Consider the following 40,800-nt stretch of genomic DNA (forward strand, 5'->3'; position numbering starts at 1 on the left):
TGCTGGATCTTTTATGCTGAACAAAATTATATCCTGTCAGCAATTCTCAAAACCTATTTATACAAACTTACGATGACGGCCGTTCATAGTATGGGTGTTAGCGAGTGTTTCAGAACGGATCTCTAAATTCTAAAACATCGCATACGATTTGATTGAGAAATATTTTTCTAAAACCTAATCCCATATTCTTGTAGAAGATAGTGTACTTTTTTAGAAAGAATCTTTCGATAACAAGGGAGAATGTCCAGCCGATCGGTTTCATAAATACGATCATTGCATAGGGTCCTGGTTTTTCAAGCCCATCAATAATGAAGAAAATACCAATAAGTAAGTTGACCAGAATATTCCAAAGTACGATAGGTTTATAAGCTATTAAAGATTTTTTGAAGAGTTTAACCGACATATTTAAATATATAGAAAAAACCTAAAATGCTTATAACCAAAAACGGACCGGCAATTGCCGGTCCGTTTTTGATTTGCTTGAGATAAGCAGTGTTATCCTAGATATGATTTTAGTATTTTACTTCTTGAAGTATGACGGAGGCGTTGAAGCGCTTTATCTTTAATTTGACGAACACGTTCGCGGGTTAAGTTAAATTTTTCTCCAATTTCCTCTAAAGATAGGGGATGGTTTGAGCCAAGTCCGAAGAATAATACAATAATTTCTCTTTCTCTTTCTGTTAAAGTAGACAGTGAACGTTTAATCTCTTCAGACAGTGATTCGTTAATTAACGAACTATCTGTATTTGGCTCATGGTTTTCCAATACATCTAACAATGTATTTTCTTCACCCTGAACAAAAGGAGCATCCATAGAAACGTGACGGCCGGAATTACTCAACGTATCTGAAATTTTATCAACGGTAGTTTCTAAAATTTCAGCTAATTCTTCAGGAGACGGCTCACGCTCATATTCCTGCTCTAACTTAGAAAACGCCTTACTGATTTTGCTTAATGAACCAACCTGGTTTAATGGTAAACGAACAATACGACTTTGTTCGGCAATTGCCTGCAAAATTGACTGACGAATCCACCAAACAGCGTATGAGATGAATTTGAAACCTTTCGTTTCATCAAAACGTTTAGCTGCTTTAATTAAACCTAAATTTCCTTCGTTAATTAAATCACCCAAGGTTAAACCTTGATTTTGGTATTGTTTGGCAACGGATACTACGAAACGTAAGTTGGTTTTAGTTAATCGCTCTAATGCAGCCTGATCGCCTTCACGAATCTTTCTTGCTAAAATTACCTCTTCCTCTGCTGTTATTAAATCTACTTTACCAATTTCATGTAAGTATTTATCGAGTGATTGACTTTCACGGTTGGTAATCGACTGCGTTATCTTGAGTTGTCTCATTTATACGTTTTGTGTGCTCTTTAATTATTGAAGTGTGCAAAGTTACGAAATTGTATGGCAATCCGAAAGGATAAAATACTGAAAATGTTGCTGTTTGCACGTGTTTTTTACACTTTTACTTATAACAAAAATCATTCCAATAATGTTTTTGTCTGCTGTTGCATTAATGAATTGATCGTTACTGAATGGTAATATATATTTATTGAATTACAATAAATATATATTGAATATTGATGAATATAAAATTTATTTAACTATTATTGCATCTTAAATTTGACGCTTAATAGATAACTTGACCATTCCTGTCAACATTTTAGGTTTCCGGCAGATGTCGGATTTAAAAAGCATCTTTAAAATTATAATGTTGATATAAACTTGAATGTTTTGTCTAACCAGGTAATAAAAAAAGTAAATCAAGTTTGCAATAGATATGAAATTCATATTAAATTTTAGTAATAGCATCACCGGTTCTTAATCAATCAGATACTAAATAACTCCATAACAGCATCTAATGAAAACACAACATCAGATTTTAATCATAAAAACAGGATATATCCTTACGCTGGCAAGCACATTATTATTTTCATTCAACGACGCCGCACGTGGTTTTGAAGAAGGTTATAACGAGGCGGGGAAGCCGGGCATGGAAAGCATTATGGATGGTTTATTATTACTATTAATTTGCTTTTTAACGTTGAGGGTGTTAATTTATCTTTACCGGTTCATCAACTCTGTACAGGATGGAAATGTGTTTAGTGAAGAAAATACCAGGCGGCTTAGCCGAATGGGTTTCTATTGTACAACCATTCCATTTTTGTTGTTTGCCTTTAACGCGATAACCTATCTACATCAATCCCGTGATAATGCTATTCAAATCAGCGATATTATTAAACACGTTGATTTTGAGATCTGGTTGCTTATTTTCGGACTAACGCTTCTTACTATTGCTTTTGTTTTTAAGAAAGGAATAGAACTTAAGCAAGAAAGCGAACTGACCATTAAAAACCTATTCATCAATGCCGATAATTATCAATTTAGATGTAATGCTTGCCCGTAGGAAAATGTCTTTAACCGAACTTAGTGATCGGGTTGGGATTACAATGTCTAATTTGTCGATTTTAAAAACCGGTAAGGCTAAAGCCGTTCGTTTAGAAACACTCGAGTCTATTTGCCGGGTATTGGAATGCCAGCCGGGAGACATATTGGAGTTTAGCATAGGTTGAGCAAAGCATAGTAACCGGAAGCACTTCTTTAATATATAAAAAAAAGAGTCCGATCATTAAAACGATGCGGACTCTTCTTATAGTAATTTAAAAAATTAATCTTGTTTTTGATTCAGAAAGACAAAGTTATGATCGAACATATCTAACTTAATTTTACTTTCTTTATCTATTTTTCCGGCAAGGATTTCCTTTGAGAGTTCATTCAGGATACGTTTTTGAATCACCCTTTTTAAAGGTCTTGCACCGAACTGAGGATCGTAACCGAGCTGTGCTAACCAATCTAAAGCTTCATCACTTGCTTCAATCTCAATGCCCATCTCCGCAAGGGTTTGTTTTACATTCCTAAATTGCAAAGCGACAATATTCCTGATTTCACTTCTGTTTAACGGCGTAAACATGATCAGCTCATCAATCCGGTTTAAAAACTCCGGGCGAATAGTTTGTTTCAATACTTCAAACAATTCATTTTTAGTTTTCGCAATCACTTCATCGCGGTTTTCATCGCTCAGGTCTTTAAAATTATCCTGAATCAGATGGGCGCCAATGTTAGAAGTCATAATGATGATGGTGTTTTTAAAATTCACCGTTCTGCCTTTATTGTCGGTTAAACGGCCATCGTCCAAAACCTGCAACAAAATATTAAACACATCAGGATGAGCTTTTTCAATCTCATCTAACAACACTACCGAATATGGTTTCCGCCTTACAGCTTCTGTTAATTGGCCACCTTCATCGTAACCCACATATCCCGGAGGCGCTCCAATTAGGCGGGAAACCGCATGTCGCTCCTGGTATTCACTCATGTCTATCCGGGTTAAAGCATTTTCATCGTTAAATAAAAATTCTGCCAATGCTTTCGCCAATTCCGTTTTACCCACACCTGTTGTACCCAAGAAAATGAACGAACCAATTGGTTTACGCTTATCTTGCAAACCTGCACGAGATCTTCTAATCGCATCAGAAATGGCTTCGATGGCTTCATCCTGTCCGGCAACACGTTGGTGTAACTCTTCTTCCAGGTTGAGCAGTTTCTCGCGTTCACTGGCAATCAGTTTGGTTACCGGAATACCTGTCCAGCGGCCAACCACGCCGGCAATATCATCAGCCGTAACTTCTTCTTTAAGCATGCGACTGTCTAATTGCTGATTTTCTAAATTGGCTTTCAGTTTTTCAACCTCATCTTGCGCTTCTTTAATTTTTCCGTAACGGATTTCGGCAACTTTACCATAATCTCCGGCACGTTCAGCTTGTTCAGCCTCTAACTTATAATGCTCAATCTGTTCCAGCTGATTATTTACAGCATCTACAAGGTCTTTTTCACCTTGCCATTTTGCTTTAAATTCATCACGCTCTGCGGATAAATTGGCTATTTCTTCAGATAATTCCTGAACCTTCCGGTCATCTTTTTCACGTTTGATGGCTTCGCGCTCAATTTCCAGCCGCATAATCTCGCGATCTAAAGCATCAACATTTTCCGGAACGCTGTCCATCTCCATCCGAAGTTTCGAGGTGGCTTCATCCATTAAATCGATCGCTTTATCTGGTAAGAAACGATCTGCAATATACCGCTGACTCATTTCCACAGCTGCAATAATCGCCTCATCTTTAATCCGCACTTTGTGGTGCGTTTCGTAGCGTTCTTTTAATCCGCGGAGGATAGAAATGGCATCCTGGGTATCGGGTTCTTCTACCATTACCTTTTGAAAACGACGTTCGAGTGCTTTATCTTTCTCTAAATATTTTTGATATTCATCTAAAGTAGTTGCACCAATCGCCCTCAATTCGCCACGGGCAAGGGCTGGTTTTAAAATATTTGCAGCATCCATCGCGCCTTCGCCACCGCCTGCACCAACCAGTGTGTGAATCTCATCGATAAAAAGCACAATGTCTCCATCACTTTGGGTAACCTCTTTTATAACTGCTTTTAATCGTTCTTCGAATTCGCCTTTGTATTTAGCGCCGGCAATTAAAGCACCCATATCCAATGAGAATACGGTTTTACTTTTTAAGTTTTCCGGAACATCACCTTTAATGATTCTGAAGGCAATCCCTTCAGCAATGGCAGTTTTACCTACCCCTGGTTCTCCGATTAAAATAGGATTGTTTTTCGTTCTGCGGGATAAAATTTGAATTACCCGACGAATCTCCTCATCGCGACCAATCACCGGATCAAGCTTTCCACTCTCCGCATATTCATTTAGGTTGCGGGCATATTTGCTCAAAGCCTGATAAGTGGCTTCGGCATTTTGATCAGTCACTCTGTTATCGCCACGTAATTCTACGATGGCTTTTTTCAGGTCTTTTTCATTTACACCCTGCTCTTTTAAAAGCTTGGAAGTACTATCGTTAACCGCTAAAACTCCTAATAAAAGGTGTTCTACCGATACAAATTCATCTTTAAATTCTTTCAAAAATGTTTGTGCCTTTTGCAATACGTTATTTGTATTTGATGACAAATAAACATTGCTTCCGCTTACTTTAGGGAATTTGGCAATCTCCGTATCCAGATTCTGGTTGAGGGAGTTAAGGTTTACATTTAATTTTTTTAAAACGTAGGAAACCACGTTTTCATCAACAGTTAGCAAACCTTTAAGCAGGTGTGCCGTTTCAATAGCCTGCTGCTGATTACCCTGAGCTATTTCAGAAGCTTGCTGAATCGCTTCCTGGGCTTTTATTGTATAATTGTTGAAGTTCATATTTTCCTTTGAATCAAAACGGATGCCATAGCCATTTTGATTTTTCAATCGGAAATTTTGTCTGTAATGAATTAAATTAAGCGAATAATTGACTGGTTTTTAGGGTTTTGTGCTGAATTTTTGTCGTGCTGAAGTTTGTTAAGTACCTTCGGTACTTAAAGGCATATTAAATGTTTTAGCCCGGGAAACACGGAACGCACAGAAGGTTTTGTCTAATAACCACCCCCATCCTGAGGACACTTCTCCAAAGGAGGGGAGTTGGGCGTTAAAATTACTATTTTATGTTACTTCCTTTATGCGATATGGCATATGTTCCTGCTGCTAATTCTATTTTACTATTGTAAGTTATTTTACCATTTACAAAAATATCCATATCGCGTATAAGTGGTAAATTAATTGTGGCACTGGAGTTTGGAGGTACAACAATATGATAGTTAACGCCAGTTGCTGTTTTTTTCCACGCACTCACAATTTTGCCGTATGGTCCGGTATGGCTGGCTTCAAAAGAATTTAATCCATCTACAATATGCGGGGTTAATTTAATGTGTTTAAAGCCAGGTTGACTTTCATCCGGCATGATGCCGCCCGGAGATTTATATAACCAGGCACCAATTTCTCCAAACATAATATGATTCATTGAAATGTCTGATTTAGCATCAATCGGCCAGTTTTCATATAGCGTAGTCGCGCCATTTTGCATCCACCAACCCCAGCTTGGATAAGTTTTTTGGGCTGCAATTTTATAAGCCACATCTGGATATCCATTTTCACTTAAGGCATTTAAGATGGCTTTTGTACCCAGCAATCCCACATCCAGATGAAATCCATCGGCTTCCACCTGTTTCGCTAAATTCTTTGCAACCAGCGATACTGATTCTTCCGGGACGATTTTCCAGTAAAGCGGTACACTCATAGCGGTTTGAATGCCTGATCCATAAATGCCCTTTTGCTGATCCAGATATTTATCATTAAAAGCCTTCTTTATCTTTTCTGCCAGGGCTGTGTATTTTTCAAAATCAGCTTTTTTGCCTAATATATTTGCCGCTTTCGCCAGGATAACCACATCTGCATAATAGTAGCAGGTAGAGGTTAGTTCTACCGGCGATTTTGATTTTACCGGAATCCAGTCACCTAATCCCCAGGTTGTTAATCCGGTGGGGTAGGTTTCGTCAATGTGGTTCACATATTTCCGAATGTTTTCGTAACAGTCGGCCAGTAATTTCTGATCGCCATAGAACAAATAAATATTCCATGGAATAATGGCGATTGTACTTGTCCAATCCGGACCATTTCCCCATTCATAACCCCAGCCATCAGTAGGAATAATGGATGGAAGTACACCATTTGGCTGTTGTTCATCACGGTGATCTGCCAGCCACTTTTCATAAATGGTAATTCCATCGAAACCATAGAGGCCAGTTTCAATCGCAATTTGTGCATCGCCCGTCCAGCCATTCTTTTCTCTTTGCGGGCAATCGGTAGGATAACCGAAAAGATTAGACAAGTAAGAATTATTAGTGGCATAATATATTTTATTAATAACCTCTTCGGATGATTTCACCTCACCGGCAACCGGCACATCGCTGTGCATGAAATAGCCTGACAGATCCTCTTTTTTGAGGTTGATAGGAGTTGAAGTGGTCACTTCCACGTACTGAAAGCCTTTATAATTAAAGTGCGGCATGAAACTCTGCCTGCCTTTTCCATTTAAAATTAAAATATCAGTTTGGAAGGGATCGGTGTTATCCGTAGGCCGATAATGTGCATCAATATTAGAAATGTCTAACCTTCCGTTTGGATATAAACGTTCCCCGTGTTTCAGCTTCACAATTGTTCCTGCCGGACCACTTATCGCTATTTTGCTCACACCAGAAATATTTCTTCCTAAATCGAAAAGGTAAGTGGTGTCATTAATTTTTTTCATCACCCTGGTTGGGATTTCTTCTACGTTACGAATAGGATGCATTGCCTGGGCAACAATGTTTTTCGATGGGGCGGAGCGATTTATGACTTCCTTCCAATCTTTATCATCGAAATTTGTAGTATTCCAACCGGTTTTTTCCATCCTGGCATCGTAATGTTCGGCAGTATAGATACTGTTAAAAACAATGGGACTTAAAGCCGTTTTCCAATCCTGGCCGGATTTGATCGTTTCCACCGTCCCGTCTTCGTAGGTTATCCTGAGATCCAGGCAGAAGGCCGGCCGGTTGCGCCATGGTGCCCGGTCGAAATCCCATACGGCAGTAGATTGATGGTTGTACCAACCATTTCCTAAAAGCACACCAATGGCATTTTTACCTTGATTAATTTCATTGGTAACATCGTAAGTAACATATAGCGTTCTCCTGTCGAAACGTGTATACATTGGATCCATCCGGTGATTGCCAATCTTTTTGCCGTTGATGGATAACTCATATAAACCGGCAGCAGCGACATACGCCCGGGCAGATTTCACTTTTTTAGATGTGCTAAATGTATTTCTGAAGTAGGGGGCAGGCTTAAGTTTTATATTTTCACTGTCGGATATCCACGTACCCTGCCAGTTAGCCATATTCATCATGCCCATTTCAAAACTTGCGATTTTGCCGAAAGTTTGCTGCTTTCCATTGGTCACATCCACTCGCCAGAAATATTTAGTAAAAGGTTTTAGTGATTGGCCGGAATAAATTACGAGATTACGATCTGATTTAACCCATCCGGTATTCCAGGTATTTGCTTTCTCTTTTGTAAGTATGGAGGAATCACTGTCAACTAAAATTCTATACCTCGTTTGCTTCGCGTCCTGACTGTCGTCATTCATTTGCCAGGTAAAGCGGGGTTGCGCATTATCCAGACCAATTGGTTGGGTAAGGTATTCTGTTTTTAAAGCTGTTAATGATTGTGCTTTTGCATTTGATAAGATGAAAAAAGAGGGGAGCAGTGTAAATAACTTGAAGAAATGAAATCTCATATTTATGGGCTTATTCGAAACTAAGTTATTAAATAATATGAGATAGATTAATACGGTCTGAAATTTCTTTGCATAAAAAAAGCGAAGAAAAATCTTCGCTATATCTTAATGATGCTGAAATTATTTAGTAGGAAGAATTGAAACTATCCCAGAATTTCCTGTAATCGCTCCGTTTGGTGATCAACTAACTTTTGTAGCGGCCCGGATGCGAGCATCTTCATCATCATATTTAAATCTGCAGAGATGATTAATTTTGCGATCGTTCCAGCGCCATTTTCGGCAACTGTCCATTTTAACTCAATTTCGAAAGGTGCTTTTTCAGTAGGTGTTGCCGTCAATTCCTGATTTTCAACACGGTTAGTGATCGCGATTGCTAATTTTGCCATGTTTTGGATGGTGAAACGGGCTTCATCTTCTGTCGATTCCCAATTGTATATGTTTTCTGGCATCAATCTTTGATGATTGTTCATATTGGAAAGAAAAGTATAAACCTCGGCAACGGGTTTATTCACTTCCACAGCGCTTTCAATAATTGTCATTGTATTTTTTTAAGTTTTTTAAATATTTGGTACGAGAAACAAGCGGCTTAGCTTGCTGTTTGGCCCCATTCTGATGGGTTTAAACGCCATTTGCTGAGTAACTCCATGTCGCTTTTTGCGATAATACTATGTTCTGCAGCATAATCGATTAATGCACCATAACTTGATAAAGTTAAGTAACGGCATTTTGCAGCAGTGAAGTTTTCATCTGCTTTTTCAAATCCGTAAGTGAATATTGCAGCTAAACCTGCTACTGATAAACCAGCTGATCTTAATGCTTCAACAGCCTGCAAGCTGCTTTTTCCTGTAGAAATTAAGTCTTCGATCACAACTACACGCTGTCCTTCTACCACTTCACCTTCGATTAAACTTCCGGTTCCATGTTCCTTAGCTTTTGCTCTTACATAAATAAAAGGAAGACCGAGTTCCTGAGCAACGAGTACTCCTTGTGGAATCCCGGCAGTAGCAACTCCAGCAATAACATCAACTGAACCAAACTCTTCCTGAATTGCCTGAGCAAGCTTTTGACGGATGTAAGTTCTAACCTGAGGATGGGAAAGGGTAATTCGGTTATCGCAATAAATTGGCGACTTCCAACCAGATGCCCAGGTAAAAGGATTATTAGGTTGTAATTTAATTGCCTTTATTTGTAATAAAAATTCCGCTACCTTTAATTCAATATCACTTTTATTATACATGGCCCAAAATTACAGAATTTATATTAACGATAACACTTTGTTTATCTCAGAAGTTTTACCAGAGCAGAAGGAAAAGATACAACAGCTTGAATTTCAAGATTTTGATCTGCAAACATTTTATAAAAAATTAAAGAATGGGTCGAAGAAAAGTTATCTTTTTTTGACTAAAAATCCGGAGGAAACGTTTAAGAAGCTTAAAAAGAATTGTGAGATCATTAAGGCTGCCGGAGGTTTAGTGGAGAGTGCAAATGGAAATTACCTTTTTATTTTTAGAAATAAGAAATGGGATTTGCCAAAAGGCAAGCTAGAGTTTGGTGAAAAAATGAAAGAAACCGCTGTTCGCGAAGTGGAAGAAGAATGTGGAATTAAAGTGTTGAAACGTGAAGATAAGCTTTGTAAAACGTATCATGTTTATCAGAATGGATCAAAAATGGTGATTAAAAAAACCAACTGGTACAAAATGACGGTTAAGGGCGAGCCAAAATTAGTTCCACAAAAGGAGGAAGGGATTGATGAGGCCGTTTGGCTGGATAAAAATCACCTTTTGCCTGTGGTTAAGAATACTTTTCCATCTATTATGGATGTGATGAGGGCTGGGGGGATATTGTAATGTTGGTTTTCTGATTTTACCTTCTTGCCAGTACTTTTATTATTTAATAGCTTACCAGAGCAGAACGGAGAAACAGCGGTTTGGCCTTGCTAAGTTCTTATAGCGATTGCTACTCCCCACTTTTTTAAGGAGGGGTGCCCGAAGGGCGGGGTGGTTAATTCACCCAACCTTTCTATCAGTGTCCGTCCTGACCATCTGTGGTTAAAAATGCGTTTCGCTTACAAGAACCCTAGCGCTTCTTTTGGTACAAATGGGCTTACATCGCCATTATTCCTTAATATATCTCTCACTATTGTAGAGCTTATTGCAGAATATTCTGGCTTACTTAAAAGAAGAATCGTTTCCACTTCTGGCATCATGGTTTGGTTGATCTGTGCAATGGCCCTTTCATATTCAAAATCTGATGCCGAGCGAATGCCACGAACCATGTAAGTTGCATTTATTTTCCGGCAAAAATCAACTGTCAAACCTTGATATGTCTGTATTTCTATGTTTTTATAATCAGCAAATACCGTTTCCAGAATTTGCAGCCTTTGCTCTGCTGTCAGAAAATTTTGCTTGGAGCTGTTCAATCCTATGCCGATTACAATTTTATCAAATAAGGGAGTGGCACGTTGCAAAATATTAACGTGTGCAATGGTGATCGGATCAAATGAGCCCGGAAATAGCGCTATTTTCATAACTCAAAGATAGATTTTTAAGCGGAAAGGAGAAAGAATGAAAGATTATGCAAAGATTAAAGTATAAAGCTTGGCACCGAGATAAATTACGCTACTTCAACATATTCAAAAAAACTAAAGGATGAATTTCCGTATTTTCTCGTTTCTGTATAACCTGGCTGATTATTTAACTTCATGTGACTTTGATGCTCCACAACGAGCAGTCCGTCTGGTTTAAGCAGTTGCCGTTCTTTTACCAAAATAGGCAATTGAGGAATGTTAGGCATGTTGTAAGGCGGATCAGCGAAAATGAGGTCATAAGTACCCGTCATTTGCGCCAGCATTTTAAAAACATCGCCTTTACGTACCTCAACTTGTTCAAACTCAAATTTTTGAGCAGTGTGTTTAACCCAGTTTACACAACCGTAATCTAAATCTACTGCCAAGACCTTTTCAACGTTTCGCGAAGCAAATTCGAAAGTCAGATTTCCGGTGCCACAAAATAAATCCAGAACTGAACAGCTTTCAAAATCGAATTTGTTATTTAAAATGTTAAAGAGTGCCTCTTTGGCCATATCTGTAGTGGGACGTACCGGCAAGTTCGCAGGTGGCTGCAAACGAATTCCCTTTAATCTGCCTCCAATTATTCGCATAAACGTAAAGCAAGTAGTCCGCTGAAATAGTGTGGAGGCATATCGGCCAATAACTCACTGTTTTGTTTTTCAGCAGGAAGAAAGAAATATAGGTTATTAAAATATTTTAACAAAGTGTTATAGTAATCATCATCCTCATTGATAATCCCCTGAAGATAAACAGGAATAGTATCTGTTAGTGCCAGCTGCTCCATAATTAATAACAAAAAGTAATTAAATTCTTCGGCATTTTCTGATTCAAAATGGTTTTGAAAATTGATCTTCTGATCCTTTATGAAAAGTACATTAAAAGAAGATGCCGTAAAATCAATCAATAAAGCATCCCCGGAGAGGCGATTGAATAATGCAATTAAAGGAGATGACTGAGGGTAGAATATGGTATTTTCAGGAAGCTTTTCTTTTACTTTTTCATTCAAGGAAAAAACGGTGCTAAAGCCGAGTTGATCGTGGGTTTTGGTATAAACTTTTCCATCAGATCCTAAAAAATTTGAGTAGACTGAAAGATCATTGGCATCAAACCATTCATGAGGAATGAAAATGAAATTTGAAGTATGCACGGCTGCTTTCACTGCTCCATATGGCTGTGATAAATAATGATCGGTTTCGAAGGCAGACTTTAAATCCTGATGCAAATCGGTGCAACCTTGTTTATCGAAAATTATTCTGATCTGCTCTGAGTGCTGATCAACCACTGCATAAGAGAAACTATCATTTGTTATTTTTAACAATAACTGGCAGTTCACTGATGCGTCAGCTTTAAAACCCGGGTCGATCAATAAGAGACTGTTATTACTCATTGAAGCAAAAATAGCGTTTTTTAAAGATTAACCGCAAAGGGTACAAAGTTTTTTCGCAAAGGACGCTAAGTTGCAAGCATATTTGATAATTTACAATGAAAACATGCACTTAGATTTTGCCAGGGAAACACGGATTGATATAAACGGATTGACATGAATAGCGTTTATAGGTTAAGTGTTTCAATGTGATCAGAATTTTTAGGTTTTGCCACTAAAACACAGACTGAGGATTATAGTTGAGTTCTCTTCTTTTTCTGGCCTTTAGTGTTTCGGTGGCAAATTGTTAACTGTTAGTAACCTATTAAGTGTCTTTTTCTGTGCCTTTAGTGTTTCGGTGGCAAATTGTTAACTGTTAGTAACCTATTAAGTGTCTTTTTCTGTGCCTTTAGTGTTTCGGTGGCAAATTGTTAACTGTTAGTAGCCTATTAAGTGTCTTTTTCCGTACCCTTAGTGTTTCGGTGGCAAATTGTTAACTTTTAGTAATCTATTAAGTGTCTTTTTTCTGGCCTTTAGTGTTGCGGTGGCAAATTGTTAACTTTTAGTAACCTATTAAGTGTCTTTTTCCGTGCCTTTAGTGTTTCCGTGGCAAACCATTAGCTTTTCAATAACTTTTTTCGCTGTTACTATAACTAAATCTTTTTACCAAAATCAAACCTTTCGCTTATCTGAAAATTGAAATATTCAGCTTAAATTCGGAACATGAGTTACAAGCCTACTTATGGAGCAGCAAAAACAGTTGCAACGAAAATAGAACAACATTTTATTAAGCTTCATTCGAATGCCGCAGCGCAAGGCGAGGTAGATTTGGCTACGCAGCCAGGTAAGAATACTATTGAAGCATTGATAGATGTTGCTTTTTGGAGTAGCTTGCGTAAAGAAGAAGGACATTCACCTCGGATTTCAATCGCTTTTTTGCCGCCATCACAAACTTCAAAACCATTAAAGTTTGCGAAGCCCTTACCTTTAAATGCAAATACGCTGACTAAAATAGCCCCAGGCATAGAACGTTCTGGCATTCACCTTGGCGTATGGGAAGAAAACGGTGAACTTTATATCTGGGGAACTACCTTAAACATTCCAAATTTTTGTTTTGTAGTTGATGTTTCAGAACCCGGCTTAATTGTGATTAAACACCGCCGGATTTACGGCATCGGCAAATATACTAATGTAGCCGTTTTAAAGGGCGAACAAATCAGAATTGTAGATGATACTTCTTGTTTAAACCGCGATTGTCCGCCGATTTTGAAAGCATTATTGGATTTAACTGTGCTTGCCAGCTGGAACGATCCGATTAATATCCTCATTCAGTTTTCAGTTTCCATGCGTGGCCACGGGCGGGGAGGAGCACTACTTATTGTACCTAAAGAAAATACCAAATGGGAGGAATCTATCATTCGCCCTATCCAATATTTAATTGAACCGCCCTTTAGCGGCTTATCAAATTTAGCCAAACAAAGCGGCAACCAGACAGAAATTTTTTCGCAAGGTGCGCTGCGACGTGAAGTTGAGCATTTAGCAGGTTTAACAGCTGTTGATGGCGCTACTATCATTAACGATCAGTTTGATTTAATTGCCTTCGGTGCAAAAATAGGACGGGCGAAAGGCAAGCCAACTGTAGAACAAATTGCATTTTCTGAACCCATAGTAGGTGGCGAAGATAAGTTGTTATATCCCGGACAGTTAGGCGGTACCCGGCATTTTTCTGTTGCCCAATTCGTTAATGATCAGCCCGAGGCTATCGGTTTGGTGGCCTCTCAGGATGGTCATTTTACAATTTTCAGCTGGAGTAAACAACAAAAAATGGTGATGGCACATCGAATTGAAACGTTACTTTTGTAATGGTAAGGATGTGATTTGAGTGTAAGAAATACATTTGATTGTGCTTAGAGTAGTTTTGCCATTTGCAAAAACATCATTTTTAGCACTTTAATAAACAACCTATCCTTATTTTAGAAGTAATTAATGCTTGTCAATAATAATCTTTTGCTTGCTCAAAATCAGTGCGAAATATAAACCAGTAATGGAAAATCTTTGTTGTAAAGTTGACCAATTGATCAACACGAAAATATACTTTAATGTTAGCAGATAAAAGTCAACTGATTGCACAAGCTTATGAGCACACCCCAACTAAAGAGCAATTGCTTTTTTGTGAACGAATGTCGAAGTTTTTGCAGGAAGATGATGAATACCGTTGTTTTGTACTGAAAGGTTATGCCGGAACGGGTAAGACGACGTCAGTTGCAGCTTTGGTAAAGGTTTTAGCAAAATTTAACCTGAAAAGCGAGTTGCTGGCACCCACTGGTCGCGCGGCAAAAGTAATGAGCCAATATTCGAATCAGAAAGCGTTGACGATTCATAAGCGAATTTATCGGAAGCGCTCGGCTGCATCACCGGAAATGCAATTTCAAATTGCACCAAATCTTTCCGAAAATACACTCTTTATTATCGATGAAGCATCGATGATTGCTGATGAATTTAATGAAACCGGTTCTTCCATTTTGCGCGATTTGCTGGAGTTCGTTTACAATTCCAAAAACTGCTTCCTCCTTTTTGTAGGCGATACGGCCCAGCTTCCACCCGTAGGAAGTTTGGAAAGCCCGGCGCTGAACGAACAATACTTAAAGGATAAATTTGCATTAACGATCACCTCCGTAGAGTTAAAAGAGGTCGTTCGCCAGGAAAAAAAATCGGGTATTTTAGCTAATGCCACAATGTTGAGGAATCAAATTGCAAAAAATCCCGAAAATCCGCTTCCTAAATTTCTCACCAAAAATTACAAGGATATTTATAACATGGCCGGTGCCAAGCTGGTAGAGGGCCTTGAATATGCTTATAGGAAATTTGGCATGGAGAATACTTTGGTGATTTGCCGGTCGAATAAATCTGCAAATATTTACAATCAGCAAATCAGGGCAAGGCTATTATACCGCGAAGAGGAATTAACTGGTGGAGATCAGATTATGGTGGTGCGCAATAACTATTTTTGGTTGCCTGAAAATGAAGAGACTGCGTTTATTGCTAACGGCGATATGGCTAAAGTAATTCGTGTGAGGGGCGAAGAGGAACGTTATGGTTTTCGCTTTGCTGATGCTACTTTAGAATTTATGGATTTTCCTGCTGCGGGACAGATCAGCTGCAAGGTAATGCTGGATACGCTAAATCTAGAATCTGCAAACTTACCTTATGAGCAAAACAAGAAGCTTTTTGATGGCCTGAACGAAGATTATGCACACATCGCAAATAAACGTCAGCGGATGCTGGCCATCAAAGCCGATCCATTTTATAATGCTTTACAGATCAAATTTGCCTACGCGGTAACCTGCCATAAAGCCCAGGGCGGACAATGGGATGCAGTTTTTGCTGATCAGGGTTACCTTACAGAAGAAATGATCGACCTTGATTTTCTTCGCTGGTTATATACTGCGGTTACAAGGGCAAAGAAAGAACTGTATTTGGTCAACTTTGCACAGCAACTTTTCGCTAAAACAGCGCAGGAAGAGTATTTTTAGCAGGACTTTATTGTCCGATTGGATTTCTATGCAAGCTATTGCCAGATAACAGGGCGCAGTTTCTTCTATGGTTAAAAAGTCTTAGCATTTATATTTTACCGTTTAAGTCATATCGGGGCATTCAAGCTCATAGCGCCTAAAAATATCGATCTGCCCATACAACTGAGCTTAGTAAATTAGTGCCTAAATTATCTGCTGTGTTTAGGGAGTTAAGATAATTTCAGTGCCTGGGAAACGAAATTAATCTGTCCATAAGCAAGCTTAAATTCTTACCTTGAGTGGTTAACCAATTTATGTTATGAAATTTGCATTTAGCCTTAAAAATAAACTGAAAATTGCATTCCTTCTTTTCTGCATCATGTGTTGCACTTTACTTATTCGCGTTCTTGAAGATAAAAGCGTAGCCAAAATAAACGAGTCATTTATCTCGATGTATAATGATCGTTTAGTGCCTGCAACAGATCTGTATTTTATTGCAGAAAATCTCTACCATAAAAATGCCATTCTTCAAGATGCTTTAGTGAATCAAAACACTCACTCTTTAAATAGCATTTCAAAAATTAATAAGCATAACCGCAGAATCGATTCTGTAATCAATAAATATGAAATGACCTTGTTAGTAGAACAAGAGCAGACTTTTTTGAACGAACTTAAAAAATCATTAAAGCTCCAACAACAACTGGAAATGAAAGTATTGAATTCCGAAGGAGAGGAGCGCAGTAAAATTTATGGATCTAGGGGGCAAAAAATTACCAATCAAACGTTGGCGAAACTTTCTGCGTTAATTAAAATTCAATCAAAAGTTGGAAACGAATTAATTAAAGATTCTAAGATCTTCGTTTCCGGAACAAAGATTTATTCCACCTTACAAGGGATTTTGGCAGTTCTAATCGGAGTGATGATTGTCTCCATAATCTCTGCATCAAATGTGGTGAAAATATCGAATGAAAAATTTAATCTGAATTAAATTAACCACAGATTTGTTAACATCAACACCGATGATCATTTACATCTGTGTTCATCCTTCTTATCTGTGGTTAACTGGAAATATTTTGTCTTATTCTGCGTCGTCATCAGTTAATAACCGGATAGAATCATCAGAAAGTACAATTAGCCGTTCTTTGTAAAGGGAACCAATGGTTTTCTTAAATGCACTTTTGCTGATTTGAAAACGATGGTATATTTCATCTGGAGTACTTTTGTCGCCAAGTTCGATTACGCCACCACTTTTTTTCAAGGCAGCTAAAATCATCTCTTTAGAATCTAAAATGTGGCCATAGCCGCTAGGTTGTAACGTTAGGTCTATTTTGCCTTCAACACGGATCTTTTTAATCCAGCCTTTGCGCTGTTCCCCAACCTGAATATTATCAAAAACCTCATTATGGTAAAGCAAACCAATATAGGTATTGTTGATGATGGCATTAAAACCCAGATCAGTTTCTTCAGTAATCAATAAACTCACTTCATCGCCTTCTTCGAACTCAAAATTCTCTTCTTCAACAAAGTCGTAGAGTTTCGATGAGGCCAATAAGCGATCGCTGTTTTCATCCAAATACAAATAAACTACATATTTATAACCTTTTTGCATAGGTCTCTTTTGCTCTTTCGAAGGTACATAAACGTCTTTATCGATTCCTAAATCCATAAAAATGCCATCATCGCCATCAGATACTACTTTCAGGAAAGCAAAATCGCCTACCTCTGCATAAGCTTTTTGAGTGGTTCCGGTAAGGCGGCCATCTTTTTGGATGTAAACAAAAACGCTTACGTTATCGCCTATTTCCAATCCGTTAGGCACATATTGGTAAGGTAAGATTACTAACTTCTCACCATCAGTTAAGTTTAAGCCTGCCTCTGTTTTGCTTAAAACTCTTAATTCGTTGTATTTTCCTATTTCAATCATAGTATGGGTTAACCATTTTCTTCAATGGTTCTGTGCAAAGGTAGCAATCTTTGCAGGCAACAATCGATTTAAATTTTTTATCTAATTTAGCCGCTTATCTAAAAATGTCCCAAATATGAACAAGCAGATTCCAAATTTCTTTTTAAGCGACGAGTATTTTATTGATGAAAAGGTAAACTTCCTGAAGTTTGCCAATGAGTATAAGGTTTACAATGACAAGGGCACTCAAATCGGAATTATTAAACAGCGGATCAGCGGCTGGCAAAAAGCATTAACCTTGTTGGTTGATAAGCGCATGATGCCTTTTAAACTGGAAATTACTGACATTAATGACCAACTGCAGGCAACCATCAGCAGAGGCTGGACATTTTGGATGTCGAAAATTATCGTTACAGATCCATCAGGAGTAGAGGTAGGAATTATCAGGCAAAAGTTTAAATTATTTAAACCAACTTTCACTATTTCTGTGCCAGCTACCGGCGAGGAGATTGCAAAAATAACCGGCGATTGGAAAGCCTGGAATTTCAATATCACCAATAATGCAGGTGCCGAAGTGGGTAGAATCAGCAAAAAATGGGCAGGGGCTTTGAAAGAAGTATTTACCACTGCCGATAAATACAACGTTTCTATAGATCCAAGCTACGCGGAAAGCAATCATAAAGTTGCCATAGTAGCAACAGCAATCACCATAGATATGGTATTAAAAGAGAGTAAATAAATTGATTATACAGGTGGTGAATGGCTAATCTGCAGCGCAAGATTTTTTCTACGGCTTAACTTAACCATTCACTCCTCTAATTTTAATAATATTCTTACAGACGATGTCAAATAATTGGGTTAAATTTGATGTCTCACCATTTCAATTCACCTTATGGCAAAACCCAAAGAGGCTAAAAAACCGAGTGTTTTTAGTTTACTTGCATCATATAAAGGCTTAATTTTTCTGTTGATATTATTTGCGCTGCTCAGCAACGGGATTAACTTATTATTGCCTAAAATAATTGCTGACGGGATCGACTCGTATACCAATAAAACGTTCGATCTGCAGTCGGTTTTATTTCAGTTTGCCTTAGCAATAATATTGGTTTTTATTTTTACCTATCTGCAAAGTATTGTTCAAACCTACGCTTCTGAACGTGTTGCCCGAGATTTAAGAACAAAACTTTCCAGTCAGATTTCCCGCCAGAGCCATGCTTATATTATCGAAGCAAATCCATCAAAGCTGCTGACCAACTTAACTGCTGATGCAGATTCCATCAAAATGTTTGTGTCGCAGGCAATTGTTTCGCTGGCATCGTCGCTTTTTCTAATCGTTGGCGCAAGTATTTTACTGTTAATGATTAACTGGAAACTGGCCTTATGCATCATTGCGATTGTACCCATTATTGGCACTGCGTTCTTTATGGTTCTTAAAAAAGTAAAGGTGCTTTTTATCAAGAGCAGGGAAGTAATTGATTGGTTAAATAAGGTAATCAGCGAAAGTATTTTAGGTTCCGCGTTAATTCGGGTGATCAATTCCCAACAGCTGGAGTATCAAAAGTTTTTAGATGCGAATGCCAAAGCAAGGGATTTAGGCTTATCCATTTTGCGTTTATTTGCCGGCTTAATTCCCATTATCATATTCGTTTCTAACCTGGCGGGATTAACCATTCTGGTGCTCGGCGGACACTTCGTGATTTCAGATCAGATGACACTGGGAGAGTTTGCAGCATTTAACAGCTACCTGGCGCTGATCATTTTTCCTATCCTGGTAATTGGGTTTATGAGCAATGTTATTGCCCAGGCATCTGCATCTTACCAGAGAATTGAAAGTGTGCTAAACGCACCAGAGGTGAAGCACCCGGGAACCATCACCGATACTTTGATTGGAGATGTAGACGCAAAAAATATCTCGTTAACTATTGGTCAGAAGCCAATTTTAAAAGATATTTCATTCTCTGTAAAAGCAGGTTCAAGAACAGCCATTATCGGCCCCACTGCTGCAGGGAAAACACAATTACTTTACATCTTAACCGGATTAATCGGGCCAGACACGGGTGAGATTCTCTTTGATCATAAAGAAATTAAGAAATATAACCAGGAAAGTTTTCACCAGCAAGTCGGCTTTGTTTTTCAGGATAGCATCATCTTTAATATGAGCATCCGTGAAAATATTGCGTTCAGCGATACGGTAACCGATGAATCGCTTGAAAAGGCTATACAGACCGCCGAGTTAAAGGATTTTGTTGAGGCCTTGCCGGATAAATTAAATACTATTGTATCTGAACGCGGAAACAGCCTTTCAGGGGGTCAAAAACAACGTATTATGCTGGCGAGGGCATTGGCCGTAAATCCGAAAATTTTATTATTGGATGATTTTACTGCAAGAGTAGACACAAACACTGAAAAGCGGATTGTTGCAAATATTCAGCAAAACTATCCGGGTTTAACTTTAATATCTGTTACTCAGAAAATAGCATCCGTAGAAAATTACGACAAAGTTATTTTGATGATGCAGGGCGAAGTCATCGCCTCCGGTACTCATCAGGAATTGATTCAGAGCAGTCCTGAATATGTTCAAATTTATAACTCACAACAGAGCACAAGCAATTATGAATTACAATCTTAACCAGCTTACCGAAGGGCAGGAAAAGCAATCTACCTATCAGGCGCTAAAGAGATTGCTTAAATTCATTTCTTCCGAACGAAAAAATCTGATCTTTGCGCTGATTACTATCTTAATAAATGCAGGTTTATTGTTGCTGGGGCCGCTTTTGGTTGGTCATACCATCGATAAATATATCAGAACCAAACAATTTCATGGCGTGCTGGTATTCGGAGGAATATTATTGTTGATGTATATGTTTGCCATGATTACGGGATACATCCAAACCAAATTAATGGGAGGCGTTGGTCAGCGCATGTTGTATACCTTAAGAAATGCAATTTTCAATAAGCTTCAGGAATTACCAGTTTCCTTTTTTAACCAAAATAAGGCCGGAGATCTGATTTCCAGGGTAAATAATGATACTGATAAACTCAATCAATTTTTCTCTCAGTCACTGATGCAATTTGTAAGTAGTATCATCACGATGATTGGCGCCGGGGTTTTTCTCTTGTCTATCAATTTTGAACTAGGTGCTGCGGCACTTTCTCCTGCAGTTGTCATTGTAATTTTTACTATGGTCTTATCGCCATGGGTGAAAAGTAAAAATGCAAAAAATCTAAAAAGTGTTGGCGGCATGAGTGCTGAAATTCAGGAAAGTCTGAATAATTTTAAAGTGATTATCGCCTTCAACCGTCGGGATTATTTTAGAAAACGTTTCGATGAGGCAAATCAGGAGAATTATAAAACTGCGATCGGTGCTGGTTTAGCCAATAACATTTTTGTTCCGGTTTATGGTTTGCTTTCCAGTGCGGCACAGTTAATCGTCTTGCTTTTCGGAATTTATTTAATTTCCATTGGAAACTTTACGTTAGGTTTATTGGTGAGTTACATTTCTTACTGTACCAACTTTTATAATCCATTAAGGCAATTGGCTGCCCTTTGGACCAGTTTTCAGGTTGCAATGGCCAGCTGGGACAGAATTTCACAAATCTTATTACTGGAAACTGATCTGGCGCAGGTAGAAGATGATCCGGAAATCACTTCTGATGCTTTGCTGGAATTTAGAAATGTTCATTTTTCTTATGATGACTCAAAAGAAATTCTCCATAACATCAATTTGAAGTTTGAAAAGGGAAAAACGTACGCCTTAATCGGGCCAACGGGCGGTGGTAAAACAACAACCGCATCATTAATTTCCCGCTTGTACGATGCAACAAAAGGTACTGTTTTGCTAAACGGAAAAGATATCCGTTCATTTAGTGCAGAAGAACGCACCCGGAAGATAGGATTTATTCTTCAGGAGCCATTTCTTTTTACCGGGACCGTGAAAGATAATATTTTATACGGAAATAGCCAATACAGGAATGTGAGCGATGATGAGTTAACGAAGATTATAGAAGATGCAAATTTAAACGCCTTACTGGCCATTTTTGATGAAGGTCTGAATACTCAAATTACATCAGGTTCTGATAGCATCAGTTTAGGTCAGAAACAGCTCATTGCATTTATGCGGGCGGTATTAAGAAATCCGGAGTTACTGATATTGGATGAGGCTACTGCAAATATTGATACCATTACAGAACAGTTACTTAGCAGCATTTTGAATAAATTATCAAAAGAAACCACACTTGTAATTATCGCACACCGCTTAAATACAATCGAAAATGCTGATGAAATTTATTTTGTGAACGAAGGAGAGGTGCAGCAGGCAGGAACACTTAGCGATGCACTGAATATGCTGTCAAAAGGGAAAAGAGTAAGTTAAGCAGTCATCTTTTTAATCCCTGTCTTAATTACCTGAATGGTTAGTAAGCTACCAACCATTCAGGGTAAAGTATTTATTTGATTACGGCTTCAAAGGGCATTCTGGCCTGTATTCCGGAACTTGCAATTACTTTTTTCATTTGCTGATAAAGCATGTAATTATCGCCCAGTTCTTGTTTGGTATAATAGGTTTTGATTTTATCAGTACTTTCATCCATAAAAGACTTCAATGGATCAATCACATCCGGATATTCTAAAACTTGAAAATCTTTAATTTTTGCTTTCCTGGCAGCGGCATTAATGGCGTCGTTAAAACTCCCGATTCTATCTGCTAAGCCAATTTGAACAGCATCGGTTCCAATCCATACGTGGCCACCGCCAATGCTGTCTATATAAGCTTTGCTTTTCTTTCTGCCATTTGCAACACGGCTCACAAAACCACTGTAAATCCGGTTCAATTCATTTTGAATGATGAATTTTTCACCGGCAGTCATTGGTCGGTTAGTCGCCATAATATCTGCATACTGACCAGTTTTAACCCCATCAAAAGTAATCCCTAATTTATTGGTCATCAGGTTTTGAAAATTCGGAATGAGTCCGAAAACACCAATGGAACCTGTAATGGTATTTGGCTGAACGAAAATACTATCTGCTGCACAGCCGATGTAATATCCGCCCGATGCGGCAACATCACCAAATGAAGCAATAACTGGTTTTTCTTTTTTGGTAAGGACAATCTCTCTCCAGATTACATCAGAAGCTAAAGCACTACCTCCGGGAGAATTTACACGAATCACTATTGCTTTGATATCGTCATCTAATCTGGCTTTTCTAATTGCTCTCGATATCCTTTCAGAGCCGATTTGATTGTCATTTCCCTCGCCACCGCTAATTTCCCCATTGGCATAAATTACCGCGATCTTGTTTTTACTGTCGCCAGAGGTGGTGTTGTTTTTCGAATAATCGTTGATGTCTACCGAGCGGATGTTTTCACTTTTGGTTCTGCCGGAAATGCCTTTAAGTTCTTCTAAAATCTGATCCTTGTATTTTAATCCATCAACCATTTTATAGTTTAAGGCATCCTGAGGCTGCTGAATCCGATATTGATCAGCGATAGTATATAAGCTATCTCTTTTAATGTCTCTGCTTTTGGCAATGTCAGTTAAAAAAGTATTGTATAAGCCACCCACATAAGCCGTAACCTGCTTGCGGTTATAATCGCTCATTTTATCAAGAATAAACGGCTCAACAGCACTTTTGTAATTTCCAACACGAATCACCTGCATCTCCACACCAACTTTTTCTAAAGTACCTTTAAAGAAGGTCAACTCAGAACTAAAGCCCTTAAATTCTAAAGAACCTTCCGGATTAAGATAAATTTTATCAGCAACAGAGGCCAGGTAATAGGCGCCTTGTGTATAAACTTCGCTGTAGGAAATAATTTTTTTATGCGATTTTTTGAAATCGATCAATGCATTTCTCACCTCACGCATGGTGGCGTAACCTGCATTCGGACTGGTAACATTTAAATAGATGCATTTGATATTGTCGTCGTTCTTTGCTCTTTTAATTGCTCTCAAAAGATCATTTAGTCCGATTCCGTTTTTTTCATCACTTCCTACAATCGGAAGATTACCAAAAGGATTTTTGGGTGTCCGTTCTGTAATTGGCTGATCTAAGTTTAAAAATAGAACTGAATTGCTGGCTACAGAGACTGTTTTGTCATCATCCAGAGAGGAAATCGCACCAACTACGATCACAATAACGATGATAAATATAACAACCAATGAAAGGAAGAAACCCAGCATGGAGGCAAATAGATACTTAAAAAAATCTTTCATTTAAATGTTAGTTTTGTGCTGTAAAGATATAAAAATACATGATGCTTAATAAGGCTTTAGAGTACACGGCTGTTTATTTGTTACTTGGTGGAAATTTAGGAAACAGAGAAGAAAATTTAGAGCAGGCCATTTCACTAATTGGTGCCAATATGGGTAAACTGGAAGCGATTTCTTCCGTTTATGAAACGGCTGCCTGGGGTAAAAATGATCAACCTTCTTTTTTAAATCAGGCCGTTGCAGTGAAGACAAATTTAACCGCAGTACAGGTATTGGAAAATGCTTTAAATATTGAACAGACGCTTGGCCGGGTACGCAAGGAAAAATGGGGAGCGCGATTAATTGATATCGATCTTATTTTCTTTGGAAATGAAGTGATTGATATCGAAAATCTGCTTCAGGTTCCGCACCCTCAAATGCAGTTTCGCAAGTTTGTAATGGCACCTCTGGCAGAGATTGCTCCCCAAATGATACATCCCGTTTTAGGTAAAACTGTACTCGATATCTATGAAAATATTACAGATGAACTGACCGTTCGCAAGTTGTAAATAACTAGCTTTGTTATATGCAAGGTATAAATGATAATCGTCCCTTAGATTTATCATATCTCATCGGAATGGTTGGTCATAATCCAGATTTTATGATCGAGATTTTCGACACCTTTATCGAACACACTCCTGTTTATTTAGCAGAACTCGAAGCAGCTTTGGCCCTCGGAAACTGGAAAGAGGTTAGCAATTGTGCACACAAAATGAAACCCACTTTCAGTTATATTGGCCGGAATGATGTGACGGATTTAATGCAGGCCATTGAGTATAATGCCCGAAACGAAGTAGTTGAGCAGGTTAAATCTGATATAGAACGCTTAAAGGTCGTATCGCAACAGGTTTATGCGCAGCTTGAATTGGAAAAAGAAAATATCAGATCACGATCTTAATATCTGGTTATTGATGAGGTGATTTTTTAACTTTCCGGATCAGAAGATTTGATTAACGCCAAGAAGATAAACATTTTAAGCCCGATACCCGCCCTTTAATTCAAATCTGATGATGAATCGCTGGTTATTCCCCTAAAGTGTATAAAAGACATTGCAATATATAATACCAGCACAAAAGGAATGGCTGCAAATTGTAAAACAGCTATTAATGCCGCAGATAAAATAAGGAAGATAAATTTAATTTTATTTTTCGCCCAGCTGAAATTACTAAACTTTAGTGAGAATATTTTGATTTCACTAATCAGTAAAAAACTGGTGATTGCGGTAATGGCCAATAAGAGTATCGTAGAGCCGATTACGTTAGGATAATCAACTGCAATGTAGGGTAAAGAGCAGATAAACAACGTGTTCATCGGGGTGTTTAAGCCGATAAAATCTTCTGACTGGCGTTCGTCGTTATTGAATTTTGCCAAACGCAGTGCTGAAAAAATGGTGATAATGAAGCCCAGATAGGGAAGGTATTCAGAAGCGTAATCGCTTGCTTTCAGCAAATGAAACATGATCACGCCAGGTAAAAAACCGAAGCTTACCATATCGGCCAAAGAATCTAAATCTTTGCCAATGGCAGATTTTACATTTAATAAACGCGCTATCATTCCATCAAAAAAATCGAAAATTCCGGAGAGGATCACGAAGTAAGCGGCAATTTGTAAATCACCTTTAAATGCAAAAACGATTCCGACGCAACCAGATAGCAGATTTGCACAGGTAATCGCATTAGGTATATGCCTTTTCATTAAGTTTTAAGTTACACGTTATAAGTTTTAAGTGGTATGTTACTTAAAACTTACCACTTAAAACTTATCACTTACTAGCTGTTCATCGAAATTAAAAATTCTTCATTGCTTTTTGTTCCTTTAATTTGTGCCTGAACAAATTCCATTGCTTCCTGACTGTTCATATCTGCAAGGTGGTTACGTAAAATCCATACACGTTGCAAAATATCTCTGTCCAGTAATAAATCATCACGGCGGGTGCTCGATGCCGTAATATCAATAGCAGGGAAGATCCGTTTGTTTGATAATTTACGGTCTAATTGTAACTCCATGTTACCCGTACCTTTAAACTCTTCGAAAATTACCTCATCCATTTTAGAACCTGTATCGGTTAAGGCAGTTGCTAAAATGGTTAATGAACCACCGTTCTCGATATTACGTGCCGCACCAAAGAAACGTTTAGGTTTGTGTAAGGCATTTGCATCAACACCACCCGACAAAATTTTACCAGATGCAGGTGCTGTTGTATTGTAAGCCCTGGCTAAACGTGTAATCGAATCTAACAAGATCACTACATCATGTCCGCTTTCTACCAAACGTTTAGCTTTCTCTAAAACGATATTGGCAATTTTTACGTGACGCTCGGCCGGTTCGTCAAAAGTAGAGGCAATTACCTCAGCCCTTACACTACGGGCCATATCTGTAACCTCTTCCGGACGCTCATCAATTAAAAGAATAATTAAATAAACTTCCGGGTGGTTCTTAGCAATTGCGTTTGCAACTTCTTTAAGTAAATTGGTTTTACCGGTTTTAGGCTGTGCTACAATTAAACCACGTTGTCCTTTACCAATTGGTGTAAATAAATCCATAATACGGGTAGAGTAGTTACTGTTATCCGTAAATAAATTTAATTTTTCTGTTGGGAAAAGCGGGGTTAAATAATCAAAAGGAACACGGTCGCGAACCTCTGCAGGGATTCTGCCGTTGATGGTTTCTACACGAACCAACGGGAAATATTTTTCGCCTTCTTTCGGCGGACGGATACTGCCTTTAACGGTATCTCCGGTTTTAAGGCCGAAAAGTTTTATTTGCGACTGTGATACATAAATATCATCAGGAGAAGTTAAATAGTTATAATCTGCAGAACGTAAGAAACCATATCCATCTGGCATAATTTCTAAAACGCCTTCATTGGTAATTACGTTATCAAAATCTAAATTAGAATAACTGTTTTCGTTTTTATGGTGATTGCCACCTCCAGGTTGCTTTTGCCCCCGGTTCTCCTCCCGTTGGGGTTTTTCTTGTTTCTCTCGGGGCTCTTGCTTTTGTTTCTGGGTTGGTGCTGGCAATACCTCGGCACTTTCTTCTATCAAAGCAGAGATAGGTTTCACACTTTCTTCCGATTCAATCACTCTTTCGGGTTGTCTGTCTGGTTGCCTTTCAGGCTGTTGCTGGTGCTGTGGCTCATCAAATAAAGTAACCGAATCTCTTCTTCTTTCTACAGGAGCAGCGGGTTCATCTTTACTCAATCTAACTCTCTTTTTTACAGGCTTATCAGTAGTGGTGACAGATGCGGCAACCTTTGGCGTTTTTTCTGCCTTTGGTGCTTTTGCTTTAGAAACAGGTGCAGCTGCAACTGCTTCTTCTGCCACTTCTGGTTCACTATAAGGATCTGAACCTGTTTGTGCAGCGTTCATAATTTCTTGTTGGTGCAGAAGTACTTCAACAAGGTCGATTTTTCTTAAGGAATCGGCACTTTCTATGCCATAGGTTTTTGCTAGCTCACGTAATTCGGGTGTGAGTTTATCATTTAATTCTGTTTTGCTAAACATTCTGAATATATATGTTTCAAGAAATTTTTCATTTTTTATAACGGATGCGTCTGTTATAAATCTGTCCGGACTAAATATTTATTAATTTTAAAGCCAGACGGTTTCATTGTGTATAAATTCTTAAGGCTATAAAACCAAAAATGAGTGGTTATTTGGAGTACTCACATGGTTTCATAATTGTTTACGGCTGAATAAAACGATAAATCGCTTTTGAAAAATGGTAACTAAAAACAAATTTTGATAGATTTTTCTGGGATATTCAGATAAACGGCTGAGAAATTATGTTGCAATTGTATGTATTTCAAACGTAATCCGCAAGAAAAAGTTTAAAATGTTTATAAAAATAATAAATGTGCAGACTTTTTCCTGCCATAGGAATCCTAAAAAACAGCATATTTGCAGCAAATAACCCCTTATATGACAAAGCAACAACTTTTCGAGCAAATTCAAAAAAAGCGTTCTTTTTTATGTGTCGGACTGGATTCTTCGCTGGATAAAATTCCACAGCACTTGCTAAAGTACGAAAATCCGATTCTGGAATTTAATAAGCAGATCATTGATGCAACAAAAGATTTATGTGTAGCTTATAAACCAAACACCGCTTTTTATGAATGTTACGGAAAAAAAGGTTGGGAAACATTAATTGAAACCTGGAAATATATTCCAAAGGATATTTTCAGTATTGCTGATGCTAAACGTGGCGACATTGGCAATACTTCGGCCAGGTATGCAAAGACTTTTTTTAATGAAAAATCTTCAGAAATGAGTTTCGATTCTGTAACGGTTGCTCCTTATATGGGAAGCGATTCTGTAACCCCCTTTCTAACTTTCAAAGATAAATGGGTGATATTATTAGCGCTAACATCCAATTCTGGTCATGCAGATTTTCAGCTTCAGGAAGTTGGCGGTGATAAACTTTTTGAAAAGGTGTTGAAAACTTCTCAGGAATGGGCAACTGATGAGCAGATGATGTATGTGGTGGGGGCCACTCGTGGAGCTGCATTTGCCGATGTACGTAAACTTGCACCAGACCATTTTCTCTTGGTGCCAGGTGTTGGCGCACAAGGCGGAGATTTAAAGGAAGTTTGTCAATATGGTTTAAATTCGCAGTGCGGATTACTCATCAATTCTTCCCGTGGAATTATCTACGCAGGGCAGGGGGAAGATTTTGCAGAAAAGGCCAGGGAAGAGGCTTTGAAATTGCAAAAAGAAATGGAACAGATTTTAGTTGAGGCAGATTTAGTTTAGCCACAGATTCGCAGATTTTTTTCAAGTCAATTATTACTTACCAGCCACGGAAACACAGAATACACGGAAAAGAGAAAGATACTTTCCGTCAAATCCGTGTTTCCGTGGTAAAACTTTCTTTTGTAAAAACTTAGTGTCTTTACGATTAATCTGAACCAATCATGAAACCTAAAATAGATTTAAAACTTATACTGGCCTTAACCGGAGTTGCACTAATCTGGGGAACCACCTATCTGGGAATTCGCGTTGCGGTATCGTCCATCCCGGCCTGGTACGTAACGGCCATTCGCCAAACCATAGCCTCCTTAATCATTTTAGTAATTCTTATTAAGCAGAAAGAACTGAAATGGATTGGCTGGCCGAATTTCAAAAGGCAGATTCTGCTTTCTGTTTTAATGGTGGTGATTGCAAACGGCATGACTACTGTTGCAGAGAAAACCATTCCCAGTGGGCTCACCTCCTTAATTAATGCCACTTGTCCGTTATTGGTTTTTTTAGGCTGCGTATTTCTGGGCATTCAAAAAGCCAGCCTGAAAGGATTTATTGGCGTGTTTGTTGGTTTCCTGGGGATTGTTTTTATTTTTAGAGATGGCATAAGCGATTTGCTCGAGCCTGGGTACCGCAATGGGATCTTATCCTTGGTCGTTGCGGTTTCCGGCTGGACTATAGGAACCATTTATTCCAAAAAACACAGTGGAAAACCACAATACATTTTTCTGAACTTATTTTATCAGTTTGTCTTCTCGGCAATTGTTCAACTGGGTCTGGCCCTTGTTTTTTCAGGTAAAGCTAATGTTAGTGCATGGAAAACAGAAAGTATTTTCGCCGCAGTTTATCTGGCGATTTTTGGCTCGGTGCTTGGTTATTTCTGCTATCACTACGCACTTAAAAAAGTCTCGGCTTCTGAAGTTTCTATTCTAACCTACTTCAATACCGTAATTGCTATATTTTTAGGATGGCTGATTTTGAACGAACACGTTGATCTGGATCTGATTGTAGCAACTGTATTAATTATCGCCGGGGTATTTATCACAAATTACAAAAAGAAGGCTGAGCTAAAAGCAGTATAGAAGTTTAAAATTGCTATACTTTCTGTTAGATATCGTGATGACCAATTGAAACACCTTAGTCAGTGTCAGGCTTGCATTCTATTTTAGATTACCCTCGTTTCAACTTATGTATGATATAATCGTTTAATGTAAAACCTTTAGGAATATTTCGTTACCTTCATGAATGAATTTTCCAGAAGATTTTCTGCACTACGTTTGGCAATTTAAGTCTTTTGACTATAAAGATCTTCAGGTATTGAGCGGAGAAGATTTAACTATTATTCATCAGGGATTTTTAAATAAAAATGCAGGTCCTGATTTTAGCAATGCCAAAATCCAGGTAGGAGAGACGGTTTGGGCTGGAAATATAGAGATACATATCAAATCATCTGATTGGTTAAAACATAATCATCAAACTGATAAGTCATATGAAAATGTCATTTTACATGTAGTCTATGAAAATGATGTAGACATAAAGCGCATTGACGGTTCTATTTTGCCGGTGCTGGTTTTGAAGAATAGAATCTCCAACGATCTGATTGAGCGGTATGCTAACTTATTTTTGACGTTGAATGATTTTCCTTGTGCTGCGCAGATTCATACGGTAGATCAGCTTATTATAGATTCCTTTCTTTCCAGAACCTTGATTGAGCGGTTTGAGCAAAAAACGCAAGCTGTATTTGAAACTTTAGATCAAACAAAAGGAAATTGGGATGAGACCTTTTATCGCTTCCTCTCCCGTAACTTTGGATTTAAAGTAAATGCATTTCCGTTCGAGCTTTTGGCTAAAGCAATTCCCCGGCAAATTTTTGGTAAGCATAAAGACCATACTCAACAAATTGAGGCATTGGTATTCGGTGCTGCAGGATTTCTGAATGATCATTTCGAAGAAGAATACCCCGGATTACTACAAAAGGAATTTCAGTTTTTTCAAAGAAAATATCATATCAAACCGATAGAAGTAACCAACTGGAAGTTTATGCGGATGAGGCCACAAAACTTTCCTACCATTCGCCTGGCACAATTTGCTGCACTCATCTACCGGTCTAATCATCTTTTCTCCAAAATTATGGAGATTAAAGATGTGGTAGGTTTAAGAAGTCTGTTTGAAAATCTGCCCGTCAACATTTACTGGCAATCTCACTATCATTTTAAGAAAACGGCAGAGGGTGTAAGTACGCAGATCGGCAAAAGTTCTGTCGATAATATCCTGCTGAATACCATTGCACTATTTCTGTTTGCTTATGGAAAACATACCGGAACCCAGGTTTACATCAGTAGGGCCATTCGCCTTTTAGAAAGTTTGCCGGCGGAAAAAAATGCGATCATTGATAAATTCATTGAAGCAGGAGTTACCATCGATAATGCCTTCTCTTCACAAGCTATCCTGCAATTGAAGAAACAATATTGCGATCGGAAAAAATGCTTATCATGCAGCATTGGGATCAAGATCTTAAAGCAGGTTTAATAAATCTGGTAGTCCTGATGTATTTTCCGAAATTCACATCAACCATTAAAAAAACATTCAGGCAAACATAAAATAGCATGCTCATTTCCAGGTTTATAACGAAGATTTGAAGCTTTATATCGATCTGGAAATTTGGATAAAGGTAATTATAAGGGTTGACGGGTTGGTATTTTAAGTATTGCTAAATATACATTTCAGTATATAAATGTTGGGTATTAACAAAAGGTATATTTACCCTTTTACGAAATAGCGTAGTTCCCGCAAAACATAATCCGTTATCTTCGTGGTAGTTAGAATTAAATCAACGGGACGATTTAGATTTACAACTAATGCAAGAAATCGCATTATTTAGATTAATAATTAGCTATTTGGATAGATAGCCGATTATGAATTAAAGCCTTGCATTATGTAAGGCTTTAATTTTTTTAAAAGAAATATCTCAGGATTTTTCCTTCGCTTTTAACCAGAAAATAAAGATCTCGTAAGTAATTACTATATTGTTAAATTAATCCTAAAGAACATAAATTAATGAGTTGCTTCTAACTGGCGATAATTTAATTCTCAATTGCGCATATATAAGTGCGTATTGAATGTTTGTCGGCATAAAAATTTAAAAATAACAAATCAAACATTATTATTTAATTACGGTTTTAGTATTATGGAATTTCCACACGAACTTAGAGAGCATTATCCGGATAAAATTATTGAGGTAAGGGGAAATGCTGATGCCTTAACGGTTATATTGAAGGCCGGTGTTGATATTGAAAAATTTAAAAATGAATTGAAAAAGAAATACGCCCATTTAGATGATCAACAGATTCTTTTTATCAAACATGAAGATAAGCAGGATTTTGAGAAGCTCATTCTAAATTAGCCTATCTAAATTATTCTTTACATGATGATTTAGTGCGTTTTGCTTGAACATTATGACTAGATTAGTGTTGGAAGTGACGTATTTATTTCGCTTTATTTGATTTGTCTAGTGATTTAGATTTAAAATAAGCTAAAAATGTTTCAGAGAATTATTACCTATTTTGAGCAACGGAGCTTTGGTGTTTCCACTTATCTTGCGAGTAAATTAAATATGAGTACAGCGAAAGTACGCCTGTTTTTCATATACTCTTCTTTTCTGGCCGTAGGTTTCCCTATATTATTTTACTTTCTCGCAGCTGTAGTGCTGGATATCAGAACTTACATGAAAAGAATGCGATTGAGGATTTGGGAGTAATTTTGTATTGCAAGCCAGGTTAACTTTTGGGTTTGTTCCCCCTTCAGGTGGTTAGGGGGTGATCAATCTTCCCTCAAAATCTCTGCTATTTCATTAAAGCCTTTTTCTGCAGCCAAATCGGCCGGAAGTTTTCCGCCTTCCATGCGTAACCCTACCTCTGCACCATGTTCCAGCAGGAGAATAATCAACTCAATATTTCCAAGCTGCGCAGCGGTATGAAGGGGAGCTAAACCCGCCTTCTGACAAACATTTGGATAAGCACCAGCATCTAAAAGCATTTTGGTAATTCCAATATTATTAGCCGAGACCGCAGAGTGGATGGGAAAAACATTAAAGCTATTTTTAGAGGCGAGGTTAACGTCTGCGCCTTTTAATACTAAAAATCTTGCTAAATCTTCATGACCAAAGTAACATGCCAGGCCCAAAGGCGAAAATCCATCCTCAGAGAAAGTATTAATACTCGCAGGGTTTTGAAAAATCAACAACGTGGCGGCATCAAATTTACCAACGGCACAGGCTTCGAATAAGGTCAAGTCATCTGTAAATTCAAGGATTAAATCAGCAATTTGTTGCTTCTTATAATAACAAGCTAATAACAGTGGCGAAATTTGATGTGAAGTATTCGTATCAGCTAGTTTTGGGTTCGCAAGCAAAATATCTTTAACCGCCTGAAAATTGCCCGATTCAATCTGTTCTTCTAGTTGCGCTATGCCCATGTAGAATAATCTTATGTAAAAAACTGACTTAAATTAGTAAAAAATAAGTAATTATCTAATTTTATGGAAGTTTCTCTGATCTTAATCGCCGTGGGTTAAAACCAGGCCATCAGGCGTTCATTTAGTCTTTGATTTTATTACAGGTTGCTTCAGCATCCTACTCCTTAAAAAAATCCCGTTAAGCCCCTCCAGGCCAAACGGGATAAAACCTAAAACAAAATCCGTTTCATTTGTAAAACGTACAACTTGTGTGCTGTTGAAATAATAGACGAATATTTCTGTTTATGGTTTAACCGGGGATTATTCTTTTATTTAATTTCCTGTGGATTTTAAATCATGATACATACAACTATATATTTTATATTTGTTCATTAATTATTATTAGGATAGAAAATGGCGGTAAGGGGAAACCAATTTAAAACCAACACATTCAGAGATAAAGGTGCTGAGAATGCATCTGGCAGGTCATCTTTTAATCGCCAGCCAAAAGAAACAAGAGATTATTTGCCAAATTTCGATTTGCAGGATGGTCGCGCAATAAAAATTGTGGGCCTGTTTTTTGTTATTCTTTCCCTTTATTTCTTAATCGCTTTTACTTCATATTTATTTACCTGGCAAGATGACCAGAGTTATGTAATCGATGCAAATGGTGGTTGGGGAAACTTATTTAAAACAGCAGAAGAATTAAAAGATGCTGGCGTAACCACGCCTGTGGTGCAAAACTGGTTGGGTAAATTCGGTGCGTTGTTATCGCATCAGTTCATTTACGAATGGTTTGGTATCGCATCTTTTCTATTTGTTTTGGCATTCTTCATTATCGGTTACCGGTTATTATTTAAAGTTAAAATTCTTTCGATTTCAAAAACACTGGGTTACAGCTTCTTCTTTTTGTTGTTTATTTCCTTAACCTTCGGTTTTGCACATAGTTTTTGGGCAGAATCTCCACATTATGTTGAAGGCGAATTTGGCTACTGGAGTAATAAATTACTTGCGGCTCAGATCGGAGCTGCGGGAGTTGCAGGTTTAATTGCTTTTGCTGGTTTAACCATATTGATTATTGCCTATAATATCGATTTTAAATTCCCTGAACGTAAAGAGAAAGAAGTGTACCTCGATAATGAAACGCCAGATTTTGTTAATGAAGTAAGGGAGAAGTTTGCTAATAAAAGAGAGACTGAAGAAGAAACCTCTGCGCCAATTGAATTTCCTGTTCGTGAGAAACCACTCGCTGTAAAGGAAAGAAAACAGCAGAACGTTGTTTTGCAACCAAGCAGATATGAGCAACCAGAGGTTGAAGAGCCTTCAGCTGCCCCCGTTGTTTTATCGCCTATGGCTACCAATTTGCCCATGGCCGTTTCTGCCGCAGTCGCCATGCCACTAACCGTAGAGCCTGTTATTGAAGAAGATGCCGAGCCTACTTTTACCATCGAAAAAACCGAAGAAGAGAAAAAATCTGATGACTTAGTGGAACAATTTGGTAATTATGACGAAAAATTAGATTTGTCTGGTTATCGATATCCAACGGTAGATTTATTGGAAAACTACGGCACCAATAAGATTTCTGTTAATGCAGAAGAACTGGAAGCCAATAAAAATAAAATCGTTGAAACCCTCAACCATTATAACATTGAAATTGATAAGATTAAAGCGACTATCGGTCCGACGGTAACCCTTTATGAAATTATTCCTGCGCCAGGTGTTAGAATTTCTAAGATCAAAAATCTGGAAGATGATATTGCGCTTTCATTAGCGGCACTTGGAATCCGGATTATAGCCCCGATGCCCGGGAAAGGAACAATTGGTATTGAAGTTCCGAATCAGCACCCGGAAATGGTGCCGATGAGAAGCATTTTAAATACTGAAAAATGGACTTCCAACACCATGGATCTTCCAATTGCTTTGGGTAAAACCATCAGCAACGAAGTATTTATTGCCGATTTGGCAAAAATGCCTCACTTATTGGTTGCCGGTGCAACTGGTCAGGGTAAATCGGTTGGTATAAATGCTATCCTGGTTTCCCTATTATTTAAAAAGCACCCTGCACAATTAAAGTTTGTACTGGTTGACCCTAAAAAAGTAGAGTTAACTTTGTTTAATAGAATTGAGCGGCACTTTCTGGCGAAACTTCCGGGTGAGGCCGATGCCATTATTACCGATACTAAAAAAGTAGTGAATACTTTAAATTCCCTTTGTATTGAAATGGATCAGCGTTATGATCTGTTAAAGGATGCACAGGTGAGAAATTTAAAGGAATACAATGATAAATTTATCAAGCGCAAGCTTAACCCTAATAACGGTCATCGGTTTTTGCCATTTATTGTATTGGTGGTGGATGAGTTTGCCGATTTAATGATGACGGCTGGTAAAGAAGTTGAAGCACCTATTGCCCGTTTAGCACAGCTGGCAAGGGCCATCGGAATTCACCTGGTACTGGCTACTCAGCGTCCATCGGTTAACATTATCACCGGTACAATTAAGGCCAATTTCCCGGCGAGGTTAGCATTCAGGGTTTTATCGAAAATTGATTCACGGACCATCCTGGATAGTGGTGGCGCCGATCAGTTAATTGGTAGGGGAGATATGCTTTTATCAACAGGGAGCGACTTAATCCGGCTACAGTGTGCATTTGTCGATACACCAGAGGTAGATCGGATTTCTGAATTTATTGGTAATCAACGTGGATACGCTGATGCGTACCAGCTTCCGGAATATATTGATGAAGCTGGCGAAGGAAGCAAAGCAGATTTTGATCCAAATGAGCGTGATAAACATTTTGAAGATGCAGCACGATTAATTGTGATGCACCAGCAAGGCTCAACATCCCTCATCCAGCGAAAATTAAAATTGGGTTATAACCGTGCGGGAAGAATTATCGATCAATTGGAAGCTGCAGGAATTGTTGGTCCGTTTGAGGGAAGTAAAGCCAGGGAAGTTTTGTACCCTGACGAGTATTCTTTGGAACAATTCTTGAATGATATGAACAATAAAGGTTAGATTAAACCATTACGGATAAATCTATTCTAACCTTTCAACAGAAAATTAAAAATACACAAGATGAAGAAATTAATTTCAGCAGCAATGGTTATAGTTGCTTTTACAACGTCAACCTATGCCCAGACTGATGCAAAGGCTAAAGCAATTTTAGCAGAGGTGAGTAAAAAGTATAAGTCGTATGATGTTGTTAAAACCGATTTTTCCTTCACATTAGATAATGCAAAAGCTAAAGTAAAAGAAACGCAGCAAGGTACCTTGTATGTTAAAGCCAATTCAAATAAATACAAAGTGGCGATGACGAATCAAGAATTGTTTAGCGATGGCAAGAGTCAGTGGACTTATCTAAAAAAAGACAAAGAAGTTCAGGTAAGCAATGTTGATAATAGCGGCGAAGGTATCAACCCCGCTAAAATTTTCACTGTTTATGAAAAAGGATTTAAATACATTTATACCGGTGAACAAAAGATTGGTGCGAAAACTTATCAGATGATCGATTTAACGCCTGTTGATGCTAAAAAAGCAATCTTCAAAGTTCGTTTGAGTATAGATAAGGCTGCAAAACAAATTGCAAACGTTGTTTTATTCGATAAAAACGGAAACAAATACACTTATAACGTTAAAACATTTTCTCCTAATGTAAAGGTTCCGGAAACTACTTTCGCATTTGACGCTAAAAAATACCCTGGCGTTGAGGTGGTAGATTTAAGATAAATTTAGAAATATAAATAATAACAAATGGCCCGGCTGTATCAGTCCGGGCCTTTTTTTGTTTTAGCCGTTTAATGTTTCATTAAGTTATTTTTTAAAACTATAGTAAAATAAATTTTGTATTCTTAAGAAGTCAATGTAAGTATGGTAACGTTTGTATAGAAATACGGTTTTTTCAGATGAAATATTGTATTATTATAGTTAATTTCACTTTTAATACTAACCAAATATAAATCTAGAAATGAAAAAAAACTCAGGTATTCTCGTACTCGGGATGGCTATTGCTATGCTCGGATGCAAAAAAGACACTACTTCTATTGCTGACATTGAAAGTGGTCAGTTCATTGTTCAGCCAGACTATTTAGCTGTAAATGCTGCCGCTGCGGTAAGTGCTACTGTAACTACAGAAGCTGCCTTAAAATCGGCTATTTCAAATGCACAACCGGGAGATGTAATCACAGTTAGCGGAACTATTTATTTAACCAGTACTCTGCAACTAATTAAAAGCGGCACATCAGGTTCAAAAATTAACCTTACCGGCGGGATATTGGATTGTTCCAATGTCTCAGGCGCAAATTGGGGAGTTAAAGTGAATGGAAGCTATTGGAACATTACCAATATGACCATCAGAAACGCGCCAGACTGCGGCATCGTGTTCCAAACGGGTGGTTACAATTATGTAAATAATGTAACCACATACGGCAATAAAGATTCTGGTCTTCAAATCTATAATGGCGGACACCACAACAGCATCAACAATTCTACTTCTTATGATAACTATGATGTAGCCAACGGCGGTGAAGATGCAGATGGCTACGCATGTAAACTATCAGCGGGTGCAGGTAATCAGTTCAATTCTTGTAACGCTTATCATAATTCTGATGATGGCTGGGATTTATACGGACAGCCATATACTGTGGTAATTAACAATTGCACTGCAACCAATAATGGTTATGGAGCCAATGGAGATGGAAATGGATTTAAATTAGGTAGCGGCGGACAGAATGTTCCGCATACGGTTACCAACTGTACATCCAATAATAACAAAGGAAGCGGTTATGATGGCAATGGAAATACGGGCCATATTACCACTACGGGTAGCGGGGGTTCTGGTAATGTGAAAGGACTTTTTAATCGTATTTTTTAATATTCTTAATTTGGATAAAAGGCTTCAGACTTTAACAGCTGAAGCCTTTTTTATTGAATATCATTTTTCTGAGCGGCTCGGATATTTGTAACTTTTAATCGATCAATAAGTAAAGTCACCGAAATACTTAAGCACCATAGCTTCAAGCGTCATTTTTTTTACGTTCTATTTATGAATGCTCCTTAGATTTCTCTAAGTTTGTTCCAATGTCGTTGCCATTAACAAATCATACTTTGGAGAAATTGGAACAACTGCTTCTGGCAATGGGTTTCAAGGTTCGTTACGAAAAGGGAAATTTTAAAACAGGTTCTTGTTTGTTGGAACATAACAAAATTATAGTTGTCAATAAATTTTCAAATTTAGAAGGTAAAATAGCTGCACTGGTAGGTCTGGTGAAGCAAACCAATCCAGATGAAAACACGTTAGATGAAAAACAGCGTCAGTTCTTTCATTCATTACAACAAACTAAATTATTTTGATGGTTATAAATTACTTGAATTACGCATTTAAAAAGGAAAGTATAAAAGGATGAAAGTTACTTTTTTAGGTACAGGCACCTCTCAGGGCGTTCCGGTAATTACTTGTAATTGTGAAGTTTGTCAATCTACAGATCCGCGCAATAACCGATTGAGGACATCTGTTTTAGTAGAACTGGCAGATAAAACTATTGTGATTGATAGCGGTCCTGATTTTCGTTGTCAGCTGCTGCGCGAAAAGGTAAAAGACCTGGATGCTGTTTTATTTACACATGAGCATAAAGATCATATTGCAGGACTGGATGATATCCGGCCTTTCAATTATTTGCTTCAAAAGGTAATAGATGTGTATGCAACCGAACGCGTACAAACCGCTCTGAAACGTGAATTCTACTATATTTTTGCCGATACTAAATACTTTGGCTTACCGCAGATAAACCTTCATACTGTTCATAATGGTGAGGCCTTCAAAATAGGAGAAAATACGATCATTCCTTTCGAGGTGATGCATCATTTACTACCCATTACCGGCTACCGGATAGGAGATTTTACTTACGTTACAGATGCTAAAACCATTCCTGATCATTCTTTTGAAAAGATAAAGGGATCTAAAATATTGGTGATTAATGCCCTGCAAAAGGAACCACATATTTCTCATTTTACGCTCGATGAAGCGATTGCATTTGCTGAAAAAGTTGGTGCAGAAACCACTTATCTTACACACATCAGTCATAATTTAGGCCTGCATGAGGAGGTAGAAAAACAGCTTCCGCCAAATATCAGGCTGGCTTATGATGGTTTAAAAATAGAATTATAAAATTGCTATTTCCAAAATCCAAAAATAAACTATATTTGCACTCCACTTACCCAGGTGGCGATCCCGATAGCTATCGGGATGGTAAACGCCTTCGGGAACGATTATGTAGTAAATACCCAGGTGGCGAAATTGGTAGACGCACCAGCTTGAGGGGCTGGCGCCTGTATGGGTGTGGGAGTTCGAATCTCCTCTTGGGTACTTTAAAAGCTTCGGTAGCACCGAAGCTTTTTTGTTTGTTTATGGCAACAGTTTATATCCTTTTTTCTGGAAAATTAAATCGTTTTTACACCGGAAGTTGTCTGGATGTGCTAGAGCGATTACAATCGCATAAGGATAAAATTTTTACGGATAGTTTCACATCTAAGACAGACGATTGGGAACTATTTTTCACTATAAATGACCTCGATTACAAACAGTTTCGATTGATCGAATTACATATTAAAAAAATGAAAAGTGTAATTTATATTAAAAACTTAAAGCAATATCCTGAGCTGGTAGCTAAACTTATTGAGCGATATCGTTAAGGCGGCCCCGATAGCTATCGGGGTGGTAGACGCAACAGCTTGAGGGGCTGGCGCCTGTATGGGTGTGGGAGTTCGATCCGATAGCTATCGGATCTCCTCTTGGGTACAACCGGACTTTGAACAGATCAAAGTCCGGTTTTTTATGTCAAAATCGGTGTTTTAGCATATGCTACCTTGTTCAAAGTATTCCTGTTAATGGTTCAGTCTGGTAAGGGGGGAGTAGGAGATTAGTTTAGAACACTTTTTTATAGTCATTCCCTTAGCCTGATCTGTTATATATGTTTAGCGCCTCATCGATTGTTTTCTTTAAATTTGAAGTATGACCAATTATATTGATGAAATCAGGGGTATACTAACTGCAGCCAGACAAAATGCTTACACTGCTGTGAACGCGGCTATGGTTGAGGCATATTGGCTGATCGGAAAACGTATTGTTGAGCAAGAACAGCATAGTGAAGAAAGAGCTGTTTATGGAGAAGGTATTTTGAAAGAACTTTCTATAGCATTGACAACTGAATTTTGGAAAGGCTTTTCTTACTCAAATTTGCGTAATTTTCGCCAATTTTATCTCACCTATCGTGATAATGAGATTTGCTACACACTGTGTAGCAAATTGACATGGAGCCATAACCGGTTAATTACGAGGGTTGAAAATGAGGCTGCAAGAGGGTTTTATTTAAACGAAGCGGCTGAACAGAACTGGAGTGTTCGAACTCTGGAGCGGAACATTAACACCTTCTATTATCATAGGCTTCTATCTTCGAATGATAAAACTATAAATCGAGAAGATAGTAAGGTATTAGAGAAACAGAGACCTGAAGATTTTATTAAAGATCCATATATTTTTGAATTTCTAAATATTCAGCAACCTGCGACTGCAAATGAGTCTGAAATTGAAACAGCATTAATAGAAAATTTGCAGCAATTTTTATTGGAACTTGGAAAAGGCTTCTCCTTTGTTGGCAGACAGTTTAGGGTAAGCACGGAGATAGATCATTTTTTTATTGATCTGGTCTTTTATTGCATATACCAATAAATTTGACCCCCTTTCGCCAATTTTAAATTGACCCCCAGAGTTGTTGCTTGAAAAAAGCAGAA

At 38.0% G+C, this 40,800-nt stretch carries 37 protein-coding genes and 1 tRNA gene; 24 read left to right on the forward strand and 14 right to left on the reverse strand.

Going from position 1 to position 40,800, the window contains the following annotated elements:
• Positions 1–109: 109 nt before the first annotated feature.
• Together GJU39_RS18420 and GJU39_RS18425 are read right to left on the reverse strand one after the other, a co-directional pair.
• Positions 110–403 (reverse strand): hypothetical protein, encoded by a 294-nt coding sequence (locus GJU39_RS18420; RefSeq protein ID WP_154282471.1) that lies wholly within the window; start codon positions 401–403, stop codon positions 110–112.
• A 92-nt stretch (positions 404–495) separates the two neighbouring features.
• On the reverse strand, positions 496–1,356 hold the full coding sequence (locus tag GJU39_RS18425) for a sigma-70 family RNA polymerase sigma factor (RefSeq protein WP_116251301.1): 861 nt from the start codon (positions 1,354–1,356) through the stop codon (positions 496–498).
• Between the two features lie 511 nt (positions 1,357–1,867).
• Here GJU39_RS18425 and GJU39_RS18430 point away from each other — a divergent pair.
• Together GJU39_RS18430 and GJU39_RS18435 are read left to right on the forward strand one after the other, a co-directional pair.
• Positions 1,868–2,413, forward strand: a complete 546-nt coding sequence (locus GJU39_RS18430) for a DUF2975 domain-containing protein (RefSeq protein ID WP_154282472.1) — start codon at positions 1,868–1,870, stop codon at positions 2,411–2,413.
• 4 nt (positions 2,414–2,417) lie between these two features.
• Positions 2,418–2,579: a helix-turn-helix domain-containing protein gene (locus GJU39_RS18435; RefSeq protein WP_456238480.1), complete on the forward strand. Its 162-nt coding sequence runs from the start codon at positions 2,418–2,420 to the stop codon at positions 2,577–2,579.
• A 95-nt stretch (positions 2,580–2,674) separates the two neighbouring features.
• On the opposite strand, the gene clpB is transcribed toward GJU39_RS18435, so the two are convergent.
• The 4 genes from clpB to pyrE all read right to left on the reverse strand — a co-directional run bounded on the left by clpB (position 2,675) and on the right by pyrE (position 9,462).
• Positions 2,675–5,275 (reverse strand): ATP-dependent chaperone ClpB, encoded by a 2,601-nt coding sequence (clpB, locus tag GJU39_RS18440; protein WP_154282506.1) that lies wholly within the window; start codon positions 5,273–5,275, stop codon positions 2,675–2,677.
• 274 nt (positions 5,276–5,549) lie between these two features.
• Positions 5,550–8,225, reverse strand: coding sequence for an alpha-L-rhamnosidase (locus tag GJU39_RS18445; protein ID WP_154282474.1), 2,676 nt, complete (start codon positions 8,223–8,225; stop codon positions 5,550–5,552).
• A 143-nt stretch (positions 8,226–8,368) separates the two neighbouring features.
• Positions 8,369–8,764 (reverse strand): SRPBCC family protein, encoded by a 396-nt coding sequence (locus tag GJU39_RS18450; protein WP_154282475.1) that lies wholly within the window; start codon positions 8,762–8,764, stop codon positions 8,369–8,371.
• 47 nt (positions 8,765–8,811) lie between these two features.
• Complete coding sequence (pyrE, locus tag GJU39_RS18455; RefSeq protein ID WP_154282476.1) at positions 8,812–9,462, reverse strand: orotate phosphoribosyltransferase; 651 nt, start codon at positions 9,460–9,462, stop codon at positions 8,812–8,814.
• On the opposite strand from pyrE, the gene GJU39_RS18460 reads away from it, so the two are divergent.
• The gene (locus tag GJU39_RS18460) at positions 9,461–10,072 is read left to right on the forward strand and encodes an NUDIX hydrolase (RefSeq protein ID WP_154282477.1); all 612 of its coding nucleotides are present in this window, start codon (positions 9,461–9,463) and stop codon (positions 10,070–10,072) included. The two genes, pyrE and GJU39_RS18460, sit on opposite strands and share 2 nt — an antisense overlap.
• 218 nt (positions 10,073–10,290) lie before the next feature.
• On the opposite strand, the gene coaD is transcribed toward GJU39_RS18460, so the two are convergent.
• The 3 genes from coaD to GJU39_RS18475 all read right to left on the reverse strand — a co-directional run bounded on the left by coaD (position 10,291) and on the right by GJU39_RS18475 (position 12,181).
• Positions 10,291–10,752, reverse strand: coding sequence for a pantetheine-phosphate adenylyltransferase (coaD, locus tag GJU39_RS18465; RefSeq protein WP_154282478.1), 462 nt, complete (start codon positions 10,750–10,752; stop codon positions 10,291–10,293).
• Between the two features lie 86 nt (positions 10,753–10,838).
• Positions 10,839–11,384 (reverse strand): 16S rRNA (guanine(966)-N(2))-methyltransferase RsmD, encoded by a 546-nt coding sequence (gene rsmD / locus GJU39_RS18470; protein ID WP_154282479.1) that lies wholly within the window; start codon positions 11,382–11,384, stop codon positions 10,839–10,841.
• Positions 11,375–12,181, reverse strand: coding sequence for a DUF3822 family protein (locus GJU39_RS18475; RefSeq protein ID WP_154282480.1), 807 nt, complete (start codon positions 12,179–12,181; stop codon positions 11,375–11,377). The genes rsmD and GJU39_RS18475 overlap by 10 nt, the downstream gene beginning before the upstream one ends.
• A 699-nt stretch (positions 12,182–12,880) precedes the next feature.
• Between GJU39_RS18475 and GJU39_RS18480 the strand changes: the two genes are divergently transcribed.
• The 3 genes from GJU39_RS18480 (at position 12,881) to GJU39_RS18490 (ending at position 16,657) form a co-directional block, all read left to right on the forward strand.
• The gene (locus tag GJU39_RS18480) at positions 12,881–14,020 is read left to right on the forward strand and encodes a putative sensor domain DACNV-containing protein (protein WP_154282481.1); all 1,140 of its coding nucleotides are present in this window, start codon (positions 12,881–12,883) and stop codon (positions 14,018–14,020) included.
• 236 nt (positions 14,021–14,256) lie between these two features.
• Positions 14,257–15,690, forward strand: a complete 1,434-nt coding sequence (locus GJU39_RS18485; RefSeq protein WP_154282482.1) for an ATP-dependent DNA helicase — start codon at positions 14,257–14,259, stop codon at positions 15,688–15,690.
• Between the two features lie 298 nt (positions 15,691–15,988).
• Positions 15,989–16,657 carry an MCP four helix bundle domain-containing protein gene (locus tag GJU39_RS18490; protein WP_154282483.1) on the forward strand — a complete coding sequence of 223 codons (669 nt, stop codon included), beginning with the start codon at positions 15,989–15,991 and terminating at the stop codon, positions 16,655–16,657.
• A gap of 90 nt (positions 16,658–16,747) precedes the next feature.
• Here the strand turns inward: GJU39_RS18490 and GJU39_RS18495 are convergent, their stop codons facing one another.
• On the reverse strand, positions 16,748–17,593 hold the full coding sequence (locus GJU39_RS18495; protein WP_154282484.1) for a CvfB family protein: 846 nt from the start codon (positions 17,591–17,593) through the stop codon (positions 16,748–16,750).
• A 115-nt stretch (positions 17,594–17,708) separates the two neighbouring features.
• Here GJU39_RS18495 and GJU39_RS18500 point away from each other — a divergent pair, with 115 nt between their 5' ends.
• The 3 genes from GJU39_RS18500 (at position 17,709) to GJU39_RS18510 (ending at position 21,945) form a co-directional block, all read left to right on the forward strand.
• The gene (locus tag GJU39_RS18500; protein ID WP_154282485.1) at positions 17,709–18,311 is read left to right on the forward strand and encodes an LURP-one-related/scramblase family protein; all 603 of its coding nucleotides are present in this window, start codon (positions 17,709–17,711) and stop codon (positions 18,309–18,311) included.
• A gap of 153 nt (positions 18,312–18,464) precedes the next feature.
• Entirely contained in the window at positions 18,465–20,201 is a 1,737-nt protein-coding gene (locus GJU39_RS18505) for an ABC transporter ATP-binding protein (protein WP_154282486.1), read from the forward strand.
• Positions 20,185–21,945 (forward strand): ABC transporter ATP-binding protein, encoded by a 1,761-nt coding sequence (locus tag GJU39_RS18510; RefSeq protein WP_154282487.1) that lies wholly within the window; start codon positions 20,185–20,187, stop codon positions 21,943–21,945. The genes GJU39_RS18505 and GJU39_RS18510 overlap by 17 nt, the downstream gene beginning before the upstream one ends.
• 73 nt (positions 21,946–22,018) lie before the next feature.
• On the opposite strand, the gene sppA is transcribed toward GJU39_RS18510, so the two are convergent.
• Positions 22,019–23,785 (reverse strand): signal peptide peptidase SppA, encoded by a 1,767-nt coding sequence (gene sppA / locus GJU39_RS18515; RefSeq protein ID WP_154282488.1) that lies wholly within the window; start codon positions 23,783–23,785, stop codon positions 22,019–22,021.
• A 38-nt stretch (positions 23,786–23,823) separates the two neighbouring features.
• On the opposite strand from sppA, the gene folK reads away from it, so the two are divergent.
• The gene (folK, locus tag GJU39_RS18520) at positions 23,824–24,330 is read left to right on the forward strand and encodes a 2-amino-4-hydroxy-6-hydroxymethyldihydropteridine diphosphokinase (protein ID WP_154282489.1); all 507 of its coding nucleotides are present in this window, start codon (positions 23,824–23,826) and stop codon (positions 24,328–24,330) included.
• A gap of 17 nt (positions 24,331–24,347) precedes the next feature.
• Positions 24,348–24,719 carry an Hpt domain-containing protein gene (locus GJU39_RS18525; protein ID WP_154282490.1) on the forward strand — a complete coding sequence of 124 codons (372 nt, stop codon included), beginning with the start codon at positions 24,348–24,350 and terminating at the stop codon, positions 24,717–24,719.
• A 95-nt stretch (positions 24,720–24,814) separates the two neighbouring features.
• On the opposite strand, the gene pssA is transcribed toward GJU39_RS18525, so the two are convergent.
• Positions 24,815–25,516 carry a CDP-diacylglycerol--serine O-phosphatidyltransferase gene (gene pssA, locus GJU39_RS18530; protein ID WP_154282491.1) on the reverse strand — a complete coding sequence of 234 codons (702 nt, stop codon included), beginning with the start codon at positions 25,514–25,516 and terminating at the stop codon, positions 24,815–24,817.
• 74 nt (positions 25,517–25,590) lie between these two features.
• On the reverse strand, positions 25,591–27,327 hold the full coding sequence (gene rho / locus GJU39_RS18535; protein WP_154282492.1) for a transcription termination factor Rho: 1,737 nt from the start codon (positions 27,325–27,327) through the stop codon (positions 25,591–25,593).
• A 417-nt stretch (positions 27,328–27,744) separates the two neighbouring features.
• Between rho and pyrF the strand changes: the two genes are divergently transcribed.
• The 5 genes from pyrF (at position 27,745) to GJU39_RS18560 (ending at position 32,320) form a co-directional block, all read left to right on the forward strand.
• Positions 27,745–28,575: an orotidine-5'-phosphate decarboxylase gene (pyrF, locus tag GJU39_RS18540; RefSeq protein ID WP_154282493.1), complete on the forward strand. Its 831-nt coding sequence runs from the start codon at positions 27,745–27,747 to the stop codon at positions 28,573–28,575.
• A 161-nt stretch (positions 28,576–28,736) separates the two neighbouring features.
• Entirely contained in the window at positions 28,737–29,645 is a 909-nt protein-coding gene (locus GJU39_RS18545; RefSeq protein ID WP_154282494.1) for a DMT family transporter, read from the forward strand.
• 163 nt (positions 29,646–29,808) lie between these two features.
• On the forward strand, positions 29,809–31,092 hold the full coding sequence (locus GJU39_RS18550) for a DUF2851 family protein (RefSeq protein WP_154282495.1): 1,284 nt from the start codon (positions 29,809–29,811) through the stop codon (positions 31,090–31,092).
• Positions 31,093–31,750: 658 nt separating this feature from the next.
• Positions 31,751–31,966 (forward strand): hypothetical protein, encoded by a 216-nt coding sequence (locus GJU39_RS18555; protein WP_154282496.1) that lies wholly within the window; start codon positions 31,751–31,753, stop codon positions 31,964–31,966.
• A gap of 135 nt (positions 31,967–32,101) precedes the next feature.
• Positions 32,102–32,320, forward strand: coding sequence for a PspC family transcriptional regulator (locus GJU39_RS18560; protein WP_154282497.1), 219 nt, complete (start codon positions 32,102–32,104; stop codon positions 32,318–32,320).
• A gap of 62 nt (positions 32,321–32,382) precedes the next feature.
• On the opposite strand, the gene GJU39_RS18565 is transcribed toward GJU39_RS18560, so the two are convergent.
• Positions 32,383–33,036, reverse strand: coding sequence for an ankyrin repeat domain-containing protein (locus GJU39_RS18565; RefSeq protein WP_154282498.1), 654 nt, complete (start codon positions 33,034–33,036; stop codon positions 32,383–32,385).
• A 393-nt stretch (positions 33,037–33,429) separates the two neighbouring features.
• On the opposite strand from GJU39_RS18565, the gene GJU39_RS18570 reads away from it, so the two are divergent.
• The 8 genes from GJU39_RS18570 (at position 33,430) to GJU39_RS18605 (ending at position 40,738) form a co-directional block, all read left to right on the forward strand.
• On the forward strand, positions 33,430–36,030 hold the full coding sequence (locus GJU39_RS18570; protein ID WP_154282499.1) for an FtsK/SpoIIIE family DNA translocase: 2,601 nt from the start codon (positions 33,430–33,432) through the stop codon (positions 36,028–36,030).
• Between the two features lie 60 nt (positions 36,031–36,090).
• Positions 36,091–36,741, forward strand: coding sequence for a LolA family protein (locus GJU39_RS18575; RefSeq protein WP_154282500.1), 651 nt, complete (start codon positions 36,091–36,093; stop codon positions 36,739–36,741).
• Positions 36,742–36,979: 238 nt separating this feature from the next.
• Positions 36,980–37,885, forward strand: coding sequence for a right-handed parallel beta-helix repeat-containing protein (locus GJU39_RS18580; RefSeq protein ID WP_154282501.1), 906 nt, complete (start codon positions 36,980–36,982; stop codon positions 37,883–37,885).
• Between the two features lie 206 nt (positions 37,886–38,091).
• Positions 38,092–38,364, forward strand: a complete 273-nt coding sequence (locus tag GJU39_RS18585) for a hypothetical protein (protein WP_154282502.1) — start codon at positions 38,092–38,094, stop codon at positions 38,362–38,364.
• 49 nt (positions 38,365–38,413) lie between these two features.
• The gene (locus GJU39_RS18590; RefSeq protein ID WP_154282503.1) at positions 38,414–39,178 is read left to right on the forward strand and encodes an MBL fold metallo-hydrolase; all 765 of its coding nucleotides are present in this window, start codon (positions 38,414–38,416) and stop codon (positions 39,176–39,178) included.
• A 114-nt stretch (positions 39,179–39,292) separates the two neighbouring features.
• Positions 39,293–39,376, forward strand: a tRNA-Leu gene (locus tag GJU39_RS18595).
• A 41-nt stretch (positions 39,377–39,417) separates the two neighbouring features.
• Positions 39,418–39,702 carry a GIY-YIG nuclease family protein gene (locus GJU39_RS18600; protein WP_154282504.1) on the forward strand — a complete coding sequence of 95 codons (285 nt, stop codon included), beginning with the start codon at positions 39,418–39,420 and terminating at the stop codon, positions 39,700–39,702.
• Between the two features lie 319 nt (positions 39,703–40,021).
• A complete protein-coding gene (locus GJU39_RS18605; protein ID WP_154282505.1) occupies positions 40,022–40,738 on the forward strand; it encodes a PDDEXK nuclease domain-containing protein in 717 nt (238 codons plus the stop codon).
• Positions 40,739–40,800: the final 62 nt, after the last annotated feature.

Origin of the sequence: Pedobacter petrophilus (genome assembly GCF_009674725.1) — a bacterium.
In the GTDB taxonomy this organism is placed as follows: domain Bacteria; phylum Bacteroidota; class Bacteroidia; order Sphingobacteriales; family Sphingobacteriaceae; genus Pedobacter; species Pedobacter petrophilus.

What these genes read in the sequence shown, in the direction of transcription:
- GJU39_RS18420 (WP_154282471.1), bottom strand. Translation starts at nt 403, where the DNA reads ATGTCGGTTAAACTCTTCAAAAAATCTTTAATAGCTTATAAACCTATC.
- GJU39_RS18425 (WP_116251301.1), bottom strand. Translation starts at nt 1,356, where the DNA reads ATGAGACAACTCAAGATAACGCAGTCGATTACCAACCGTGAAAGTCAA.
- GJU39_RS18430 (WP_154282472.1), top strand. Translation starts at nt 1,868, where the DNA reads ATGAAAACACAACATCAGATTTTAATCATAAAAACAGGATATATCCTT.
- GJU39_RS18435 (WP_456238480.1), top strand. Translation starts at nt 2,418, where the DNA reads ATGTCTTTAACCGAACTTAGTGATCGGGTTGGGATTACAATGTCTAAT.
- clpB (WP_154282506.1), bottom strand. Translation starts at nt 5,275, where the DNA reads ATGAACTTCAACAATTATACAATAAAAGCCCAGGAAGCGATTCAGCAA.
- GJU39_RS18445 (WP_154282474.1), bottom strand. Translation starts at nt 8,225, where the DNA reads ATGAGATTTCATTTCTTCAAGTTATTTACACTGCTCCCCTCTTTTTTC.
- GJU39_RS18450 (WP_154282475.1), bottom strand. Translation starts at nt 8,764, where the DNA reads ATGACAATTATTGAAAGCGCTGTGGAAGTGAATAAACCCGTTGCCGAG.
- GJU39_RS18460 (WP_154282477.1), top strand. Translation starts at nt 9,461, where the DNA reads ATGGCCCAAAATTACAGAATTTATATTAACGATAACACTTTGTTTATC.
- pyrE (WP_154282476.1), bottom strand. Translation starts at nt 9,462, where the DNA reads ATGTATAATAAAAGTGATATTGAATTAAAGGTAGCGGAATTTTTATTA.
- coaD (WP_154282478.1), bottom strand. Translation starts at nt 10,752, where the DNA reads ATGAAAATAGCGCTATTTCCGGGCTCATTTGATCCGATCACCATTGCA.
- rsmD (WP_154282479.1), bottom strand. Translation starts at nt 11,384, where the DNA reads ATGCGAATAATTGGAGGCAGATTAAAGGGAATTCGTTTGCAGCCACCT.
- GJU39_RS18475 (WP_154282480.1), bottom strand. Translation starts at nt 12,181, where the DNA reads ATGAGTAATAACAGTCTCTTATTGATCGACCCGGGTTTTAAAGCTGAC.
- GJU39_RS18480 (WP_154282481.1), top strand. Translation starts at nt 12,881, where the DNA reads ATGAGTTACAAGCCTACTTATGGAGCAGCAAAAACAGTTGCAACGAAA.
- GJU39_RS18485 (WP_154282482.1), top strand. Translation starts at nt 14,257, where the DNA reads ATGTTAGCAGATAAAAGTCAACTGATTGCACAAGCTTATGAGCACACC.
- GJU39_RS18490 (WP_154282483.1), top strand. Translation starts at nt 15,989, where the DNA reads ATGAAATTTGCATTTAGCCTTAAAAATAAACTGAAAATTGCATTCCTT.
- GJU39_RS18495 (WP_154282484.1), bottom strand. Translation starts at nt 17,593, where the DNA reads ATGATTGAAATAGGAAAATACAACGAATTAAGAGTTTTAAGCAAAACA.
- GJU39_RS18500 (WP_154282485.1), top strand. Translation starts at nt 17,709, where the DNA reads ATGAACAAGCAGATTCCAAATTTCTTTTTAAGCGACGAGTATTTTATT.
- GJU39_RS18505 (WP_154282486.1), top strand. Translation starts at nt 18,465, where the DNA reads ATGGCAAAACCCAAAGAGGCTAAAAAACCGAGTGTTTTTAGTTTACTT.
- GJU39_RS18510 (WP_154282487.1), top strand. Translation starts at nt 20,185, where the DNA reads ATGAATTACAATCTTAACCAGCTTACCGAAGGGCAGGAAAAGCAATCT.
- sppA (WP_154282488.1), bottom strand. Translation starts at nt 23,785, where the DNA reads ATGAAAGATTTTTTTAAGTATCTATTTGCCTCCATGCTGGGTTTCTTC.
- folK (WP_154282489.1), top strand. Translation starts at nt 23,824, where the DNA reads ATGATGCTTAATAAGGCTTTAGAGTACACGGCTGTTTATTTGTTACTT.
- GJU39_RS18525 (WP_154282490.1), top strand. Translation starts at nt 24,348, where the DNA reads ATGCAAGGTATAAATGATAATCGTCCCTTAGATTTATCATATCTCATC.
- pssA (WP_154282491.1), bottom strand. Translation starts at nt 25,516, where the DNA reads ATGAAAAGGCATATACCTAATGCGATTACCTGTGCAAATCTGCTATCT.
- rho (WP_154282492.1), bottom strand. Translation starts at nt 27,327, where the DNA reads ATGTTTAGCAAAACAGAATTAAATGATAAACTCACACCCGAATTACGT.
- pyrF (WP_154282493.1), top strand. Translation starts at nt 27,745, where the DNA reads ATGACAAAGCAACAACTTTTCGAGCAAATTCAAAAAAAGCGTTCTTTT.
- GJU39_RS18545 (WP_154282494.1), top strand. Translation starts at nt 28,737, where the DNA reads ATGAAACCTAAAATAGATTTAAAACTTATACTGGCCTTAACCGGAGTT.
- GJU39_RS18550 (WP_154282495.1), top strand. Translation starts at nt 29,809, where the DNA reads ATGAATTTTCCAGAAGATTTTCTGCACTACGTTTGGCAATTTAAGTCT.
- GJU39_RS18555 (WP_154282496.1), top strand. Translation starts at nt 31,751, where the DNA reads ATGGAATTTCCACACGAACTTAGAGAGCATTATCCGGATAAAATTATT.
- GJU39_RS18560 (WP_154282497.1), top strand. Translation starts at nt 32,102, where the DNA reads ATGTTTCAGAGAATTATTACCTATTTTGAGCAACGGAGCTTTGGTGTT.
- GJU39_RS18565 (WP_154282498.1), bottom strand. Translation starts at nt 33,036, where the DNA reads ATGGGCATAGCGCAACTAGAAGAACAGATTGAATCGGGCAATTTTCAG.
- GJU39_RS18570 (WP_154282499.1), top strand. Translation starts at nt 33,430, where the DNA reads ATGGCGGTAAGGGGAAACCAATTTAAAACCAACACATTCAGAGATAAA.
- GJU39_RS18575 (WP_154282500.1), top strand. Translation starts at nt 36,091, where the DNA reads ATGAAGAAATTAATTTCAGCAGCAATGGTTATAGTTGCTTTTACAACG.
- GJU39_RS18580 (WP_154282501.1), top strand. Translation starts at nt 36,980, where the DNA reads ATGAAAAAAAACTCAGGTATTCTCGTACTCGGGATGGCTATTGCTATG.
- GJU39_RS18585 (WP_154282502.1), top strand. Translation starts at nt 38,092, where the DNA reads ATGTCGTTGCCATTAACAAATCATACTTTGGAGAAATTGGAACAACTG.
- GJU39_RS18590 (WP_154282503.1), top strand. Translation starts at nt 38,414, where the DNA reads ATGAAAGTTACTTTTTTAGGTACAGGCACCTCTCAGGGCGTTCCGGTA.
- GJU39_RS18600 (WP_154282504.1), top strand. Translation starts at nt 39,418, where the DNA reads ATGGCAACAGTTTATATCCTTTTTTCTGGAAAATTAAATCGTTTTTAC.
- GJU39_RS18605 (WP_154282505.1), top strand. Translation starts at nt 40,022, where the DNA reads ATGACCAATTATATTGATGAAATCAGGGGTATACTAACTGCAGCCAGA.